The organism is Pseudomonas sp. 2FE (genome assembly GCF_005503735.1).
Classification (GTDB): Bacteria; Pseudomonadota; Gammaproteobacteria; order Pseudomonadales; family Pseudomonadaceae; genus Aquipseudomonas.
Genome location: NZ_SCMO01000012.1, coordinates 1 through 57671 on the forward strand (window position 1 = coordinate 1; position 57671 = coordinate 57671).

Sequence of the window (57671 nt, forward strand, 5' to 3'; positions counted from 1 at the left end):
CAGCGTTTCAAACCGCTGTCAACCACCTCATTCAACCGCTTTCGATCGCTCCAGCAGACCGACCAACAAGACCCAAACACCGCCCTGTCAGCCCGGCGCATTCTACACAGCTTGCGCTGTTTTGCAACCCCTCTTTTTAAGCTAACTTCTTGTTTTCAAAGAGGTTTTCCGAGAGGTCTACGCCGGAAGAGGTGCGCATTATAGGCCCGGCAAATTAACCGTCAAGCACTTATTGAAAGCTTTTTGTCATTCGGCCCGAAGCCTTTAGTGAAAGCCTGGGAATACGCGCCGCAATGGTCGGTATCCGCAGCATCAGTAGAAATGCGCCAAGCAGCGAATACCAAAGCCACTCCTCCAGATCAGCCCGCACTACCCAGAGCATGTGCAGTAGAACTAACCCCAATACCGGGTAAACCGCACGGTGGAGTGCTTTCCAGCGTTTACCCAGCTTACGGATACTAAAGCGATTAGAGGTCACGGCCAGAACCAGAAGTCCAATAAAGGCCAGGGCTCCCACGAAGATGTAAGGACGCTTGCGCAAATCGATCAGCAATTGCGCGCCATCCAGCCCTAGAACGAACACACCGTAGGCTGAAAGGTGAAGTGCGACATAGCTGAAGCACCACAAACCCAACTGGCGACGGACAGCAATCCAACCGCCCCACCCCGTCAAGCGTTGCAGCGGCGTCATCGCCAGCGTGATCAGCAGGAGCGTCAACGCCCCCAGCCCCAAGCGATCGACCAGAACCTTGCCCGGGTCTGCACCGAGGGCGAAAGTCCAGCCTTGATACAGCCAGAACAGTGGCGGCATTAACGCCACGGTGAAGACCGCTATTCGCCAGAGTCGATAACGCATCAGTAGTTTTCCCGTAGATCGAGGCCACTGTAGAGGCTTGCAACCTCGTCATAGCCATTGAACATGCGTGTCGGAATGACATTGGGGCTGAACAGACCACTTGGCAGGCGCCGCTCATGGGCCTGGGTCCAACGCGGGTGATCCACAGCCGGGTTAACGTTGGCATAAAACCCATACTCACTCGGCGCCAATACCTGCCAGGTGTTCTTTGGCTGCTCTCGGGTCAGGCTGATACGAACAATCGACTTGATACTCTTGAACCCATACTTCCATGGCACCACCAAGCGTAACGGCGCACCGTTCTGATTGGGCAGCACCCGTCCATACATCCCCACGGCCAGGATGGCCAGCGGATGCATCGCCTCATCCAGACGCAGCCCTTCCACATAAGGCCAGTCGATCAGGGAAAAGCTCGAACTCTGGCCAACCATGCGCTCCCGATCGACGACGGTTTCGAAGCGGACGAACCTGGCCTGAGCAGTCGGCTCGACCCGTCTGAGCAGGTCAGCCAGCGAAAAGCCCAACCAAGGAATGACCATGGACCAGGCCTCAACGCAGCGAAGTCGATAGATGCGCTCTTCGAGCCGCTGTGGCTTGAATAAATCATCCAGGGAGTAACAACCCGGCTTCGCGACCTCGCCATCCACTTGCACGCTCCACGGCTCCACCTTGAATGGCGAAGCGTTGCGCGCGGGATCGCCCTTCTCGGGCCCGAACTCATAGAAGTTGTTGTAGCGACTGGCATCTTTGAACGGCGTCAGCAGCTCATCCCCTGCGGCAACCGCTTGCCAGCGAGTGCCCGCCAGCTTTTCCGCGAACCAGGCCGGAGCGGCTGAAGGCTCGACATCGGCATAGCGGGATACCTCGGCCCGGGCAGTGCCCGGCAAGGCCATTGTAGCCGCCAGGCCACCGGCAGCGGCCAACAGGCTACGACGCGACAGATAGACAGATTCGGGAGTGACGTCAGATTCGCGAGACGCTGAGGCCGGAGGGATCTGGATCAGCATTGAAACTCCGCGGCTATTTAGGTGACTGATGCGCCAATAGACCGCGGAGCCAGGAGGAAATTACATCACTCGACGGTTTTGCGGCGACGCAGTTGCAACAGGTATTGCACCGGTCCGGAAGCCGCATAGGCGAGGAAGATCAACAGCAGAATACGCGGCGGGTCACTGAAGACCACCGCGAACACCAACACCACCGCGAGGATTGCCACAAAAGGCACGCGCCCCTTGAGGTCGAGATCCTTGAAGCTGTGGTACTTGATATTGCTGACCATCAGCATGCCTGCGCCCGCCACCAGCAAGGCAACCACAAAGGACATGTTGGAGCCCTGGATACCGAAATCACTGAAAGCCCAGACAGTCCCCGCCACCACACCCGCAGCCGCCGGACTCGCCAAACCAATAAAGAAGCGCTTATCCGCCGTACCCACCTGGGTATTGAAGCGCGCAAGCCGCAAGGCTGCGCCCGCAACATAGATGAAGGCCACCATCCAACCAACCTTACCCATACTACCCAGCGCCCACTCGAACGCGAGCAAGGCAGGTGCAACGCCGAACGCAACCATATCGGACAGCGAATCGTATTCGGCACCAAAGGCACTCTGGGTATTGGTCAAGCGCGCCACCCGGCCATCCAGGCTATCCAGCACCATGGCGACGAAAACTGCAGCCGCAGCAACGTAGAAGTTGTCGTTCATGGCATTGATGATGGCGTAGAAGCCAGCGAACAGATTCGCCGTGGTAAAGAGGTTGGGCAACAGGTAAATGCCACGGTGCCGGACTTTGCGCCCTTCGGCGTCATGCCCTTCTTCAACATGCTCATCAATTGGCAGCAGGCTTTCTGCGTCGGAGGCCGCTTTCGGCTCCTCGGGACGTTCGTTCATGAACAGCACCTTGCAACGGTTTGGAAAGTTTTCGACAAAAATGGCGACTCAGGGTTCATAACCCCGCCACAGCACCCTGGCTTTATACCAGAAGCCTCAGCCTAGAATGAAAAAACGCGGCCATGGCCGCGTTTTTTCTCACATCGCGGACCTTAGTTCTTGGTCTTGTCGACGATCTTGTTAGCAGCGATCCACGGCATCATGGAACGCAGCTTCTCGCCAATCACTTCGATACCGTGGGCGGCGTTGTTGCGGCGCTTGGCGGTCATCGATGGATAGTTGGTCGCGCCTTCGCTGATGAACATCTTGGCGTACTCGCCGTCCTGGATGCGCTTCAGAGCATTGCGCATGGCCTGGCGGGATTCGGCGTTGATGATTTCCGGGCCGGTCACGTACTCGCCGTATTCGGCGTTGTTGGAGATCGAGTAGTTCATGTTGGCGATACCGCCTTCGTACATGAGGTCAACGATCAGCTTCAGTTCGTGCAGGCACTCGAAGTAGGCCATTTCCGGCGCGTAGCCCGCTTCAACCAGGGTATCGAAACCGGCTTTGACCAGTTCAACGGTACCGCCACACAGAACCGCCTGCTCGCCGAACAGGTCGGTTTCGGTCTCGTCCTTGAAGGTAGTTTCGATGATGCCGGTACGGCCGCCGCCAACGCCGGAAGCGTACGACAAGGCAACATTCTTGGCATTGCCGGAAGCATCCTGATAGATCGCAATCAGATCCGGGATACCGCCGCCTTTGACGAATTCGGAACGTACGGTGTGACCCGGCGCCTTCGGCGCGATCATGATCACGTCAAGGTCGGCACGCGGTACGACTTGGTTGTAGTGAATCGCAAAGCCGTGGGAGAAGGCCAGAGTGGCGCCCTTCTTCAGGTTCGGCTCGACTTCGTTCTTGTACAGCTGCGACTGAAACTCGTCCGGGGTCAGGATCATGACCAGGTCGGCAGCCGCAACGGCGGACGGCACGTCAGTTACTTTCAGGCCATGCGCTTGGGCCTTGGCAACAGTGGCTGAACCAGGACGCAGACCAACGGTTACATCGACACCGGAATCTTTCAGGTTGCAGGCCTGGGCGTGCCCCTGGGAGCCGTAACCGATGATGGCGACTTTTTTGCCCTGGATGATCGAGAGGTCACAGTCTTTGTCGTAATACACTTTCATGGAAATTCCCCTATTCGGCCCCCTGGGCCATTTCACAAAGGTTAGATGCTGAGTACTTTGTCGCCACGGGCGATGCCGGTGACGCCACTGCGTACGGTTTCCAGGATTGAGCTAGTGCCCACGGCCTGGATGAAGCTGTCCAGCTTGTCGCTGGTCCCCGCGAGCTGGATGGTGTAGACGCTGCTGGTCACGTCGACAATCTGCCCACGGAAGATGTCGGTAGTGCGCTTGATCTCAGCACGCTGGGCACCGGTAGCCTTGACCTTGACCAGCATCAACTCACGCTCGATGTGCGCGCTTTCCGACAGGTTCACCAGCTTGACCACTTCGATCAGCTTGTTGAGGTTCTTGGTGATCTGCTCGATCACCTCATCGTGGCCCACGGTGGTCAACGTCAGACGCGACAAGGTCGGGTCTTCGGTCGGCGCCACGGTCAGGCTTTCGATGTTGTAGTTACGTTGCGAGAACAGACCGACCACACGGGACAATGCGCCAGGCTCGTTTTCCAGCAGCAGGGAGATGATGTGTCGCATGGTTTAAGTCCGCTCCGTCTTGCTCAGCCACATGTCACGCATGGCGCCATCTTTGATCTGCATCGGGTAGACGTGCTCGCTGGTGTCCACCTGAATGTCGAGGAACACCAGTCGATCTTTCATCGCGAAGGCTTCTTCCATTTTCGGCTTCAGATCTTTCAGCTCGGTGATGCGCATGCCGACATGGCCATACGCCTCCGCCAGCTTGACGAAGTCCGGCAGCGACTCCATGTAGGAATGCGAATGACGGCTGTTGTACATCATGTCCTGCCACTGGCGCACCATGCCCAACGCGCCGTTGTTCAGGTTGACGATTTTCACCGGCAGGTCGTACTGCAGGCAGGTCGACAACTCCTGAATGTTCATCTGGATGCTGCCTTCGCCCGTCACGCAGGCGACGTCGGCATCCGGGAAGTTCAACTTGACGCCCATCGCCGCCGGGAAACCAAAGCCCATGGTGCCGAGGCCGCCTGAGTTGATCCAGCGATTGGGCTTGTTGAAGCGGTAGTACTGCGCCGCGAACATCTGGTGCTGGCCCACGTCGGAAGTGACGAAGGCATCGCCATGGGTCACTTCGCTGAGGGTTTCAATTACCGTCTGCGGCTTGATGATGCTGCCGTCGCCCTTGTCATAAGGGAAGGTGCCATGACCGGCACGCCATTCATCAACCTGCTTCCACCAACTGGCCACCGCGTCTTTATTCGGGGTTTCGCCGATTTCCTTGAGGATCGCGACCATCTCGGTCAACACGCTATCCACCGGACCAACGATCGGCACGTCGGCCTTGATGGTCTTGGAGATCGAAGCAGGGTCGATATCGATGTGGATGATCTTGGCGTTCGGGCAGAACTTCGCTGGGCCATTGATGACCCGGTCATCGAAGCGCGCGCCGACGGCGAGAATCACATCGGCATGATGCATCGCCAGATTGGCGGTGTAGCTGCCGTGCATGCCGAGCATGCCGAGGAACTGACGATCCGTGCCCGGATAGCCACCAAGGCCCATCAGGGTGTTGGTGACTGGCAGGTTAAGCATCTGCGCCAGCTCAGTCAGCGGCGCCGCGGCGCCACCCATGATCACGCCACCACCCGAATACAGAATTGGCCGTTTGGCCGCCAGCAGCATCTCGGCCGCCTTGCGGATCTGCCCCGAATGGCCACGCACGGCCGGGCTGTAGGAGCGTAGCTTGGCCTTCTTCGGATAGACGTACTCGAACTTCTCGGCCGGATTGGTCATGTCCTTGGGAATATCGACTACCACCGGGCCTGGGCGGCCGGACTGGGCGATATAAAAAGCCTTCTTCAGGACCTCCGGGATTTCCGACGGGTGCTTGATCATAAAGCTGTGCTTCACGATCGGCCGGGAGATACCGATCATATCGGTTTCCTGGAACGCATCGGTACCGACCATGTTGCTCGGCACCTGCCCCGACAACACGACCATCGGGATCGAGTCCATGTAAGCGGTGGCAATCCCGGTGATGGCGTTGGTCGCGCCAGGACCGGAGGTCACCAGGACCACACCGGCCTTACCGGTAGCACGGGCATAGCCGTCGGCCATATGGGTAGCCGCTTGTTCGTGACGAACCAGGATGTGGGTCACTTCCGGTTCTTTGAACAAGGCATCGTAAATATGCAGGAGGGCACCACCCGGGTACCCGTAAATATGCTTAACGCCTTCGTCACGCAAAAAGCGGACGACCATTTCAGCGCCAGATAAAAGCTCCACGTTGTTCACCTCTAAAACGCCAGAGAACCGCCCACAACTGAACGGTCTGAATAGGTTTACTGCCAAGCAGAGCATGAGCGACGGTGGTCGCCGACTACGTCAGCTACTACTGAGCAAGTATTGGGAATGCCCCAAAGTGTTGCGGGGCTTTCCCACCCAGCGCGAGGTAACGCGTTGCGGGTGTAACAGGTCGGCGCGGGTATGCGCCTCATGTCTACTGAGCTAAAGCCTGCTTGCGGCGGACCCCACTACAGCGAACGTTGAATTGTTCGGATTAGGCCGTAGCAAGTCAAGTCATCCGTTGAGGATTCTTCAATCTGCTGCTGTGACCTAGCACAGGATGACGATTCACGACTTTTGGTTATAGTAGGCACCAGGTTCCGCAGCCAACAAAAGGACACAGCATGCGACGCATGATTCTTACGGGTAGTTTGCTGCTCGCCCTGAGCGCCACAGCCATGGCGAGCCAGGTCTACAAATGGGTCGACACCCAAGGCATCACCCACTTCGGTGCGCAACCACCGCAAGGCCAAGACGCCACCGCGGTCAACACCGTCACGGCGCCGCCCAAACCACCAGCGCCGGCCGCCGCGCCTGCGCCGGACAGCACAACCGACGCCGCGCAAAAGGCCATTGACGACAAAGTCAAAAAAGATGTGGCGACCCAAGAGCTTGAGCGCAAGAAGTATTGCGAAACCGTGCGCACGAACTTGGCTCAGCTACAGAACAACCCGCGGCTCCGCGCTGAGGTCGATGGCGAAACCCACCGTCTGACCGAAGAGGAGCGCCAGGGTCGTATCACGGAAAGTGAAAAAGCCATCGCCGAAAACTGCAAATAATCCACCCCGAGGTGCGGCCTACGCCGCACCTCCGATCAAGCGATCGAACTCGCCGAGCAACTCCAACAAGGTCTTGGCCTTAGCGCTGCGCTCGCTATAGACCACCTCCGCCATCGGCCGGATGCCTGAAGTCGTAGGCAGTGGCTTGCCACACTCCACAATCACCTTCATTCGCGGCAGAAAAACCCACTGCAGCCACTCCTCGAAAGCCAGGCTATCGACGCAAAATGGCTGCTCGCTGGCCAGGGCTTCAGCGCTCGGCGGCGCTGCTGCCCACCAGCCCTGCAGGCGCAGCTCACGCTCAATCAGCAGCAACTGCTCGGCCAACAGCGACAGGCGAGCATCCATCAGAGATTGACTCGGGCACGCTCGCGGGCTTGTGCCGCACCCGCCACGTTGCCCTGCCGCTCGCGGGCTTGCGCGATCAGCCCCCACAGGCTCGCCTGCAAGGCTGGACGACCATTGGCATAGGTCAGGCCACGCTGGGCGAATTGCTCCGCCTGGGCCGCATCCCCTTGTGCCAGACGCACCTGCGCCAAGCGGTAGAGCACCTGCGGCTCACGCGGAGCGATACGTTGGGCGCGCTCCAAGCTGGACGAGGCGCCGTTCAAGTCGCCATTACTCTGCTGTTGCTGAGCGGTAGTCAACAGTGCCAGCACCGGCCCATCGAGCTGCTCATCCGCCGCCAAGCCGCCGGCGGCAGGAATCCCGCTCGGCAGCACAGGCGCCGGCGCCGTATAGCCACCGCTGGTCAGCGGCGCAGTGCTGATAGGGCCGGGGCTAATCGGCGCACTAGTGCTCGAGCCACCCAGCACCGCACTCGCTGCCGGGAAGGTCTGGATCGGCGCCGAACTAGCACCCGCCCCTGGCACCATCACCACTACCCCTGAATCTTGCGGCACTGCCTGCGGCTGCGCGGGACTCGGGCGATAAACACCGCCTCCACCCACCGCCGGCCTGTCAGCCGACAGCGGCGCACCGGAGTCCACGACCGGAATGGCACCGCGCGGCACATTGGCACAACCCGTCAGCAGGGCTGTGGCCACTAACGCTGGAATCAACCACCTATTCACTGAGCACCTCTTCACTTAATTCATCCAGCCGCGCACCCAGTCCATGACTTCGTCCACTGGCGCCTGCACACCGCAGGCAGCCCCAGGGGGCGGCTCACTACCGCGAATATACGGCATCTGCACGGCATTCGGGCAGCTCGAATCGGAGCCCTGACCGCTATTGGCATCGACCCAAGCCTGCACGACATTTTCCGGCAGCGGCATGTTCAACGGCAGCGGATCGGCCTTACGCATGAAGCCGGTCCAGACCTGCAACGCACCGGTAGCGCCCGTCAGTGGCGTCGAGCCGTTATCGTCACGTCCGAGCCAGACCACCGCGAGCAGATCCTGGCTGAAGCCGGCGAACCAGCTATCTCGCGAATCGTTACTGGTGCCGGTTTTGCCGGCCAGATTCAGCGAACTGGGTAGCTGGTTGTACACCGAGCGCCCGGTACCCTCACGCATCACGCGCTGCATGGCGTTTTGCACCAGATAAATCGCGCCCGGGTCGAACCGCTGCTGAATCTGGAACGGATAACGCTTCAGCGGCTCCCCTTCGGCAGTCAAGACACTGCGAATGCCACGCAGCGGGGTGTTGAAACCGCCGTTAGCCAGCGTCTGATACATGGTCGCCACTTCGATCGGGCTCAGCGCACCGGCGCCGAGCAGCATCGAGGGATAGGCCGGCCACTCGCGCGAGACGCCAAGCCGTTCCAGGGTTTTCAGCACCGTCGGCACGCCCAACTCCAGGCCGAGCTTGGCCGTGGACAGGTTGTAGGAGTTGGCCAGGCCCTGATACAGGTAAATAGTGCCATGCGCCTTGCGATCGTAGTTTTGCGGGCGCCAAACCTGGCCATCCTGACCTTTCACCGAGAACGGTTCATCGACCAGCCAACTGGTCAGGGTGTACTGACTCGGGCGCTCCAGCGCGGTCAGGTAAACCGCCGGTTTGATCAGCGAGCCAATCGGCCGTATTGCATCCAGCGCCCGATTGAAACCGGCGAAACGCGGTTGACGGCTGCCGATCATGGCTTGGATTTCACCACTTTCGGGATTGGTCACGACCATCGCCGCTTCCACCTGATCGACCCCCCTGCGCCCGGACAGCCCCGTCAGCGTCGAGTTGAGCGCGCCTTCGGCCTTCTGCTGGAGGATGGGATCGAAGCTGGTGAAAATGCGCAGACCTTCCTCGGTCAAGTCCTCGTCCCGATAGTCCTGACGCAACTGACGCTTAACCAAGTCGAGGAACGCCGGGTAAGAGCTGTCGGCCAGACTGCCGCGCTTGGTCACCCCCAGCGGCATCTTCTTGGCTGCGGCGGCCGCCTCTGGAGTCACCACGTTCTGCGCCGCCAACAGGTCAATGACCAAATTACGCCGCTCCAACACCCGCTCCGGAAAGCGCCGCGGGCTGTAGTAGGACGGCCCCTTGACGATACCGACCAACAGCGCCACTTGATGCAATTTCAGCTCGGCCAGCGGCTGGCTGAAGAAATATTGGCTGGCCAGGCCGAAGCCATGCACCGCGCGCTGGCCGTCTTGACCAACGAACACCTCGTTGAGGTAAGCCTCGAGAATCTCCTGCTTGTCGTAATGCAACTCGAGCAGCAACGCCATCAGCGCCTCGGTGGCCTTACGGCTAAGGCTGCGCTCGCTGCTCAGGTAGAAGTTCTTCACCAACTGCTGGGTCAGCGTACTGCCGCCCTGGCGCATTTCCCCGGCACTGGCATTGACCCAGAAGGCGCGGGCGATGGACTTCGGTGACACCCCGAAGTGATGGAAGAACTCCCGGTCCTCCACCGCCACCAGGGTTTCCACCAGATAGGGCGGCACCTGATCCAGCTTGATCAGGATGCGATCCTCGTGGTGCGCCGGATAGAGGCCGCCGATCAGCAACGGCTCCAGCCGCGCCACGGCGAGCTCCTTACCGCTGGCCTGGGTAAGTCCTGCAACATAGTCACCGGAGAACTTCACCCGAATTCGTTGGGCCGGCTCGGCACCTTCATAAAACTGAAAGCCGCGAGTATTCAGCTCGACGTTATTGCCCGCCACCGCCGCCGCGCCCGGGCCATTGGCGGCGCTTTCGCGCCGGTAGCCAAGGGCGTCCAACTCCGTCAGGAAGTCGTTCTTGGCCAGCTTCTGACCGACGAACAGCTCCAACGGGCGAGCGTAAACCTTGGCCGGCACCGTCCAGCGCTTGCCGGAGAATTTCTCCTGCACCACGGCATCCAGATAAACGGCGAAACCGGCCAACACCACTAGGCCGACCAGGCTGAGCTTTAGCAGCCAACCAAGCCAAGGGCGCATGCCACCAGAACGGTGTTTGCGGCGCGAACGAGAAGAACGAGGGGATCGAGTACGAGTCATGGCGGCGCATTATACGCACTTTACCTAGCGCAGGCAGGCGCCTCCTGGCGGTTTGCAGAGCCGCGCACAGCCGCCATAATGACGGCCTTCTAACCCATCCGTAATTCAAGGATAGACCGTGAGCCAGCCCCTGATCGCCGCCCTGCAGAACCCGGCCCTTTACCCACACCCGGTGGACGGTTTCCAGGTCATCGAGACGCATATCTCCTGGGTACTGCTAACCGGCCCCTATGCCTACAAGATCAAGAAGCCGGTGAATTTCGGCTTTCTCGACTTCACCGACCTGAGCGCTCGTCAGCACTTTTGCAACGAAGAGCTGCGCCTTAATCAGCGCCTGACCCAAGGCCTGTACCTGGAAGTCCTGCCGATCAGCGGCAGCCTCGAGGCGCCACAGCTGGGCGGTGATGGCCCGGTCATCGAATATGCCCTGAAGATGCGCCAGTTCCCGCAGAGCCAACTGCTCGGCGAAGTTCAGGCCCGCGGCGAACTGACCACTGCGCATATCGACGCCCTCGCCCGGCAGATCGCCAGCTTCCACCTGGTCGCCCCACGGGTCGCCCTCGAGCATCCGCTCGGCACCCCGGCAGCGATCATGGCGCCGGTCACCCAGAACTTCGAACAGGCCCGCGCCATGCTCTCCGAAAAGGCCGACCTGCAGCAGTTGGATGCCCTGCAGGCTTGGGCCGAAAGTAGCTTCGCGCGGCTCGAGCCGTTGCTTGAACGGCGCAAGGCCGAAGGTTTCATTCGCGAATGCCATGGTGACATCCACCTGGGCAATGTCACCCTGCTCGATGGCGAAGTGGTGCTGTTCGACTGCATCGAGTTCAATGAACCGTTCCGCCTGATCGACATCGTTTCGGATGCCGCCTTTCTCGCCATGGACCTGGAGGACCGTGGCCTCAAGCCGCTGGCGCGGCGCTTCGTCAGTGCCTGGCTGGAACAGACCGGCGACTACGCCGCGCTGGAGTTACTGAACTTCTACAAGGCCTACCGCGCCATGGTGCGCGGCAAGGTCAGTCTGTTCCGCCTCGGCCAGGAACAGGATGCCGTGCAGCGTGCGGTGATCCTGCGCCAGTACCGCAGCTATGCCGCCTTGGCGGAAAGCTACAGCGCCATTCCTTCGCGCTTCCTCGCCATCACCCACGGAGTTTCCGCCGTCGGCAAAAGCCATGTGGCCATGCGCCTGGTCGAGGCACTCGGCGCCATCCGCCTGCGCTCGGATGTGGAGCGCAAGCGTTTGTTCGGTGAGCAAGCCGTCGTTGACCAAGGCCAACTGACCGCCGGCATCTATAGCCAGGACGCCAGCGCCGCGACCTATCAACGCCTGCACCAACTGGCCGATGCGGCGCTGCATGCCGGCTTCCCGGTGGTGATCGACGCCACCTACCTAAAGCACGCTCAGCGCGAAGCCGCCTGGCAGGTTGCGGAGGAAACCGGCGCACCTTTCCTGATCCTCGACTGCCAGGCCCCGGAAAGCGTTATCACCAGCTGGTTGGCACAACGCCAGAGCGCCGCTCAGGATCCGTCCGATGCCACTTTGGAAGTCATCCAGACCCAGCAGGCCAACCGCGAGGCCCTCGATGTTGAAGAGCTGGCCCATAGCAAGCGCGTCGATACTCACGAGAGCGCCAGCCTGGACAGCTTGATCGCGCGGATTCGCCAACGCCTGCCGGGGCTCTAAACAGCCCCTAGCCAGAAGAGCCGCGGCGAGCAGAGCGCGCCGCGGCCTCTATACTGCCGGTGAACCCGTCACCGGAAACCCGCCATGAGCCAGCCGCGTCAGCTTGATCATCCGCTTTACCGTTTCCTGCATGACGAAGACATCCCCGGCTTCAACGCGCACAAGCCCCAGAGCGGCGAAATCGACCTCTCCAATGGTGATTTCCGCGGCCTCGATTTGCGCGCCTTACACGCCGATGGCATTAACTTTACCGACGCCTACTTTCGCGCTGCCGACTTGCGCGGTCTCGACCTCAGGCAGACCCGTATGGAAGGCGCGAGCCTGGCGCACGCACAGATCTCCGGGGCTTATTTTCCGCTTGAGCTGAGCGCCGACGAGATCCTCATGTCGCTCAACTTCGGCACCCGCATGCGCTACCGAGCGACCTAATCGCATGAGTGAAATTGCCCGTTTATTCGGCGCCCGAGCGGGCGCTTACGCCAGCTTCCGTCCGGAATATCCGGCCGCACTCTTCGCCTGGCTGGCCGAACACAGCCCCGCACGGCAACACGCGCTGGATATCGCCTGCGGCAACGGCCAAGCCAGCCGCCCACTGCTCGCGCATTTCGAGCAGGTACTCGCCTGCGATGCCAGCGTCGAGCAACTGGCGGCCAGCCAGGAGCTGCAAGGAGTCGAGCTATTTGCCGCGAATGCCGAGGCACTGCCCTTAGCCGCCAGCAGCCTGGACTTGATCGTAGTCGCACAAGCCCTGCATTGGTTCGCCACCCCCGTGTTTTTCACCGAGGTACGCCGCCTACTCAAGCCCGGCGGACTGTTCTGCGCCTGGTGTTACAGCTTGATGCGCATCGACCACGCACTCGATGCGGTGATCGACGAGTTCTACCACAACACGCTCGGCGGCTATTGGCCACAGGGGCGCGCCAGCGTAGATGTCGGTTATCGCGACCTGCAGGCACCCTTCCCCCTCATCCAACTGCCGCCTTTCGCGATTGAAGTGGAATGGAGTTTCGAGCATCTGGCCGGCTATCTGCGCACCTGGTCGGCAGTCCAGCGCTGGGAGCGTCAACACGGCCGCGACCCGGTGGCCGAACTGACGCCGGCGCTGCAACAGGCCTGGGGCGATCTCAATCAGCCACGCTTTGTCCGTTGGCCGCTACACTTTCTTGCAGGCTTCCCGACTCACTAAATCTTGGGTAGCAATGCCCCATTGCAAGGAGGCAGGATGAACGACGAACTGCAGCATCTGAAGAACTTGGGCAAAACCTCGGCGCAGTGGCTGCACGCCGTCGGCATCCACAGCGCCACCGACTTGCGTCGGTTAGGTGCGGTCGGCGCCTACCGGGCGGTTCAGGCGCGCGGCTTTCGCGCATCGAAAGTCTTGTTGTATGCGATCGAGGGCGCGTTGCTCGATGTGCATTGGAATGAGTTGCCACCCGCCCATAAAGCAGCGTTGAATGGCCAACTGGATGCCACGCTGTCGCACAATAAGAGCTAGCTCACAACCTCTGCGCGCGGTGATTTACGTAAGTCTTGGCGCAACCTATTGTCTCAAGGACGTTCGTGCGTTCTCGTCAGCCCAGCCAGCTCAAGGAATTACTCTATGTATCTACTCGGGGAGCAACCGGCCTACGCCGATCAGCTGATCAACCGACTGCAAGGCATCCCCACCCAGCTGCTGGAGGGCCTGGAACCTACCGGTGCCCCACTACGCCTTGAGCGGGTCGAAGACCTGGCGCAGATACTGCCGGGCAAGCAGCTGTTTATTATCGAAAGTGGTTTGCTGCATGGGCTGGTTGACGAACGCCCGCTGTTCTACCTGCAGGAAGGTGACTTGGTTGGCCTGCGCCAGGGCATCGAACTGCCCCGCTGCCGTTACAGCAGCGAAGAACCACTGAGCCTGACTCCGTATTTGCGCGCCGATGTGTTTAAGCACATCTATGCCAGCGAGCATCGCCAAGAGCTGTTCATCCAATACCTGATCGGCCATACCGCACTGCTCTCTGACGCACTGGCGCGCCTGAAGCAGCCGGAAATTCGCCCGGCTACGGGTTTCCAGCATTTTGCCGCGGGCGAAGAATTGATCCACCAAGGCGACGAGGCCGATCACGTCTTCATCATTATCGAGGGCCGCGCCGAAGCCTATGTCGACGGGCACAAAGTCGGCGATGTGCAGAAGGATGAGATCTTCGGCGCCATGGCCGTGTTTACCCGCGAGAAGCGCAGCGCCACGGTATTGGCCAGTGAGCCCTGTACCGTGATGGCGATTCCCAAAGAGCAATTCCTCAGCCTGATGCAGAGCAACCCGCGGATCGCGCACAGCCTGGTCGAGAGCATGGCGCGCCGCATCGACCTGCTAAACAAGGAAGTCACCCGGCTACGGCTACCGCGCAGCGAGGTATAGAGCCCGCTCTGCCCACCAAGAACCCGGCCCTGCGCCGGGTTCTTGGCTTCTGTGGGCCGGATTGAGCCGAGTTAGGAAAAGTTGCAAACGGAGTGTTGACATACAAATGATAATTGTTATTATTACCACAACTGGTCGTGAGATCAGCCGGTAAGCTGAGAGACCATTCAGTCGGACTTTTCAGATTATCTCCTCATCAGGCTAATCACGGTTTTGACCCGGCTCTTGCCGGGTCTTTTTTTGCCCCACATAAAGTAGCGCCCGAGCGGCAGTCCCTGAGCTTCAATAATCAATCTGCGCCAGCCAGTCCGGCAGATTGCAGCAGTGGCTGATTGGCGCGAAAAGTACCGAAAATACTCCGCCGCCGTAGGCAGCAGCGGGCTAGCCGCGCAGCTTGGCGCAGTGGTCCTGCTCCGGCTGCGCCGCGCTGTACCAGACAAAATCAGCGGTCCCGGCAGCCACCGGTTTACCCACTTCAGCCAGTATCAGCACCAGGCTGCCCTGCGCGGCGCCCAGATCGGCCAGGTGCAGCGGCACCCCCAGATCACGCCGCACGTGGAAGGCGCCGGCGAACAAGATCGCCGGCTCTGGCGCAGCCAACAGCCGCTCGGCCATCCGCCGATCGCGCCGTTGCTGCACGGCGAGCATGGCCGGCAACTGATCCTCAGGCAGTAGCCCGCAATGCGACTCGCGAATTTGCGCCAGCAATGCGGTGCGCACCGCCGCCGCGGTCGAGGCCGTGCCGCTGAGCGCGGGGCGCGCGGCGTAGATCTGCATGATTTCACTGCGGTCCAGATTGGCCGACAGCACCGGATAAGGCTGAGCCAAGGCATAACGCAGGATCGGCCCGTACAACGCCCAATCCCAGTTCTGCTGCCAAGCTAAGGCGCCCGGCAGATCGGCCAGCGGCTGGCCTGCCGCCATGGCCGCCCGCGCCTGCTCGACCTTAGCCTGCTGGTCCGGATTGAGCATTTCCAGCAACAGGCTAGCTTGCCCCCGCTGCGCCGCCAGCGCCTGCAATAGCCACAATTGCAAAGCATGTTGATCCGGGTTGTCGTGCTGCTCGCCGACCAACACCCGCGGTGCTTTTGCCAGACGCTCGACCAATTGCCGTGGGGTCAGTTGCTCACCACTGCGCAGATCGCGGATCACGCCGAGGTCGGCATGTTCAAGCCCTTCGGGACTTTGCCAGGCCGGCAGCGGCGGCACCGACTGGCAAGCCGCCAACACCAGCAAACACAGCCATACAACGAAGCGCATCGGATTTCCTTAGAGCCTGTTCACGATCTCGCGAGCTAAGGTCAGGCAAGGCGAAGTCGGGCGAAAAAGCGCAGTTTACAGGTAGTAAATGAGCATTTTGAGCCCGATTTCAACGCAGCATGATCGACGCGCAGCAGATCATGAACAGGTGCTTAGCGAGCAATGATCAATGGATGACCCCGTTCCGGGTGGCGCTGCACCAGCACCTCCAGGCCGAACACCGCTTGTAGCGGCTCGGCCCGCAGCACCTCATCCGGGCTGCCTAGCGCATGCGGGCGGCCACGCTCCAGCAGCAGCACGCGGTCGCAATAACGCGCCGCCAGATTCAGGTCATGCAGAATCACCAGCACCGCCGCACCGCGCTCGGCAAAGGTGCGCGTCGCCTGCAGGGTGGTGTGTTGATGCAAGGGATCGAGCATCGAGGTCGGCTCATCCAGCAACAGGCTCTGCCCCGCCGCACCGGGCCACAGCTGCGCCAAGACTCGGGCCAGATGCACGCGCTGGCGCTCACCGCCGGACAGTTCCAGATAGCTACGCCCGGCCAGGTGCATGGCATCCGCCGCGACCAATGCTGCATCGATGATCTGCGCATCCCGCGCACGGCCACTGGCGTGCGGCAGGCGGCCCATGCCGACTACCTCCTCGACCCGGAAAGCAAAGTTCAGGGTCGAACTCTGCGGTAACACGGCCAAGCGCCGGGCGCGCTCGGGGCCGGGCCACTCGGCGAGCGGGCGCCGATCCAGCAGAACCTGCCCATGGGTCGGGCTCAATTCGCCAGCCAGCGCGTCGAGCAAGGTGCTCTTGCCCGCGCCATTCGGGCCGAGCACGCCGAGCACTTCGCCCGGCTGTAGTTCGAGGTTGATATCCGTCAGCACGAGCTTAGCGCCACGCCGCACTGCCAGACTTTCTGCACGCAGCATCAGGCACGTCCTCGCAGCAATAGATAAAGGAAGAACGGCGCACCCAGCAGCGCGGTGACAATCCCGATCGGCAACTCCGCTGGCGCCAGGGCCAAGCGCGCCAGCACGTCCGCGAAGAGCAACAGGCTTGCCCCCGCCAATGCCGAGGCAGGCAGCAGCACGCGGTGATCCGGCCCGACCAGCAAGCGCAACAGGTGCGGCACCACCAGGCCGATAAAGCCGATCATCCCCGCCGCCGCCACCGCGGCGCCGACGCCCAGCGCGGTGCAGAACACCAACTCGCGCTTCAAACGCTCGACCTCGAAGCCCAGATGGCGTGCCTCGGACTCACCGAGCAGCAAGGCATTCAAGGCCTTGGCCCGGCGCGGCAACCACAGCCCGACACCGGCAGTGACCAGCAACAACGGCCACAGCCGTGCGTAACTGGCACCGTTGAGGCTGCCGAGGTTCCAAAAGGTCAGGGTGCGCAGCGTCGCGTCATCGGCCAAGTAGGTGAACAGGCCGATGGCCGCGCCGGCCAGGGCCGTCAGGGCGATACCGGCCAGCAGCATGGTCGCGACGCTAGTCTGGCCATCCCGACGACCGAGGCGGTAGACCAGCGCGGTCACACCCAAACCGCCGGCGAAAGCACAGAGCGACAGCAGATAGGGCGCGAAAGCCTCCGGCAGACCGCCGAACGCGGCGCCACCGACTATGGCAAGCGCCGCACCGAGGGCCGCGCCACTGGAGACACCGACCAAACCGGGATCCGCCAAGGGATTGCGAAACAACCCCTGCATCGCCACCCCGGACAGCGCCAGCACCGCGCCAACCGCCAAGCCCAACAGGGTTCGCGGCATACGGATTTGCCCGAGGATCAACTCGGCCTGCTCCAGCCCCAGGCCAGACAACGGCACACCGAGCAGACGCAACGCGGCGCGCAGGGTGTCGGCCAGCGGCAAGCTGACCGGGCCCAAGGCCAGCGACAGCCAGAGCGCGAGCACCAGCAACAAGCCCAGGGCGATAAACAGTGAGCGCGGTTGGACGACAGGATTCATGGTTGCGGCTTAGCTTCGGCGGTCAGGGCTTGCGCGGCAGGATAGAAGGCTGCGCTCAGCACTGCCAGCCCAGCGGGAATCCGCGGGCCCAGTCCGCCGACCAGCAGGGTCGGATCCAGCGCCAGCAAACGGCCAGCACGCGCCGCGCGGGTCGCGGCCAACGCCGGGTTGTCCTCGAGCAGCGCCTGCTTGGCGGCGGCCCCGGCCAAGCTGCGATCGGCAAAGATCAGCACTTGCGGGTCCAGTGCCAGCAGCGCCTCGGTCGACAGCGCCTTGTAGCCGGCATGCGTGGTCACATTGCGCCCACCGGCCTGCTCGATCAGCCAGGCCGCAGCGGTATCCTGCCCCGCTGCCAGCGGACGACTGCCCGCGTGACCGAGCAGCAACAACACTCGCGGTGCCGGCTGCCCGAGCTGTGCGGCCGCAACCCAGCGCGCCTGCGCCTGCAGACGCTGCCGGTAGGCGGCCAGCACCTGAGCCGCACGCTGCTGCGCGCCGAGCAGCGTCCCGAGACGCGTCAGGCTGTGCTCCAAGGTCGGCAAATCGGCCTGAGTCGACAGCGCCTCGATACGTACCCCGGCCTTATTGACCTGCTCCAGTACCGGCGGCGGGCCCATCTCTTCACTGCCCAGTAGCAGGTCAGGCTTCAGGCTGAGGATGCCCTCGGCGGCCAGTTGCCGCTGATAGCCGATGCTCGGCAGGACTTTCAACCGCGCCGGGTGCAGGCTGGTGGTATCCACGCCGACCAGTTTGGCTTCACCGCCCAGCTCGACTATCCATTCGCTCAGCGAGCCACCCGCGCTGACCCAGCGTTGCGGCAAGGGTTCGGCGGCGGAGGCCAGCTGGCTCAGCAGAAAGCCGCCGCAAAGGCTGGCAAGACAGGCTGTAAGGCGCATGGCAAATCGACTCCATCGACATTCGAATATCCCGCTGGACCTGCCGTTGGAGCAGAGCCAGCGGGTTGAAAACAACCTACGTGAGCGGCGCTTAGGCATCCAAGGCCGCGGCAGTTTCGGCCAGCGTGCGCCAGTCGTCCCGCTCCGGGATGCCCGGCTTGCGCACGCCGAAGAGCTGGACGATCAACTCGCCCTCCGCATCGAAGGCTTCCCAACTGGTGATCACGCCATCCGTGCTCGGTTTGCGCACCCGCCACAACTCGGCCACCGACAGGCTCTTCAGGTGCAGATTGAACTCGGGGTCGAGCACGTTGAACCAGCTGTCCAGCCAGCGCAGGTTGCGCACCGGGCCGCTGTGGATCTGGATGCAGTGGCGGTTGCCGACAAACAGCATAAGCGGCACTTGCGCTGCGCCCGCCGCCTCCAGCAACTTCGGCAGCTCGGCCGGTGCCAGTGGTTCGGCCCATTCGCGCCCGGCCAGCCGCAGCGCCTGGGTGCGTGTCGCGCCGTGCTGCTTCAATAGCGCAAAGAAGTGGTGAGTGTCCTTCAAGGTCGACCAGCCGACTCGCAGCGAATTGACGTCGATCAAGCCGTCTGCCGTCGGCGCCGCGCGCACCGGTTGCGGTTGCAGGTCGAGTTCGGCGCTCTGCTCGGCCGCGCGAAAAAGCTCGAGCAGCGGCGCCCAGGCCTTGAGCTCGCTGTCCTCGGTGAGAAACACCTTTATGCACCGCCACGCCCTGGCGGTCGAAGACCTGGATACTGCGCTGGACGCCTTTGCCGGTTGGCTCCTCGATGGCAAACACACTGGCCCAACCAGCGAGGAACAGCCGCAGGTCGATGTCGGCCGACACCACCAGGCCCATCTGCCCATTCGGCGTCACCGTCACTTCGCGGTAATAGCCCTTGCGCTCATGCACGCAGTGCTCGTTGCGCGTCAGCGCCATCACGTAGCCCAGCTCGCCGAGGGCTGGCAACAGCGCCGGCCAGTCGGGTTGCAGCCGCTGTGTATCGACGCCCAGCCGGCTGGCGATCAGCTCCGCCTCGCTGACCGCCAGACGCTCGGCGGCATCCCGTGCGCGCAGACGTGGCTGCTCGGTGCGCAGCACCTGCCAGGCCAGGTAAAGGTCATTGGCCACCGCGGCGGCTGGGGTCTGAGTGCTCATGGATGGAACTCCTTCATCACAATCAACGGCTCGCCGTCAGGGCGAACTCGACAGGTATTTGGACGCGGCTGGGTACGGCGCGGCCGTCCTCGGTTTCCGGGCGGAAACGCCAGGCGGCGACGGCCTGCACAGCGGCCGCATCCAGGCTGGCGACCCCAGAAGAACGCAGCACCTGCAAGGCCCGCTGCCGGCCTCGTTCGTCCAGCCGCACTTCGAGCAACACCACGCCCTGCTGATTTCGGCGCTTCGCCTGCGTCGGGTAGCGCGGCGGCGCGGGCGACTGCAGAAATGCCGGCGCGCGACTGAGCACTTCTCTGCTGGCCGACGGCATCGGCACCGGTGCCGCCGCGGCCGTCGAGGCCTCGGTTGCACGCTCACCGCGGCTGACCGCCGGCGCGGTTTTCACCGCCAGCTGCACGGGCTTGGGCGGCGCCGGTGGCCGCTGCGGCTGGGCTTTGGCCGGCGCTCGCGCCGGCACCTTGGCGCGCGCCAGGGCAGCTGGCGCCACGACTGCAGGCGCTTGCACAGCAGGCGCCGGCGGCTGGGGGGCCGCCTGCAACTGAATCGTCAGCACCGCCATCTCCGCCGGCAGCACCGCCGCCTGCGGCCGCCCCACCCCGAAAGTCGACTCGCGCAGCAACAGGCCCGCCAGCGCATGCAGCGCCAGCGACAGCAGGAAATACAGCGAGAAACGCAACATCGCAGGGCTGACCTTACCAAAAACAAATCTATTTGATAATTATTTGCACTTGCATGTCAATCTCGCTAACGTCTGCCGCCGATGCCAAACCGGTGGCCACCGAAGTCACCCGCACGTTCTCGCTTTAGGAGCCCGTCCATGTCAAAACGCCCACCCTTCGCCCGCCGTTCCTGGCTCGTACTGCTTCTGCTGTCGCCATCGCTGGCCTTTGCTGCGGAAAAAACCGCGACCCAGTTCGATACCGTCACGGTCACCGCTACGCGCAACGAGCAGACCCTCGATCAGGTGCCGAGTACCGTTTCGGTGCTGACCGAGCGCGATATCGACCAGCAGAACGTCAAAGACATCAAGGATCTGGTGCGCTATGAACCAGGGGTTTCGGTGGGCGGCACCGGCAGCCGCTTCGGCCTGTCCGGCTTCACCATTCGCGGCATTGGCGGCAATCGGGTGTTGACTCAGGTAGACGGCGTGAGCCTGCCGAACACGTTTTCCTTCGGCGGCTTCCTCAGCGCCCAACGCGACTACGTCGACCCGGATAGCGTGAAGCAGGTGGAAATCATCCGCGGGCCCGCCAGCTCGCTGTATGGCAGCGATGCCATCGGCGGCGCGGTGAGTTTTCTGACCAAGGATGCAGCGGACTACCTGGAGGACGGCAATGACACCTACGCTCGCCTGAAAACCGGTTACGACGGCTCGGATGACAGCTGGCTGCGTAGCACCACCCTGGCCGGCCGCCAGGATCAGGTCGACGTGCTGCTGCATCTGGGCCGGCGCACCGGCCAGGCGCTTGACACGCACGGCAGCAACGACGGGATTGGCAGCGCACGCGAGGAGGCCAATCCGCTCGACTACAGCACCGACAACCTGCTGGGCAAGCTGGGCTGGGACTACGCCGAAGGGGCGCGCCTGCAACTGACCTACGAGCGCTATCAGGATGAGGTCGACACCCGGGTGCTGAGCAATTACAGCTCCAGCGCCACCATTCGCACGCAGGACGCCAGGGACAGCGTCGACCGCGAGCGCTTCTCGCTCAATCACAGCCTGCAACTCGACAGCCCGCTGGCTGACCGGGTGCAATCGCAGCTCAGCCATCAAGACAGCCAGACCCGCCAGCGCACCTACGAAAACCGGATCGTCGGCGCACAACCGCGCTTTCGCACCCGTGATTCGCACTACAACGAGAAGCTCTGGGTGTTCAACAGCCAACTGGACAAAGGCTTTGCCCTGGGTTCGAGCCAGCATGACCTTACCTATGGTGTCGACCTCAAGCGCTTGAACAACTCCGATCTACGCGAAGGCGGGGAAACCGTGCTGGCTACCGGCCGCACCACCCCGGTGCTGCCCACCAGCGACTTCCCCGACCCGACCACCAATGAGTACGCGCTGTTCGTCCAGGACAGCATCGCCATCGGCCGCTGGACCCTGCTGCCAGGGGTGCGCTATGACCGCTACGAGATGCAGCCACACGTCACCGACGAGTACCTGAACAGCCAAGCGACCGATGCCAACCCCAGCGATTTCAGCGACTCGGCCATCTCGCCGAAATTCGGCGTGACCTACCAGGTCGACGACTTCCATAGCCTCTACGGCCAGTACGCAGCCGGCTTCCGCGCCCCCCAGGCGGTGGAAATTTTTGGCGAGTTCGTCAACCCCGGACTGTATCGCACCCTCGCCAACACCAACCTGAAAGCCGAGAGCAGCGACAGTTACGAGCTGGGCTTGCGCGGCCAATACCACGTCGGCAGCTTCGGCGTGGCGCTGTTCTATAACCGCTATGAGGACTTCATCGAACAGATCAACCGCCCCTCGACAGTGTCCGGCTTCCCCTTCGGCGAGTTCCAGTACATCAACCGCGATCGCGTGACCATCCGTGGCGCCGAGGCCAAGGGCGAGCTGTTCCTCGATCAACTGGGGCTGCTACCGGACGGCTGGAAAGCCATGGGTGCCGTGGCCTATGCCCGCGGCAAGGATGAAGGCAGCGGCGAGCCGATCAACAGCGTCGACCCGCTCAAAGGCGTATTCGGCCTCGGCTATACCGCACCGAACAGCCAGTATGGTGGCGATCTGAGCTGGACTCTGGTGGCCGCCAAACAACGGGTGGACGAAACCCAGACTGCCAACCAATTCCAACCCTCCGGCTATGGCCTGCTCGACCTCAACGGCTGGTGGCAAGTGACCGATGAGTTTTCGCTCAACGCCGGCCTGTTCAACCTCACCGACAAGGAGTACTGGCAGTGGGGCGATGTGCGCGGCCTGACCTCCCTCAACCCAGGCATCACCCGTTTCTCGCAACCGGGCCGACACGCGGCGATCAACCTGATCTGGGAAATCTGACTTTCGCCCAACCCACGCGAGCGGGATAATCCGCCGCTCACGTGGAGGCGACCATGGCATTTCTCTGCGCCCCGGAACAGCTGGCTGAAGGCCAGAGCCGGGGCTTCTTACTGGCTGGACTCAAACTCTTGGCGGTGCGCAAGGACGGCCAGGTGTATGCCTATCAGAATCGCTGCCCGCACCGCGGTGTGCCGCTCGAATGGCTGGAGGATCAATTCCTCGACCACAGCGGTAGCCTGATCCAATGCGCCACCCACGGCGCACTCTTTCTGATCGACTCCGGCGAGTGCGTGGCCGGCCCCTGCGCCGGGCAAGCGCTCGACGCGCTGGTATGTCGCGAGGACACCGCCGGGATCTGGGTCGAGCTTGCCCTGTAGGGTGGACATACCGCGCCAGCGGTTTGTCCACCACGGCGGACAAGGCTACGCCATGTCCGCCCTACAAAAGCACCCTCAGCCGGCGGCTGAGGCGAATCTCTTGCGGCGACAACTCGGCGGCATAAGCCAGCACCTCGACTCCCGACGCCTGCGCCTCGCGCAACGCGGCGGCGTAAGCCGGGTCGATTTCCGCCGCCGGACGCACCGCGTCGATCCCCGACAGGTTCACGCAATACAGCTGCACCGCGCGCACGCCCTGACGCGCCAGGGCCGCCAGCTCGCGCAGGTGCTTGGCACCGCGTTCGGTGCGCGCATCGGGGAAGGCCGCGAGCGCCGAACCCGCAAAGCCCAGGGTGACACTCTTCACTTCGACAAAGGCCGGGCCGCTCGGGTAGTCCAGGCGGAAATCGATCCGGCTGTTTTCCTGGCCGTAAGCCACCTCACGCTTGAGCGCCGTGAAGCCGGCCAGCTCGGCAATCACGCCAGCCTTCAGCGCCTCCTCGACCAAGGGGTTGGCCCGTGCGGTATTCACGCAGGCCAGCCGCCCTTGCGGAGTTTCGCTGAGCTCCCAGGTTCCTGGCAGCTTGCGCTTGGGATCATTCGAGCGACTGAACCAGACCGCCCCGCCCTCGACCATGCAATTGAGCATCGAGCCGGTATTCGGGCAGTGGATGGTCAATGGCTCGCCACCGGCGGTTTCGATATCGGCGAGGAAGCGCTTATAGCGGCGCAACAGTCGGCCTTGCTCCAACCCCGGAACGAAGCGCATCAGGGCTGCCAGCTTTTCAGGCCGCGGGCAATCCGCTCGACCGCCTCCTGTAGCCGCGGCAGGCTCTGGGTGTAGGCGAAACGCACGTGATGGCCGGCCTGGTAGCGACCGAAATCCAGCCCCGGGGTAAAGGCGACATGTTCGGTTTCCAGGAAGTGTCGGCAGAAGGCAAAAGCATCGCCGCCGAAAGCACCGATGTCCGCATATAAATAGAAGGCGCCTTGCGGCTCGACGGCGATAGCGAAACCCAGCTCACGCAAGGCCGGCAGCAGGAAGTCGCGGCGCCGGGCGAACTCGCCGCGGCGCTCTTCGAGGATCGCCAGAGTAGCGGGCTCGAAGCAGGCCAGCGCCGCATGCTGGGCCATGCTCGAGGCGCTGATATAGAGATTCTGTGCCAGCTTCTCCAACTCCGGCACCGCTGCCGGTGGCGCCACCAGCCAGCCGAGGCGCCAACCGGTCATGCCGAAATACTTGGAGAAGCTGTTGAGGACGAACGCCTCGTCATCCACCTCCAGCACGCTGGCCGCCTCCACGCCGTAGGTCAGGCCGTGATAGATCTCGTCCACCACCAGATGGCCGCCGCGCTCTTTCAACGCGCCGGAGAGTGCCGCCAGCTCATCGCGCTGCAACAAGGTGCCGGTCGGGTTGGCTGGCGAGGCGACCAGCGCACCGACACTGTCGTGATCCCAATAGCGCTCGACCAACGCCGGAGTCAATTGATAACGCACCTCTGGCCCCACCGGCACCAGCTGCGCGGCGCCTTCGACCAGGCGCAGGAAATGCCGGTTGCAGGGATACCCCGGATCGGCCAGCAACCAATGCTTGCCGGGATCTACCAACAGGCTGGTGGCCAACAACAAGGCACCGGAGCCGCCGGGAGTAATGAGAATGCGTTCGGGGTCTATGCTTAACCGATAGCGTTGCGCGTAGAAGCCGGCGATGGCTTCACGCAGCGCCGGCAGCCCCCGCGCCGCGGTGTAACGGGTATGCCCATCGGCTAGCGCGGCCTGGCCCGCGGCGATGATGGGCGCGGCGGTGGTGAAGTCCGGCTCGCCGATCTCCAGGTGGATGACGTCATGACCATCCGCCTGCAATTGATTGGCCCGAGCGAGTAGTGCCATCACGTGAAAGGGTTCGATCGCGCGGCTGCGAGCACTGTAGGACGGGATCATGAACCTTCCTTATATTGAGTTAAGAAGGCGATTCTAACCAACCATCCGGGTAAACAGCAGCCACCACGACATCCGGGAGTGGCGCGGCCGGGGGCGATCTGGTAAGTTCGCCCGCTTGCAGCCGCAGGGCCGGCAAAATGACGGCAATGGACATCATCCTGCGCAGTGGATTAGAGAGATTAAGAGGCGGTCATCCATGCCCACCAAAGCAAAAGCAAAGAACGACCTGAATCGCGGCTTCGAACCCTATAAAGAAGTGAAGGGCGAGGAGTACATGAGCGACCCCATGCGCGCTCACTTCACTAATATTCTGGGGAAGTGGAAGCTGGAGCTGATGCAGGAAGTCGATCGGACTGTGCATCACATGCAGGACGAAGCTGCCAACTTCCCGGACCCGGCCGACCGCGCGAGCCAGGAAGAAGAGTTCAGCCTGGAACTGCGTGCCCGTGACCGTGAACGCAAGCTGATCAAGAAGATCGACCAGACCCTGCAGTTGATCGAAGACAACGATTACGGCTGGTGCGACTCCTGCGGCGTCGAGATCGGCATCCGCCGTCTGGAAGCCCGCCCTACCGCCACCCTGTGCATCGACTGCAAAACCTTGGCAGAAATCAAAGAAAAGCAGATCGGTTCCTGATCTCAGAACGGGGCGCTCAAGCGCCCCGCTTCGTTTCTGGCAGTACCTGCGCCCATGCACACTCCCGCCTATATCGGGCGCTTCGCGCCGACTCCCAGCGGTTACCTGCACTTCGGCTCTCTGGTCGCGGCGCTGGCGTCCTATCTGGATGCCAAAGCCTGTGGCGGCACCTGGCTGGTGCGCATCGAGGATCTCGACCCGCCCCGGGAAGTGCCGGGCGCGCAGGCGGCCATCCTGAAAACCCTGGAAAGCTACGGCTTCGAGTGGGACGGCGAACTGATCCGTCAAAGCGAACGGTATGCGGCCTACGCCGTGGTACTCGATCGCCTGTTCAGCCAAGGCCTGGCTTACGCCTGCACCTGCTCACGTAAACAACTGGAAGACCATCACGGCATCTACCCGGGCTTCTGCCGCACTGCCGGGCATGCCCAGCACGACGCGGCTATCCGCCTACGCGTACCGGAGCTGGAGTATCACTTTGCCGATCGCGTGCAGGGTGAGTTCCGCCAGCACCTCGGCCGCGAGGTCGGCGATTTCGTGATCCGTCGCCGCGACGAGCTCTACGCCTATCAATTGGCCGTGGTCATCGACGATGCCTGGCAAGGCGTGACCGATGTGGTCCGCGGCGCCGACCTGCTCGACTCGACACCGCGACAACTCTACCTGCAGGAACTGCTCGGCCTGCCACAACCGCGCTACCTGCACATACCGCTAATTATCCAAGCGGACGGCCATAAACTCGGCAAGTCCTACCGCTCACCGCCGCTGCCCGCGGATCAGGCCGCACCACTGTTGATCCGCGCCCTGCACAGCCTCGGCCAAAGCGTCCCTGGCGAGTTGAGCGACGCCCGCCCCCATGAGCTGCTGAGCTGGGGCATCCAGCATTGGGACGCCAGCCGCATTCCGCGCAGCCGCACCTTGGCCGAAGCGCAGTTGCGCTGACGCTGTCGGTTGCATACCGCAACCTGTTACGAGCCATCGCCCCAACCAAGGGCGAATAAATCACGGCACGATTTATCCGCCCTACTGCGCCAATGCTTCCAGCTTCCGGCGTCCTTCCGTTAACATCGCCGCATCCCTGACACGAGACACGGCATGTACATCTACCGATTGGTCTTACTTCTGGTGGTGGGGATCTATCTCTTCTCCCCCGCCATCATGGACTGGTGGATCGACCCTACCGGTGCCTGGTACCGCCCCTACCTGCTGTGGCTGATCCTCATCGTGGTGACCTTTATCCTGCAGAGCCAACCCGATGCTGACGAGCTTTAGTCTGAGTCAGCTGATCCTGATCAGCGCCGCCTACCTGCTGGTGCTGTTTGGCGTCGCCTGGATCAGTGAGCGCGGGCTGATACCGCGCTGGATCATCTGTCACCCGCTGACCTACACCCTCTCGCTCGGGGTCTACGCCAGTGCCTGGGCCTTTTATGGCACCGTGGGCCTGGCCTATCAGTACGGCTTCGGCTTCCTCGCCAGTTACCTCGGGGTGTCCGGCGCATTCCTGCTGGCCCCGGTACTGCTCTACCCGATCCTGCGCATTACCCGCACCTATCAGCTGTCGTCACTGGCCGACCTGTTCGCCTTTCGCTTTCGCAGCACCTGGGCCGGCGCACTGACCACGCTATTCATGCTGATCGGCGTATTGCCGTTACTGGCGTTGCAGTTCCAAGCGGTGGCCGACTCGATCGGCATTCTCACCCGCGAACCGGTGCAGGCGCGCGTGGCCCTGAGCTATTGCGCGCTGATCACGCTGTTCACCATTTTGTTCGGGGCCCGGCATATCGCCACCCGCGGCAAGAACGAAGGCCTGGTATTCGCCATCGCCTTCGAGTCCGTGGTCAAGCTGGTGGCCCTCGGCGGCATTGGCCTCTACGCACTCTATGGGGTGTTCGGCGGGCCGCAGGAGCTGGAACTCTGGCTGCTGCAAAACCGGGACACTCTCGCCGCTCTGCACACGCCGCTACAGGAAGGTCCCTGGCGAACGCTGCTGCTGGTGTTCTTCGCCTCAGCCATAGTGATGCCGCACATGTATCACATGACCTTTACCGAGAACCTCAACCCGCGCGCCCTGGTCAGCGCCAGTTGGGGGCTGCCGCTGTTCCTGCTGCTGATCAGCCTGGCGGTGCCGCTGATTCTCTGGGCCGGGCTGAGGCTCGGCGCCACCACCAACCCCGAATACTTCGCCCTCGGCATCGGGATCGCGGTGAACAACGACACCCTGGCCTTGCTCGCCTATGTCGGAGGCTTATCGGCTTCCAGCGGGCTGATCATCGTGACCACGCTGGCGCTCTCCGGCATGGCGCTCAACCATCTGGTGCTACCGCTGTATCAGCCGCCCGCCGAAGGCAATATCTATCGCTGGCTGAAGTGGACGCGCCGCGCGCTGATCATTGCCATCATCGCCGCCGGCTACGGCTTCTATCTGCTGCTTGGCGCCGAGCAGGATCTGGCCAACCTCGGCATAGTCGCCTTCGTCGCCACCCTGCAGTTTCTCCCCGGCGTGCTCTCCGTGCTGTATTGGCCAACCGCCAACCGCCGTGGCTTTATCGCCGGTCTACTGGCCGGGATCGCCGTATGGCTGACCTGCATGCTGCTGCCGCTGATCGGCAACCTTCAGGGCTTCTACCTGCCGCTGTTCAATGTCATCTATGTCCTCGACGACACCAGTTGGCACCTGGCGGCGATTGCCTCGCTGGCGGCCAACGTGCTGGTCTTCACCCTGGTGTCGCTGTTCACCGAGGCCAGCCCCGAGGAGGTCAGTGCCGCCGAGGCCTGTGCGGTGGATAACGTGCGCCGGCCTCAACGCCGCGAGCTGCTGGCCGTGTCACCGCAGGAATTCGCCACCCAACTGGCCAAGCCGCTCGGGGCAAAAACCGCCCAGCGCGAGGTCGAACAGGCCCTGCGTGACCTGCACCTGCCCTTCGACGAAAACCGCCCCTACGCCCTGCGCCGCCTGCGCGACCGCATCGAGGCCAACCTCTCCGGCCTGATGGGGCCGAGCGTGGCCCAGGACATAGTCGAAACCTTCCTGCCCTATAAATCCGGCAGCGAAAGCTACGTGACCGAGGACATCCACTTCATCGAGAGCCGCCTGGAGGATTACCACTCGCGCCTCACTGGCCTGGCCGCCGAGCTGGACGCGCTGCGCCGTTACCACCGGCAGACCCTGCAAGAGCTGCCGATGGGCGTGTGTTCGCTGGCCAAGGATCAGGAAATTCTCATGTGGAACCGCGCCATGGAGGATCTGACCGGGATCGCCGCGCTGCGCGTAGTCGGTTCGCGCCTATCGACCCTCGGCGAGCCGTGGAAAGACCTGCTGGAAGGCTTCATCAATCTGCCGGACGAGCACCTGCACAAACAGCGCCTGGCGCTCGACGGCCAGATCCGCTGGCTCAACCTGCACAAAGCCGCCATCGACGAACCGCTGGCGCCGGGTAACACCGGCCTGGTGCTGCTGGTCGAGGACCTCACGGAAACCCAGATGCTGGAAGACAAGCTGGTGCACTCCGAGCGCCTGGCCAGCATCGGCCGCCTGGCCGCCGGGGTCGCCCACGAGATCGGCAACCCGATCACCGGCATCGCCTGCCTGGCGCAGAACCTGCGCGAGGAACGTGAAGGTGACGGCGAGCTGAACGAGATCAGCAGTCAGATCATCGAACAGACCAAACGCGTCTCGCGCATCGTGCAATCATTGATGAGCTTCGCCCACGCCGGCGCCCGCCAGCAGGCGGAGGAACCGGTCTGCCTGGCCGAAGTGGCGCAAGACGCCATCGGCCTACTGTCGCTCAATCGGCGCAGTGTCGAGGTGCAGTTCTTCAACCTCTGCGATCCCGAGCACTGGGCCGAGGGCGATCCGCAACGCCTGGCGCAAGTACTGATCAACCTGCTCTCGAACGCCCGCGATGCCTCGCCACCCGGCGGCGCTATCCGGGTCAAAAGCGAGGCCTGCGAACATACCGTCGACCTCATAGTCGAGGACGAGGGCACGGGCATTCCGAAGGCGATCATGGATCGCCTGTTCGAACCCTTCTTCACCACCAAGGACCCAGGCAAAGGGACGGGCCTGGGCCTCGCGCTGGTCTATTCAATCGTGGAAGAGCATTATGGGCAAATCACCATCGACAGCCCCGCCGATCCCGAGCACCAGCGCGGCACCCGTATTCGGGTAACATTACCGCGGCATGTCGAAGCGACGTCCGCAGTGACCAGAGACCGTCGAGAGAACTGAATTAATGCCCCATATTCTGATCGTCGAAGACGAGACCATTATCCGCTCGGCCCTGCGCCGCCTGCTGGAACGCAACCAATATGAGGTCAGCGAAGCCGGCTCGGTGCAGGAAGCGCAAGAGCGTTTCAGCATCCCCAGCTTCGACTTGATCGTCAGCGATCTGCGCCTGCCGGGCGCCCCCGGCACCGAGCTGATCAAGCTCGGCCAAGGCACCCCAGTGCTGATCATGACCAGCTACGCCAGCCTGCGCTCGGCGGTGGACTCGATGAAGATGGGCGCGGTGGACTACATCGCCAAACCCTTCGATCACGATGAAATGCTCCAGGCTGTCGCCCGCATTCTGCGCGACCGGCAAGACGCCAAGAGTGCGCCGAGCGAACGCAGCAGCGGCAATGGCAGTCGCACTAGCGAAAAAACCGCGAACACTAGCAACGGCGAGATTGGCATCATCGGTTCCTGCACCTCGATGCAGGAGCTTTACAGCAAGATCCGCAAAGTTTCTCCGACCGACTCGACCGTGCTGATCCAAGGCGAGTCCGGCACCGGCAAGGAGCTGGTCGCGCGCGCCCTGCACAATCTCTCCAAACGCGCCAAAGCACCGATGATCTCGGTGAACTGCGCGGCGATTCCGGAAAGCTTGATCGAGTCCGAACTGTTTGGTCACGAAAAAGGCGCCTTCACCGGCGCCAGCGCCGGGCGGGCCGGGTTGGTGGAAGCCGCTGACGGCGGCACCTTATTCCTCGACGAGATTGGCGAGCTGCCACTGGAAGCTCAGGCCCGCCTGCTGCGCGTCCTGCAGGAAGGCGAGATTCGCCGGGTTGGCTCGGTGCAATCGCAAAAGGTCGACGTGCGCCTGATCGCCGCCACCCACCGCGACCTCAAAACCCTGGCCAAAACCGGGCAGTTCCGTGAGGACCTGTTTTACCGCCTGCATGTCATCGCCCTAAAACTGCCCGCCCTGCGCGAGCGCGGCGCCGATGTCAGCGAGATCGCCGGCCTATTCCTGGCCCGCCAGTCCTCGCGGATGGGCCGCAGCGAGTTGCGCTTCGCCCATGACGCCGAACAAGCCATCCGGCATTACCCCTGGCCGGGTAACGTGCGCGAGTTGGAAAACGCCATCGAGCGCGCAGTCATCCTCTGCGAGGGTGCGGAAATTTCCGCCGAGCTGCTGGGTATCGATATCGAACTGGATGACTTGGAGGACGACGATTTCCTCGGCGCCCCCGTGCAGCACAACAGCAGTAACGCTCACGAGCCCACGGAAGATTTGTCTCTGGAGGACTACTTCCAGCATTTCGTCCTCGAGCATCAAGACCACATGACCGAGACCGAGCTGGCGCGCAAACTCGGCATCAGCCGCAAGTGCCTGTGGGAGCGCCGTCAGCGCCTGGGCATCCCACGCCGTAAAACCGGAGCGGTGATCGGCAGCTAAGGCGTAACGGCGGTGACAGCTGCGCGACTTTTTGGTTCCACGCACTGTTACCCCCCTCAACATCTCGTAACAAAAGCCGGGTCTTATGGTAACGAGAACCCGGCTTTTTTATGCCTGCCAGTCACCCCTAAAATTGCTCAAGCCCTTGTTTTATAAGGACTCGCAAAAGCTGGCACGGCTCCTGCTATATGTTTGGTACAACAACAATAACAAGCACTGTAAAAAACAATAAAAATAAGACGTACCGACTCCAGCACAACAAAAACAATACCGCGGGAGGCGCAGCTAACTGATTCTTTTGGAGAGGACTTGCCTTTGGGGCTTGCCCCACAACCAGGCCGAGAATAACAAGACTGCCCCAAGGCAGAGCCCGAACTGGTTGGATCGCATGATCATGGCTACATCAGCATCCAAAGCAATCCGTTTGCTACTGACTTCCAAATTGGGAGTTTTCCTGAAGCCACTAGGCCGAGGGAACGGGTCAATCAACAAAAACAACAAGCCCGACCTAATAATAAAAACAAAGCACGCACCTACTTGGGGGGGAGCCTCGGCTCCCCCAGTAGCTTTGCCCTCCAGAGCGCTGACAGCTCCAGCTTCGACAGCCATTTGCAGCTTCCTACACCATCCCCCGACTCAATGCTAGAATCCGCGCCTATCATGCGGTCATTTCCTATTCTGGCCGACCATTCCGTCAAACAGTGCATCCCATGCTGAAAAAGCTGTTCCAGTCTTTGCGTTCCCCCCTGCGCCGCGCCAAACACCTGCGCAGCACCCCTGAAGTGCTGACTAATAGCCAGCACCCGCTACGCCGCGGGCAAATCAGCCGCTACGCGGTCAGCGTCGTGGAACGCCTGCAAAACGCCGGTTACCAAGCCTACTTGGTCGGTGGTTGCGTACGCGATCTACTGCTGGACATCGAACCCAAGGATTTCGACGTCGCCACCAGCGCCACGCCCGAACAAGTACGCGCCGAGTTCCGCAACGCGCGGGTGATCGGCCGTCGGTTCAAATTGGTGCACGTGCATTTCGGCCGCGAGATCATCGAAGTCGCGACCTTCCGCGCCAATCATCCGCAGAGCGAAGACGATGAAGACAGCAACCTGTCTTCACGCAATGAGAGCGGCCGCATTCTCCGTGACAATGTCTATGGCAGCCTGGAGGACGACGCTCAGCGCCGCGATTTCACCATCAATGCGCTGTACTACGACGTTACCGGCGAGCACATCCTCGACTATGCCCGCGGCGTGCACGATATTCGTAACCGCTTGATCCGCCTGATTGGCGATCCCGAGCAGCGCTACCAGGAAGACCCGGTACGCATGCTGCGCGCCGTGCGTTTTGCCGCCAAGCTGGACTTCGACATCGAGAAGCACAGCGCCGCACCTATCCCGCGCCTGGCCGCGATGCTGCGCGAGATCCCCTCGGCGCGCCTGTTCGATGAAGTGCTCAAGCTGTTCCTCGCCGGCTATGCCGAACGCACCTTCGAGCTGCTGCTCGAGTACGACCTGTTCGCCCCGCTGTTCCCGGCCAGTGCCGCCGCACTCAAGCGCAACCCCGACTACGCCCACAGCCTGATCAGCCAGGCGCTGGCCAACACCGACTTGCGTATCCAGCAAGGAAAACCGGTAACCCCGGCCTTCCTCTTCGCCGCCTTACTCTGGCCCGCGCTACCCGCGCGCGTGGCGCAACTGCAGGAGCGCGGCATGCCGCCGCTCCCGGCCATGCAGGAAGCCGCCCATGAGCTGATCAGCGAGCAGTGCCAGCGCATTGCGGTGCCGAAACGCTTCACCATTCCGATCCGCGAAATCTGGGATATGCAGGAACGTCTGCCACGACGCAGTGGTAAACGCGCCGACTTGCTGCTGGAAAACCCACGCTTCCGTGCCGGTTACGACTTCCTCTTGCTGCGCGAAAGCGCCGGCGAGGAAACCGGCGGCCTGGGTGACTGGTGGACGGATTATCAGGACTGCAGCGACAGCGAGCGCCGCAGCATGATCCGTGACCTCAGCAGCAAGCAGGACGAAAGCAGCGGCGCGCCGCGTAAACGTCGGCGCGGTGGTAACCGCCGGCGTGGGCCGCGCAGCGACGGCGCACCGAACTCCGCGGGCGAATGATGGAACGGGTGTATATAGGCCTCGGCAGTAATCTGGCCGAGCCGCTTGAGCAGTTGCGCGGCGCCCTCGGCGCGCTGGCGCAAATACCGCAGTCGCAACTGCTGAAGGTATCGTCATTCTATGCCAGCGACCCGCTCGGCCCGCCCGAGCAACCGCGCTACGTCAATGCCGTGGCCGCACTGGATACCAGGCTCACGCCGTTGCAGCTGCTCGACGCCCTGCAAGCCATCGAACTGAACCAGGGTCGACAGCGCAAAGCCGAGCGCTGGGGGCCGCGCACCTTGGATCTGGACATCTTGCTGTTTGGTCAGCGCCGGCTCGACGAACCCAGGCTCAAGGTGCCGCACTACCATATGCACGCCCGGCCGTTTGTCCTCTACCCCTTGGCGGAGCTTGCTCCAGACCTGCAACTGGCGGATGGCCGGCGGCTCAGCGAACTGCTGAGTGCCTGTCCGTTCCAGGGCCTGGAGCGCCTTTAAGAACCTGTTCAATATCTGCTGCGCTTGATCATGCGGCGTTGAAAACAGGCTCGGAATGCTCATTTACCACTCGTAAACTGCGCTTCCTCGCCTATTTGACTCGCTACGCTCGCCCTGCGGGCCAGCCTGCGGCTGTTACTCCGCTTCGCTGCGTTGCGCCTTGTGACCCACATGGATGTGGGGAATGCCGTTACCCGTAGGGAACGGGTGCGGCCCTGACCTGCGCTCGCGACGATCTTGAACAGGTTCTCAGCCGCCGAGGCTATGGCGGTAACGCCAGTAACAACTCGGTAACACCTGCAATTGACTTCACCCCGCCCCATCAGGACTATAGGCGTCCCGTTGCCCCGCTCCGATGCGCGCGAGGCGCCAAGAGGACGATTGTGATGCCTGACGTTACCCTGACCACCCTACAAAGCCTCAAGCAGAGCGGCGCGAAAATCGCCATGCTCACCTGCTATGACGCCACTTTCGCCCAGGCCGCTTGCCAGGCCGGAGTCGAAGTACTGTTGGTAGGCGATTCCCTCGGCATGGTCCTGCAAGGCCACGACAGCACCTTGCCGGTTAGCGTCGCCGATATGGCCTACCACGTTGCCAGCGTCAAACGCGGCAATCAGGGCGCGCTGATTCTCGCCGATCTGCCCTTCATGACCTACGCCACCCTCGAACAAACCTTCACCAATTGCGCCGCGCTGATGCAGGCCGGTGCGCATATGGTCAAGCTGGAAGGCGCCGCCTGGCTAGCCGAACCGATCCGCCAGCTGGTCGAGCGCGGCGTGCCGGTATGCGCCCACCTCGGCCTGACACCGCAGGCGGTGAACGTCTTCGGCGGCTACAAGGTCCAGGGCCGCAGCGAAGCCCAGGCCCGCCAGCTGCGCTGCGACGCCATGACCCTGGAGCAGGCCGGCGCGGCCATGCTGTTACTGGAGTGCGTGCCGAGCGAATTGGCGGCGGAAATCACCCAGGCGGTGAAGATTCCGGTGATCGGCATAGGCGCCGGTAGCGCCACCGACGGCCAGGTGCTGGTCCTGCACGACATGCTCGGCCTGTCCCTGACCGGCCGCACAGCCAAGTTCGTGAAGAATTTCATGGACGGCCAGCCAAGCATCTCGGCAGCCCTCACCGCCTACGTCAAAGCCGTCAAAGACCTGTCCTTCCCCGCCGCCGAACACGGATTCTCTGCATGAACACGGTTACCACTGTCCGCGAGCTGCGTGCCGCAGTCGCCCAAGCCCGCGCCGAAGGCAAGGATATCGGCCTGGTGCCGACCATGGGCAATCTGCACGCCGGCCATGCAGCGCTAGTGGAGAAGGCTGCCCAACGCGTCGATTTCGTGGTCGCGAGCATCTTCGTCAACCCGCTGCAATTTGGCCCGAAGGAAGACCTCGCGAGCTACCCGCGCACCCTCGCCGCGGATCAGGAGAAACTGATCGAGGCCGGCTGCCACCTGCTGTTCGCCCCCAGCGTCGAGGAGATGTATCCCGACGGCATGGCCGGACAAACGCTGGTCCACGTGTCCGGTGTGTCCGAAGGCCTCTGCGGCGGCAGCCGGCCAGGCCATTTCGACGGCGTCGCCACGGTGGTGAGCAAGCTGTTCCAGATGGTGCAGCCGGATCTGGCGGTGTTCGGCCAGAAGGACTACCAACAACTGGCGGTGATTCGCACCCTGGTGCGTGACCTGAATATGCCGGTCCAGATCATTGCCGAGCCGACCGTGCGGGCCGAGGATGGTCTGGCCCTGTCTTCGCGCAATGGTTATCTGGACGACGCCCAGCGCGCGGCGGCACCGGCGATTTATCGCTGCCTGAAGCAGATGGCCACGGCGATCAAGGCCGGCGAGCGCGACTTCGCCAAGCTGATCGCGCAAGGCAAAGGCGAGCTGGCGCATGCAGGCTTTCGCCCCGACTATCTGGAAATCCGCAGAGCCGACAACCTGCGCCCAGCCGAGGCCAACGACCGCCAGCTGGTGATTCTCGCCGCAGCGTTTATTGGCAGTACCCGGTTGATCGACAACCTCGCGTTCGACCTCGAAGAATCCGCCTGAAGGCACACCGCCCGCGGCCTTGATCGCCCCTCAGGGTTCGGGCAAACTCAGCCGCCGTTTATGGACCCGCTAAGGAAACCACCATGCACGCCATCATGCTCAAGGCCAAACTGCACCGCGCCGAAGTCACTCACGCGGTGCTCGATTACGAAGGTTCCTGTGCCATCGACGGTGAGTGGCTGGACCTTTCCGGCATCCGCGAATACGAGCAGATTCAAATCTACAACGTCGACAACGGCGAGCGCTTCACCACCTACGCCATCCGTGGCGAGGAAGGCTCGCGGATCATCTCGGTGAACGGCGCGGCGGCGCACAAAGCCAAAGTCGGCGACCGCGTGATCATCTGCGCCTATGCGCACTACAGCGAAGCCGAACTGGCCAGCTTCAAGCCGCGCATGCTGTATATGGCGCCCGGCAATGAACTCAGTCATACCAGTAATGCCATTCCGGTGCAGGTCGCTTAAGACTAGGAGCCGCTAAACTGAAAGCCCGGAGTGTTCCGGGCTTTTTAGTGTTCAAAGGTTGTTCACGTTAGAAGGAAGTTGCAGGCCATGGCGTATTACCAACACCCGCTCGACGTTACTACCCTGCCCGCTTGGCAGGCGCTGAGTCTGCATCGCGAAGCCATGCAGGACTTCAGCATGCGCGAGGCGTTCAATGCCGACGCTGAGCGCTTTAGCCAGTTCTCTCTGAGCAGCTGCGGCCTCTTCCTCGACTACTCGAAAAACCTGATCGACGCGCAGACTCGCGATTTGCTCGTCAGCCTGGCGCGCGAAGTGGGCCTGGAGCAGGCCATTCGCGCGCTGTTCGACGGCGAGCTGGTCAACGCCTCGGAAGGCCGTCCGGCCCTGCACACGGCGCTGCGCCGGCCAGTCGGTGAACGCCTGATAGTCAACGGCGTCAACGTGATGCCCGAAGTCCACCGCGTGCTCAACCAGATGACCGAACTGGTGGTGCGCATCCACAACGGCTTATGGCGCGGCTACACTGAGAAGCCGATCACCGACGTGGTGAATATCGGTATCGGCGGCTCCTTCCTCGGCCCGCAACTGGTCTCCGAGGCGTTGCTGCCGTTCGCTCAACAGGGCGTGCGCTGCCATTACCTGGCGAATATCGACGGCAGCGAATTCCACGAGCTGTCGGAAGGTCTGCGTGCCGAAACCACGCTGTTTATCGTCTCGTCGAAGTCCTTCAACACCCTGGAAACCCTGAAGAACGCCCAGGCCGCACGCAGCTGGTACCTGGCCCAGGGCGGTTCGGAGGGCGAGCTCTACAAGCACTTTATCGCGGTCTCCAGCAACCGTGAGGCGGCGGTGGCCTTCGGTATCCGCGAAGAGAATATCTTCCCGATGTGGGACTGGGTCGGCGGCCGTTACTCGCTCTGGTCGGCGATCGGCCTGCCGATTGCCCTGGCCATCGGCATGTCCAACTTCAAGGAGCTGCTGTCCGGCGCCTACAGCATGGACCAGCACTTCCAGAGCGCGCCCTTCGAACGCAACATGCCGGTGCTGCTGGCGCTGCTCGGGGTCTGGTACGGCAATTTCTGGGGGGCGCAAAGCCACGCGATCCTGCCCTACGACCATTATTTGCGGAACATCACCAAGCACCTGCAGCAGCTGGATATGGAGTCCAACGGCAAGAGCGTGCGCCAGGACGGCAGCCCGGTGACCTGCGACAGCGGCCCGGTGATCTGGGGTGGGGTCGGCTGTAACGGCCAGCACGCCTATCACCAATTGCTGCACCAGGGCACCCAGCTGATTCCGGCGGACTTTATCGTGCCGGTGGTCAGCTACAACCCGGTCGCCGATCACCATCAATGGCTGTATGCCAACTGCCTGTCGCAGAGCCAGGCACTGATGCTCGGCAAGACCCGCGACGAGGCCGAGAACGAGCTGCGCGCCAAGGGTCTGCCCGAAGACGAAGTGCAGCGCCTGGCGCCGCACAAGCTGATCCCGGGTAACCGCCCGAGCAACACCCTGGCCATGGAGCGCATCAGCCCGCGACGCCTGGGCGCACTGGTGGCGCTCTACGAACACAAGGTGTTCGTGCAGAGCGTGCTCTGGGGTATCAACGCCTTCGACCAATGGGGTGTGGAGCTGGGCAAGGAGCTGGGCAAAGGCGTCTATCAGCGCCTGACCGGCGGCAACGAGCAACCGGCCGAGGATGCCTCCACCCAGGGTCTGATCGACTACTTCCGCGGCCGTCATCGCGGCTGACGCTGAAGTCCTGCGCAAGCGCACGAAGCCGGCCTGGGATCTCCACGCCGGCTTCGTGCTGTCTGGATCCGCCACGCACCAGCGCTGGACTCGACACAGCCCGTCGCGGCCCTGGATCGCGCGCTCAGCGCTATAGACAGTGCGTATGCCAGCGCCACCGCGACGCTCGTCACCCGGCAATTGGAGTCTCCCCAGACGGCCCTGCCGCCGCTGCCGCACTAATTGCTGGCGGGGAAGGACTTGAACCCAGCAGCGGCCTGGGTGCACCCTTATGCGTATTGCGGCAACACAACAAAAAAGGACCCGCCATGTTCGAGATCACCGCCCACCCCGTCGCCGATGCCGTGCGCCAGCGCGCTTACCTGAACAGCGACGACTATCAGCGCCTGTATCAGCAGTCCATCGAGCATCCCGAGACCTTCTGGGCCGAGCAGGCAAGCGCCTTCCTCGACTGGTTCAAGCCTTGGCACAGCGTGCATCACGGCGACCTGAAGCAGGGCCAGGCCACGTGGTTCAAGGGCGGCAAACTGAACGTCAGCTACAACTGCATCGACCGTCATCTGCAACAACGCGGTGAGCAGATCGCGATCATCTGGGAGGGCGATAACCCGGCCGAGTCGGCCCATATCACCTACAAGAAACTTCATCACCACGTCTGCCGCCTGGCCAACGTGCTGAAAAGCCGCGGCGTGCAGAAGGGCGACCGGGTCTGCATCTACATGCCGATGGTGCCGGAAGCGGCCTACGCCATGCTCGCCTGCGCCCGGATCGGCGCCGTGCACTCGGTGGTGTTCGGCGGTTTTTCTCCGGACGCCCTGCGTGACCGCATCCTCGATGCCGACTGCCGCACCGTGATAACCGCCGATGAAGGTGTGCGCGGCGGCAAGTACATCGGCCTGAAAAACAATGTCGACAAGGCGCTGCTGAGCTGCCCGGACGTTTCCACTGTGATAGTGGTCGAGCGTACCCAGGGCGAGATCGACTGGGTCGCAGGTCGCGACCTCTGGTATCACGAGGCCCTGCGCGAGGCCAGCGGCGACTGCCCGCCCGAGCCGATGGACGCCGAAGACCCGCTGTTCATCCTCTACACGTCAGGAAGCACCGGTAAACCCAAGGGCGTGCTGCACACCACCGGCGGCTACCTGCTGATGGCCGCCATGACCCACAAGTACGTGTTCGACTACCACGACGGCGACGTCTATTGGTGCACCGCCGATGTCGGCTGGGTCACCGGCCACAGCTACATCGTCTACGGCCCGCTGGCCAACGGCGCGACCACCCTGATATTCGAAGGCGTGCCGAACTACCCGGATAGCTCGCGTTTCTGGCAGGTGATCGACAAGCATCAGGTGAATATCTTCTACACCGCGCCGACCGCGCTGCGCGCGCTGATGCGCGAAGGCGAAGGCCCGGTGCAGAAAACCTCGCGCAGCAGCCTGCGCCTGCTCGGCAGCGTCGGCGAGCCGATCAACCCGGAAGCCTGGGAGTGGTACTTCAATGTGGTCGGCGAGCGACGCTGCCCGATCGTCGACACCTGGTGGCAGACCGAAACCGGCAGCATCATGATCACCCCGCTGCCCGGCGCCGACGTGCTCAAACCCGGTTCGGCGACCAAGCCGTTCTTCGGTGTGCAGCCGGCCCTGCTGGACGAGCAAGGCCAGGAAATCCACGGCGCCGGCTCTGGCGTACTGGCGATCAAGGCCAGTTGGCCAGGCCAGATCCGCAGCGTTTACGGCGATCACCAGCGGATGATCGACACCTACTTCAAACCCTACCCCGGCTACTACTTCACCGGTGACGGCGCGCGCCGCGATGAGGATGGCGATTACTGGATCACCGGCCGCGTCGACGACGTGATCAACGTCTCCGGCCACCGCATCGGCACCGCCGAAGTGGAAAGCGCCCTGGTGCTGCACGAGGCCGTGGCCGAGGCCGCGGTGGTCGGCTACCCGCATGACCTCAAGGGCCAGGGCATCTATGCCTTCGTCACCCTGATGAAGGGCATTGAAGCGGACGACGCCCTGAAAAAGGAGCTGCTGGCGTTGGTCAGCAAGGAGATCGGCGGCTTCGCCCGGCCAGAACTGATCCAATGGGCACCGGGCCTGCCGAAGACCCGCTCGGGCAAGATCATGCGGCGCATCCTGCGCAAGATTGCCTGCAACGAGCTGGACACCCTGGGCGACACCTCGACCCTGGCCGACCCTTCGGTGGTCGCCAACCTGATCGACAAGCGCCATAACCGCTGATATCCCGCTCCCTCCCCTCTCCCTCCGGGAGAGGGGCCGGGGGTGAGGGAAACACCGAATAACGCTTATGGAATTCCTCCGCCACCGTATCGAAAGCCAGGTCCTCAGCCTCACCGGGCTGGCCCTCGGCCAGATCGACTTCGAAAAACCCCAAGGCGACCCCGGCCTGTTTGGCCCCGAGGCCATCTGCTGGCAGGTGCATGGCGATTTCACCAGCATGCTGATCGGCGGCATCGGCGCGCTGATGTTGCAGGCACTGCACCCCTTGGTGCTGGCCGGGGTCTGGGATCACTCCAACTTCCGTGCAGACCTGCTCGGCCGCCTGCGCCGCACCGGACAATTCGTCTCCGGCACCACCTATGGCTCAACCCAGGACGCCAACTGGTTGATCGACAAGGTGCGCAACATTCACCTGCACGTGACGGGCACTGCGGCGGACGGTCGCCCTTATGCGGCCAGCGATCCGGCGCTGCTGACCTGGGTGCACGTCGCCGAAGTCAGCAGCTTCCTCGCCGCCCATCTGCGTTACCGCAACCCACAGCTGTCCGGCGCCGATCAGGATGCCTACTACGCCGAGACCGCGCTGATCGCCGAACGCCTGGGGGCGCAGGCGGTGCCGCGCTCACGGCAGGAGATCGCCGACTATCTCGAACGGATACGCCCGCAATTGCTCTGCGATCAACGCAGCGAGGAAATCCTCCGCGTCCTGTTCAACGCCCCGGCGCCGAGCGCCCTGGCCAAGCCGATCGGCGCACTGATGCTGCACGCCGGCATCGACCTGTTGCCGGCGTGGGCCGCGCAGATGCTCGACCTGCGCCTCAGCCCCCTGCAGCGCCGCTTGATTCGCAGCGGCGTCAGGTACACCGCGCCACTGCTGCGCTGGGCGGTGCGCAACGGCTCCATGCACCGCGCGCGCCGGCGCCTGGGGTTGCCGCCGCTGCGTTGAACGACCGCTCGGCTCAACCTCTGGCCGTAAGCAAAGCCTCTGTGCCACCATATCCGCCCGCCGCGGCTTGCCGCGCCCAATATTCGTGAGGATCTGCGCCATGCAAGAAGTCGTTATCGTCGCCGCCACCCGTACCGCCGTCGGCAGTTTTCAGGGCTCGCTGGCGAGCATTCCTGCCGTCGATCTGGGGGCGGCGGTGATCCGCAGCCTGCTCGAGCAGAGCGGCCTGGATGGCGCGCAAGTGGACGAAGTGATCTTCGGCCAAGTGCTGACCGCCGGCGCCGGACAAAACCCGGCGCGGCAGGCCGCGATCAAGGCCGGCCTACCCCATGCGGTACCGGCGCTGACGCTGAACAAGGTCTGCGGCTCCGGCCTGAAGGCCCTGCACCTGGGCGCCCAGGCGATCCGCTGCGGCGACGCCGAGGTGATCATCGCCGGCGGCCAGGAGAACATGAGCCTCTCCGCCTACGTCATGCCTGGCGCCCGCACCGGCCTGCGCATGGGCCACGCGCAAGTCATCGACACGATGATCAGCGACGGCCTGTGGGATGCCTTCAACGACTACCACATGGGCATCACCGCCGAAAATCTGGTGGAAAAATACGCGATCAGCCGTGAAGCGCAGGATGCCTTCGCCGCCGCCTCGCAGCAGAAAGCCGTGGCCGCCATCGAAGCCGGGCGTTTTGCCGAGGAAATCACCCCGATCCTGATTCCGCAGCGCAAGGGCGAACCACCGGCCTTCGCGACCGACGAGCAGCCACGCGCCGGCACCACGGCCGAATCCCTGGGCAAACTGAAACCGGCGTTCAAGAAAGACGGCAGCGTCACCGCCGGCAACGCTTCCAGCCTCAACGATGGCGCTGCCGCCGTACTACTGATGAGCGCCGCCAAAGCCAAAGCCCTCGGTTTGCCGGTGCTGGCGCGTATCGCCGGTTACGCCAATGCCGGTGTCGACCCGGCGATCATGGGCATCGGCCCGGTCTCGGCGACCCAGCGCTGCCTGGAGAAGGCCGGTTGGACGCTAGAGCAGTTGGACCTGATCGAAGCCAACGAGGCCTTCGCCGCGCAATCCCTGGCGGTCGGCAAAGAACTCGGCTGGGAGGCCAGCAAGGTCAACGTCAACGGCGGCGCCATCGCCCTCGGCCACCCCATCGGGGCATCGGGTTGCCGGGTACTGGTGACCCTGCTGCACGAGATGATCAAGCGCGATGCCAAGAAAGGCCTGGCCACCCTGTGCATCGGCGGCGGCCAGGGCGTGGCGCTGGCGATCGAGCGCGAGTAACGCAGGTCACACCGTAGGCTGGGTTAGCGGCGGGCCACCATCATGTGATGACGCATGGCTCGAGCGCCGCCTAACCCAGCGCAACTCAGGTTCGGTATCACGCCAATGCCGGGTTATGGCGCGTCGAGTTTGTCTGCATGCTGCACGTCAGCGTATGCGCCTAACCCAGCCTACCGGCCACGTCACTGCAACGCCGACCCGAGTGTCGGCGTTTTTCTTGATAAACTGCGCGCCTCCTTTTTTGAGTCGTCGCGCATGCCTTCTCTCGATCAGGCGCTGCGCGCCGCCCTCGACACTCGTCAGCCGCTGTTGGCCGAACTGCAGGCTCAAGGCACCGACTGCTACCGGTTGTTCCACGGCAGCCAGGAAGGCGCTGCCGGCCTGACTATCGACCGCTACGGCCGGCAACTGCTGGTGCAGAGTTTCCACAGCACGCTGGAACACCCAGCCCTGCTGGAACTGCACGCGACCATCAACGCGCGCCTCGGCCTTGAGACCTTGCTGGTCTATAACGACCGCTCGCGCGGCAACTCCCGCATCGATCGCAGCGACCCGGTTTACCAAGCCACCCCAGCCGCACTGGAAGACCTGATCGGCCACGAATGGGGGCTGAAGTATCGCGTGCGTGGCCGCCACGCCGGCCAAGACCCGCTGCTGTTTCTCGACCTGCGCAATGCGCGGGGCTGGGTGAAGGCCCACAGCGCCGGCAAAAGCGTGCTCAACCTGTTCGCCTACACCTGCGGCGTTGGCCTGTGTGCGGCGGCCGGTGGCGCCCGCGAGGTGTGGAATGTGGATTTCGCCGAGGGCAATCTGACGGTCGGCCGCGAGAACGCCGCGCTCAACCCCGAGCTGCCGGCGATGGAATTTATCCAGTCCGACTACTTCCCCGCCATCCGCCAGTTGGCGGGGCTGCCCATCGCCCAGCGCCGCGGGCAGAAACTGCCGAGCTACCTGCGCCTGCAACAACGCCAGTTCGACCTGGTGCTGCTCGACCCGCCGGCTTGGGCCAAAAGCGCCTTCGGCACCGTCGACCTGCTGCGTGACTACCAGAGCCTGCTGAAACCGGCGCTCTTGGCCACCGCCGAGAATGGCGTGCTGATTTGCTGCAACAACCTAGCCAAGGTGGCCCTGGAAGACTGGCGTGAGCAGGTGCTGCGCTGCGCCGACAAGCTCGGCCGGCCAGTGCGCGACTGCCAAGTGCTGGCACCCGCCGCCGATTTTCCCTCGGCAGATGGCCGTCCACCGCTGAAGACTCTGATTCTTCAACTTTAGGAGGCGGCGTAGATCGCTCTCGGAACCCAAAGCCCGTGCCATACTCCAAACCACTTCTTGCCAGGAAAGATGAAGCCTCACCATGCCCAAAGGATTGAAACGCGCCGGTGGCGCCCTGCTGATTGCCTTCGCCCTCTATAGCCTCCTCGGCTTCCTGATCCTCCCAGGCATAGCCCTGCGCATCGCCAATCAACAGCTGGCCGAACTCGCCACTGTGCCGGCCAGCCTCGAGCGTTTGGAGCTCAACCCCTTCAGCCTGGAACTGACCCTCTGGGGCTTGCATCTGGGCGAGCCGGGTGCCGAACAGCTGGCCTTCGAACGCCTGCACGCCAACCTGCAACTGAATAGCCTGTGGAGCGGTGCGCTGCATCTGGCGGCTGTCGAGTTGGAGAAGTCCCACACCGAGGTCCTGTTCGCCAAGGACGGCGCGCTCAATCTAACGCAGCTGTTCAAGCTGCCGACGAGCCCCGAGCCGCCGGCCGAGCAAGCGCCGAGCGAGCCTTTCCCACTGCGCATCGATCGCCTGCAACTGATCGAAGGCGGCCTGCACTTTGCCGACCTGCGCCCCAGCGAGCCGGTCGAGTTCGTCTACGACTCGCTCAATCTGGAACTGAAAAACCTCAGCACCCTGGCGGACGACAACTCCGAGATGAGCCTGGTCGCCAAAGGCCCGCACGGTGGGCGCATCGACTGGAGCGGACAGATCAGCCTGACGCCCATCACCTCCAGCGGCCAATTGAAGATCACCGAAGGTAAGATGAAAGCCTTCTGGCCCTATGTCCGCGACGCCGTGCCCTTGGTGTTGGAGGATGGCGTCATCAGCCTCTCCACCGACTACAGGCTGGATCTGAGCAAAAGCACCGAGCTACTGCTGAACAATACCGCCGCCACCATCGCGCCGTTCGCCATCAAGGCAACCGATGGCCGGCCGCTGGTACGCCTGGAGCGTTTGGAAGTCAGCGAAACCTCGCTAGACCTGGCTAAACAGCACGTCATAGTCGGCAAGATCCGCAGTCAGAACCTGGAAACCTGGGTCGCCCGTGAGAAGGACGGCGAACTGGACTGGCAAAAACTGTTCGCCTCGCCCCCCTCCGCACCACCGGCCAAGCCGGCCCCAGTCGCAACGCCAGCAGCCGACAGCACGACTGACGCGCAAGCACTCGCCACTGCCGACGCCACAACGCCAGCCGCCGTACAGGCAGAGCCGAGCAAACCCTGGCAAGTCTTACTGCGCGATACCCAGTTGCGTGGCTACCAGATCCACCTGGCCGATCGCCTGCCCGAGCAGGCCGTCGCCTTGGAGCTCGGCCCACTCAATCTCGACCTGCAGGACTTCGACAGCCTCAACCAGTCGCCTTTCACCTTGAAGCTCGATACCGGCCTCGGCAAACAGGGCAAGCTCAACGTCGCCGGCCAGGTCAACCTGAGCCCGATCAGTGCCAAATTGCAGGTCGCCACCCGGGATATCGACCTGCGCGTGGCTCAAGCCTACTTGGCCCCCTTCGTCCACCTGGAGTTGCGCAGCGGCCTGCTCGGCAGCGATCTCGCCGTCGACCTGCAGAGCACCGAGCCGCTGGCCTTCGGCGTCACCGGGCGCGCCGAAGTCAACCAGCTGCACAGCCTCGACACCCTTAAAGAGCGCGACTTCGTCAAATGGCAGCAGTTAGTGCTCGACGGTCTGAGCTACCAGCATGGCGACAGCCTGGTGATCGCCAAGGTCAGCCTGGCCCAGCCCTATGCACGCTTTCTGATCAACGAGGATCGCAGCACCAATGTCAGCGACCTGCTCATTCCACAGCCAGCCGATCCCCAAGCCCAACCCGCAGCGGCCGGCAAGCCACTGGGCATCCACCTTGGCGAAATAAGCATCAATGACGGCTCGGCCAACTTCGCCGACTTCAGCCTGACGCCCAACTTCGCCACCGCGATCCAGCAACTCAACGGCCAGATCGGCCCCCTCGACAGCCGCAACCCGAAGCCGGCGAAAGTCGACATCAAGGGCAAGGTCGACCGCTATGCACCGGTCAGCATTCTTGGCAACCTCAATCCCTTCGACCCGCTGGACAGCCTGGACCTGACCACCAGTTTCAAACATGTCGAACTGACCACGCTGACGCCCTATTCCGGCAAGTTCGCCGGTTATCGCATCCGCAAAGGCCGGATCAATCTGGACCTGCATTACCGCATCGAGAAAGGCCAGTTGAACGCCGAAAACAAGCTGGTCGTGGAGAAGCTTCAGCTCGGCGAACAGGTCGACAGCCCGGACGCCGTCGACCTGCCGATACGCTTGGCCGTCGCCCTGCTGAAGGACTCGGAAGGCAAAATCGAGATTGAGCTGCCGGTCTCCGGCGATCTCAACAACCCAGAGTTCAGCGTGATGCCGATTGTCTGGCAAACCCTGCGCAATCTGGTGTTGCGCGCCGCACAGGCGCCATTCAAGTTCATCGGCGGACTGGTCGGCGGCGGCAGCGATGTCGACCTCAGCACCGTGCAGTTCGCCGCCGGCAGTGACGCATTGGACGGCAACGCCGAGAGCGCCCTGAGCACACTCTCGGCGGCCCTTAAAGAACGCCCGGGCCTGCGCCTGGAAGTAGAAGGCCTGAGTGCCGCCAAGAGTGACGGCCCACTGTTGGCCCAACAGCGTCTGCAGCGCGAATACCAGAGCATTTACTACAAGATCCTGCAGCGCCGCGGCGACAAGGTGCCGGCCGAGGCCGGTCAACTGGAAGTGCCCGAAGATGAACAGGCGCCGATGCTGGAAGGCATCTACCGCACTCGACTGAAACAGCAACCACCGGCCGAGTGGACCGAGCTGAGCGACGACGAGCGCAGCGCCAAACTGCGCGAGGGCGTCCTTAACTTCTGGGGCAAAAGTGAACTGCTGCTGCGCCAACTGGGCCAGGCGCGGGCCGCCAGCATCAAGGACTATCTGGTGGCTCAGGGTGGGCTAGCGGACGAACGCATTTATCTGCTCGATGTCAGCCTCGGCGAGGTGGGAACCGACGGTCGCGTGGCCTCACCGCTGCACCTGGATAGCGAATAAGTCCACGGCCACGGTTGCGGCGTATCGGCCGAATAACGGCCCGCCCAAGCGCCGCCCCCTTGCCGGCAAGCGCCTGAAACCTATCGCGATTCGGCGCCACTGACAGCCCGGCAACGCAGGTGTAGGCTGAGCTCACCGCATCGGTTTCGGATCGCCCCGTGAAAGCCCCCGCCTTGCTTGGCCTGTCGTTTTTCCTCTTGACCGGACCCGTCGCTGCCGCCTCCACCCTGCGCTGTGACAGCGAGCTGATCAGCCTCGATGATCACAGCGGCGAGGTGCAGAGCAAATGTGGCGAACCGCTCAGCCGCGACTTCCTCGGCTACCGGGTGATCGTCGGCTACTACGGCGAGCGCAGCGAAGTGCAGCGAAGTGCAGCGAAGTGCAGATCGAGGAATGGGCCTACGGTCCGCGCAACGGCATGTACTACTACCTGCGTTTCGAAGGCAACCGCCTGGTCAAGATCGAGAGCAAACGCGGCAACTGACAGGCCTTAGCAGCCAATGCTAGGCTGCCTCCCCCCTCTTCCTCAGGACAGGATGCCCACTGCGATGAAAACCTCTCTTACCCTGCTCGGTCTGCCGCTGCTCCTGCTGGCCGGCGAAAGCTTCGCCTCGCTGCGCTGTGAGAAAGGCATCGCCAGCGAAGGCGACCGCATGGTTGAAGTACAGAGCAAATGCGGCATGCCGACCAGTCAGAACGTCATTGCCTATTCCAAGACCCGCACCGGTAACCGCAGCGAAGAAGTTGAGGTGCAGGAGTGGGTCTACGGCCCCCAGAGTGGCGGCATGTTGTACTTCCTCAGATTCGAAGGCGGCGTCCTGAAGCGCATCGAGAGCAAACGCGGCAATTGAGCCGTACCATCGCCAAGGAAGGCTGTAGATGCTGATTCTCCCCGCCGAACACCCGCTGGACCGGAAAAAGCCACCGGTCATTACCCTGCTGCTGATTCTGCTCAATGTGCTGATTTACTTCGGCTACCAGAGCGGTGATAGCGGGCGCGAAGCCACTGCGGTCCAGACCTACCTCGATGGCGGCCTGCTCAACCGTGAGCGCAGCCTGTTTCTCGACGCATTCAGTGCCCGCCACGAGCCCGACCGCGAGCAACAAAAAGCCCTCGGCGCCATGCGCCGGCCGGAACTCGCCGAGTTGATCCTCGGCGACCTGCAGTTTGAAAACAGCCTGCATCACAACCCCGCCTACCAGGCCGATCCTGCCTGGCAGGCCGCACGGCAGAAGGCCGAAACCGCGCGCGACCAACTGAGCAACCTGCGCTTCGGCTTTATCCCGGCGAAATTCAGCGTCCAAGGCCTGTTCGGGGCGATGTTCCTGCATGCCGACTTCGGCCACCTGGCCGGCAACATGCTGTTTCTGTTCATCTTCGGCTTCGCCCTGGAAATCGCCCTGGGCCGTTGGGTCTACCTGGGGCTGTATCTGCTCAGCGGCGTGGCCTCGCACCTGCTGTGGTGGATCATGGACCCGGTATGGGTCACCGGGATTGGCGCCTCGGGGGCGATCTCCGGGCTGATGGGCATGTACCTGGGCATCTATGGGTTGCGGCGGATCAACTTCTTCTACTGGCTGGGCCCGCTGTTCGGCTACTTCCGCGCGCCGGCCCTGTGGATTCTGCCGGTGTGGATGGGTAAGGAACTGTATGGCCTGCTACTCGCCGACGACCATGTGAACTACTACGCCCACCTCGGCGGCATGGGCGCCGGCTTTCTCGCCGTCTGGCTACCACGCCTGGGCGGCCAGCTGAAAGTCGACGAAGCCTATCTGCACAAGGAAGATCCGGATGCACAGTTCAAGCGCGAGCTGGCTGGGCTGGATCAACTGATCGGCCGCTTTGCCCTGGAGCAAGCCGCCCCCCGCGGGCTGGATTTGCTGGCCCGCTACCCTGGGCGGCTGTTGCTGCTGGAGCGCCTCTACCCAGTGGCGAAGAATCGCCAGGGCAACGCCCTGATGAGCGTCCTGCTAAAACAATTCTTCCTCCTCCCGCAGCAGCCGGCCGGCCTGCCGCTGCTACGGCGCTTGGCCGACGACAGCAGCGACCCGCAGCAGCGCCTGCTGCAACATCCCGCCGTGCAGTTACACCTGCTGCAACGTCTGCTGCGCGTAACCGAAGGCCCGCGCGCACTAGCCGCCTGGCGCAAGCTAAGCCAGGCCAAAGCCCACCCGGCGCAACTGCCGGCGCTGACCCTGCAACTGGCCAAGCTGCTGGGGCAACGCGGCGATCTACAGGGCATTGCCGAGCTGAGCCGCTTTCTCCACGGCGCTTACCCGCAAACCGAACAGACCCAGCAATTGAGCCTGTATCGGCAACACCTAGCCCGCTGAATGCAGCAGGTCCGCTCCAACCCTGGTCGTGACCGGCGGCCGATTCAGGTGTTGGCCGCCAGCCGGGCGACTGTTGCCTCGAGTGCCGCGACTTCACTCAGCAGCGGTGATTGCGGGTACCGCGTGCGCACGAAGACCAGCAGCTTCTGCGCCGACTCCAATTGCCCCAGGCCCTCGGCAAAGCCTCGCGCCGCCAGCAGGTAAGCCCGGGGGATGTGGGGATAGTCGGGAAAGCGCTGGTGCAAATTACGCAGCAGGCTCAGGCCTTCGCGGGTCTTGTGCCGGTCCAGCAGCGCCCCGGCCAACCGCTCGCACAGCAACGCATCCTCGGGCAGAAAATCCGCCTGGAGCTGGCGTGCATTGAGCAGTGCCGTAGCCGCTTGCGCCGGGTTGATCCGCGCGGCCAACGGCAGGTAGTGCGCCAGGTGACGCAGGCACCGCTCACGGGCATTCAAGCCATACAACAGCTGATGGAAACGCTCATTCAACTTGAGGTCGTCCGGGTCACGTTCCAATGCGGCGGCCAGCGTTTCCAGAGCCTGACCACTCTGCCCTTCCTTCAGGCGAATCTCGGCCTCGGCCAACGCCCGGCGACGTAGATACTCGGCTGCCGGCAAGCCAACCTGGCTGTCTTCCTCCGCAATCGCATAACCAAGAGCCCCCTGATACTGGAACACCGCATAGCCCATCATGGCGCACATCACCACCCCGAAATAACCGAAGAGGAAGGCCGCCACCGGCACCAGCACCACTCGCGGCAGACCATGGGAAAGCATGTAAGTCACCCAGCTCGGCGACTGCCAGAGGATGAACAGGAAGGCGCAGAGGATCAGATAGCGCCAACCCATGGCCTTGATCACCTGCCCCACCTCGTCCGGGCTCAACGCCGCACTCAGGGTCTTATCCAACGCCAGGCGAATGATGCTGGCCGGCAGCGCCAACAACAGGCCGATATTCACCGCCCAGTACAGCGCCTCACTGTCGAAGTCGGCCGCCAGCCACAGCGCAGCGAAAGACAGGAGAAACACCACCAATTGCTTGAAGAACAGCCCGAAGCCCTCGCCGACAAAGGCGCTAAGCAGGCTCGGTGCCTGCTTTTGCGCCTCACTGTTGGCCTCGATCACGCTGTAGAAATACTTGGTGGCGATGCTGAACAGGACGACCCAGAGCAGAATCGAACGCGGCATAAACAGGCTGGCCAGCGCCAGTACCGCACTAAACGCCAGAGGCCCGGCTTGCAAGCCATAGGCGAAGAAACGCGGAATCCGCTCCCAGAAGGGCTGCGCACTGTTGGCGGCCCCGAGAAAATTGAGCTGGCTCCGACACAAGGGACAGGCCGGCTCGTCCGGGGCGGCGGCATTCAGCGGGATACAGCAGTCGCCAAAATGTCGCTGACAGGGCAGGCAGTGCCAGGTGGCGGGTTGCGTCGGGTGATAGTGGCAGAGAGTCTTATCCATGAACTGTAGTACTCCTTATTTGAGACTCTTCGCATCTTTGCGCTGAGGCGGCGTGCTCGACAGAAGGCAGCCTCACTGTAGGCTGGGTAGAGCCCTATGGGCAAAACCCAGCGTGGGCACGGCGACTTGGATTTGCTGAACCTCGGTTTGCCAGCCATTTTCAGCTGGGTTTCGCTACGCTCTACCCAGCCTTCGGCCTATTGTCCAGGCAAAAAAAGAGGGCCCGCAAGGGCCCTCTTTTTTGCACTAGCGAAGTTCGGGATTAAACGCCCGAAGCCTCGGCAGCCGCTACGTCTTTGATCGACAGTTTGATACGGCCGCGGTTGTCCACGTCGAGTACCAGAACCTTGACTTCCTGACCTTCTTTCAGCACGTCGGTGACTTTCTCGACCCGCTGATCGCTCAGCATCGAGATGTGCACCAAGCCGTCTTTGCCCGGCAGGATGTTGACGAATGCGCCGAAGTCGACGATGCGCTCGACCTTACCGACGTAGATCTTGCCGATCTCGGCTTCCGCGGTGATGCCCAGTACGCGCTGGCGCGCGGCCTCTGCAGCTTCCTTGGTTTCGCCGAAGATCTTGATGCTGCCGTCGTCTTCGATGTCGATCGACGCCTTGGTCTCTTCGCAGATAGCACGGATGGTAGCGCCACCCTTGCCGATCACGTCGCGGATTTTGTCCTGATCGATCTTCATCGCGATCATAGTCGGCGCGTTGGCCGACAGCTCGGTGCGCGACTGAGCGAGCACCTGGTTCATCTGACCGAGGATGTTCAGGCGAGCTTCCAGGGCTTGGCCCAGGGCGATCTCCATGATTTCTTCGGTGATGCCGTTGATCTTGATGTCCATCTGCAGCGCAGTAACGCCTTTAGCGGTACCGGCCACCTTGAAGTCCATGTCGCCGAGGTGGTCTTCGTCACCGAGGATGTCGGTGAGGATGGCGAACTTCTCGCCTTCTTTCACCAGACCCATGGCGATACCGGCCACCGGCGCCTTCATCGGCACGCCTGCGTCCATCAACGCCAGGGAAGCACCGCAAACCGAAGCCATGGAGCTGGAACCGTTGGACTCGGTGATTTCCGAGACGACGCGGATGGTGTAGGGGAACACGTCAGCCGCCGGCAGCATGGCCGCGATGCTGCGCCGGGCCAGACGGCCGTGACCGATTTCGCGGCGACCGGCGCCACCCATACGACCGCACTCACCGACCGAGTAGGGCGGGAAGTTGTAGTGCAGCATGAAGGGGTCTTTGCGCTCGCCTTCCAGGGTGTCGAGCAGCTGTGCGTCACGGGCGGTACCCAGGGTCGCAACCACCAGGGCCTGAGTTTCGCCACGGGTGAACAGCGCCGAACCGTGGGTCTTGCTCAGTACGCCGACTTCGATGGCCAGCGGGCGCACGGTACGGGTGTCGCGGCCATCGATACGCGGCTTGCCGTTGACGATGTTCTCGCGCACGGTGCGGTATTCGATTTCGCCGAAAGCGTCTTTGACTTCGCCAGTGCTCGGACCTTCGGCATTGGCGAATTTCGCCACGACTTGATCACGCAGCTCGCCGAGACGGCCATAGCGCTCGTGCTTGACGGTGAGGGTGTAGGCCTGGGAGATCGCTTCACCGAACTCGGCGCGGATGGCGTCGAGCAGCACGGTGTTCTTGGCCTGGGCTTTCCAGTCCCAAGTCGGCTTGCCGACTTCGGCAGCCAGCTCGGCAACAGCCTTGACCACCGCCTGGAGCTCGTCGTGGGCGAACAGCACTGCGCCGAGCATCTGGTCTTCGGTCAGCTCTTTAGCTTCCGATTCAACCATCAGCACAGCATCGGCAGTACCGGCCACGACCATGTCCAGGCTGGAAGCCTTGAGCTGCTCGTAAGTCGGGTTCAGCAGGTAACCGGTGCTTTCATGGAAGGCTACGCGAGCTGCGCCGATCGGGCCTTCGAAAGGAATGCCGGAGATGGCCAGGGCGGCCGAGGTGCCGATCATGGCAGCCACGTCCGGATCGGTTTTCTTGCTGGTCGACACGACGGTGCAGATGACCTGCACTTCGTTCATGAAGCCTTCCGGAAACAGCGGACGGATCGGACGGTCGATCAGGCGCGAGGTCAGCGTCTCTTTCTCGGACGGGCGCGCTTCACGCTTGAAGAAGCCACCAGGGATCTTGCCGGCGGCGTAGGTTTTTTCCTGGTAGTGCACGGAAAGCGGGAAGAAGCCCTTGCTCGGGTCGGCGGTCTTGGCGCCAACCACTGTTACCAGCACGGTAACGTCGTCATCGACGGTGACCAGCACAGCGCCGGAGGCTTGACGGGCAACGCGGCCAGTCTCGAGGGTTACGGTCGACTGACCGAACTGGAATTTCTTGATTACCGGGTTCACGGTGTTGTTACCTTCTATTTGCCTTGGGGAAATCTGTGTGTTGCAAATTTGTGGGCAGCCATGGGATTCGGACCCGAGGGCAGTCCAGATAAAACTTGAGGCTGGGAGCCTGTCGCAAACCACCAGCACGGCTGACGGAGAGCGACAAACAACCAACCTCTAGCAACGTCGGTATTAGCGACGCAGACCCAGGCGACCGATCAGGGCGCTGTAACGACTGGTGTCCTTACCTTTCAGGTAATCCAGCAGCTTACGACGCTGGTTTACCATACGGATCAGGCCACGACGCGAGTGGTGGTCTTTACCGTTGGCCTTGAAGTGGCCTTGCAGCTTGTTGATATTGGCGGTCAGCAGTGCAACTTGCACTTCCGGAGAACCGGTGTCGCCTACAGCTTGCTGGTAGTCAGTTACGATCTGGGCTTTTTCTTCAACGCTGAGTGCCATGTGGGCTTCCTCTCAGTTAAGAAACCGCTTCAAAAGAAAGCAGTTCCAATAGGCCGAGGACAAATCCTCGTATTTTAAAGTGAGATGTGACCGTGCCTATTAACAGCCACCCTCGTTCGATCATTCTGACCGAATCAATCGACGCGGCGCGATACGCCCGTCTTCGCTCACTTCACCGATACCGATGAAGCGGCCGTTGTGATCTTGCACCCGGACCATGCCGAACTTCGGCGCATCCGGGGCACGTACCGGCTGACCATGCAGCCAATAAAACGCACTGTGTTCCGAGAACTGCAACAGTGGCCAATGCTCAAGCCCGCTGTCCGACGGCAGCAGAAACTGATCGACCGCCTCGTTACCACCTTCGGCGTGAGCCTGTTCCAGCGCTTCCAGGCTGACCGTCTGGGCCAGGCTGAAGGGACCGGCCTGAGTGCGCCGCAATTCTGCAACGTGGGCGCCACAGCCGAGAACCTGGCCAATATCCTCGACCAGTGTGCGGATATAGGTGCCTTTGCTGCAGGCGACTGCCAGCCGCGCTTGCTCTGACTCGCAGGCCAGTAATTCCAGGCGCGCAATAGTAACAGAACGCGCTTCGCGCTCCACTACCTCGCCAGCCCGTGCCAGCTTGTAGAGCGGCTGCCCATCACGCTTGAGCGCCGAATACATCGGCGGTATCTGACTGATTTCCCCACGAAAACGCGGCAAAACCGCCTCAATGTCGGCGCGACCAACGGTCACTTCGCGACGCTCCAGCACTTCGCCTTCCGCATCGGCCGTGGTGGTGGTGACCCCCAGCTGCATGACGGTCTCGTAACCCTTGTCGGCATCGAGCAAGTATTGCGAGAACTTGGTCGCCTCGCCGAAGCACAGCGGCAACACGCCGGTGGCCAGCGGATCGAGGCTGCCGGTATGCCCGGCTTTCTCAGCATTCAGCAGCCAACGCACCTTCTGTAGCGCCGCGTTAGAGCTAAAGCCCTTAGGCTTGTCGAGCAGGATGATGCCGCTGACGTTACGGCGAATACGCTTAACCTGAGCCACGCCTCTACTCCTTGAACTCGGCCTTGACCTCGGTATCGACCTTGGCGTCGTCCCCAGGATGCTGGCCGTCCTCCGCCACCGCCCGCTCGATCAGCGCCGACAGGTGCGCACCGCGCATCACGCTTTCGTCGTAGTGGAAATGCAGTTGCGGCACGCTGCGCAGCTTCATCGCCCGGGCCAACTGCATGCGCAGGAAGCCGGCGGCGTCGTTGAGCACCTTGATGTTCTGTGCAATATCTTCAGCGCTGTCCTGGCCCATCACGGTGATGAAGATCTTCGCATGGCCGACATCACGACTCACCTCGACGGCGGTGATGGTCACCAGGCCTACGCGTGGGTCTTTGATTTCGCGCCGGATAAGCTGCGACAGCTCGCGCTGCATCTGATCGCCGATGCGCTGGGTACGGCTATATTCTTTTGCCATGGTGCTCTACACCTATCACTTCTAGCCTGTCACTCACCGCGCGGGCAAAACCCAGGCGGTCTGAAAGCGGCAAACGCCCGGCCAGGCAGAAGCCGGACCGGGCGTTGCGTATAACAGCTCGCGCTTAGAGGCTACGAGCCACTTGGATCTTCTCGAACACTTCGATCTTGTCACCGACTTTGACGTCGTTGTAGCTCTTCACACCGATACCGCATTCCATGCCAGCACGGACTTCGGACATGTCGTCTTTGAAGCGGCGCAGGGACTCTAGCTCGCCTTCGAAGATCACCACGTCTTCACGCAGTACGCGGATCGGCCGGTTACGGTGAACCATGCCTTCCAGCACCATGCAGCCGGCGATCGCGCCAAACTTCGGCGAACGGAACACGTCACGCACTTCGGCAATACCCAGGATGCTCTCGCGAACATCACTGCCGAGCATACCGGTGAGGGCTTTCTTGACGTCTTCGATGATGTCGTAGATCACGTTGTAGTAACGCATATCCAGACCTTCCTGCTCGACGATCTTCCGTGCGCCGGCATCGGCACGCACGTTGAAGCCAAACAGTACGGCGTTGGAGGCCAGTGCCAAGTTCGCATCGCTCTCGGTGATACCACCGACACCGCCACCGACTACGCACACCTGCACTTCGTCGTTACCCAGGCCACCCAAGGCGCCCTGCAAGGCTTCGAGCGATCCACGGACGTCAGATTTGAGGACGATATTGAGCGTCTTCTTCTCCGCCTGGCCCATGTTCTCGAAGATGTTTTCCAGCTTGCCGGCATGCGCGCGAGCCAGTTTGACTTCGCGGAACTTGCCTTGACGGAACAAGGCCACTTCACGCGCCTTCTTCTCATCGGTCAACACGCTGAGTTCGTCACCCGCATCCGGGGTGCCATCCAAGCCGAGAATCTCAACCGGGATCGACGGGCCAGCTTCTTTCACCGGCTTGCCGTTCTCATCGAGCATGGCGCGGATACGGCCGAAGTTGGAGCCGACCAGCACCATGTCGCCTTGGCGCAGCGTACCGTCCTGTACCAGCACGGTGGCTACCGGGCCACGACCTTTGTCGAGACGCGACTCGACCACGACGCCTCGTCCAGGAGCGGACGGGATCGCTTTCAGTTCCAGGACTTCGGCTTGCAACAGGACTGCTTCGAGCAGTTCATCGACGCCGGTACCCATTTTCGCGGAGACCGAAACGAACGGACTGTCACCACCCCACTCTTCCGAGGTAACACCATGGGTGGACAGCTCGCTCCGGATGCGATCGAGATCGGCACCTGGTTTGTCGATTTTGTTGATTGCAACGACCAGCGGAACACCCGCAGCCTTAGCATGCTGCACAGCTTCGATGGTCTGCGGCATCACGCCGTCGTCCGCCGCCACCACCAGGATGACGATATCGGTGGCCTTGGCACCACGCGCACGCATGGCGGTAAACGCCGCGTGACCCGGGGTATCGAGGAAGGTGACCATGCCGCGGTCAGTCTCCACGTGATAGGCACCGATGTGCTGGGTGATACCACCCGCCTCACCCGCTGCCACCTTGGCGCGACGAATGTAGTCGAGCAGGGAAGTCTTACCGTGGTCGACGTGGCCCATGACGGTCACGACCGGGGCACGGGCAATGGCTTCACCTTCGAACTTCAGGGATTCGGCCAACTGCTCTTCCAGGGCGTTGTCGCTGATCAGCTTGACGTTGTGGCCGAGCTCTTCAGCAATTAGCTGTGCAGTTTCCTGATCCAGAACCTGGTTGATGGTCACCGGGGTGCCCATCTTGAACATGAACTTGATCACTTCAGCGGCTTTGACCGACATCTGCTGCGACAGCTCGCCAACCGTGATGGTCTCGCCGATCACCACATCACGCACTACCGGGCCGGTTGGGCTCTGGAAGCCGTGTTGGTTACGCTTCTTCAGCTTGGCCTTGCCACGCCCACCGCGACGGAAGCTGTCGCTTTCCTCGTCAGTAGTACGCGGTGCCACTCGCGGAGCCGGAACCTTCTCTTTCTCTTTGACCGACGGACGATGCGCAGTGTTCTTACGGTCGCCACGGCGATCGCTATCATCATTGCGAGTCTTATCCGGGCGGCGCGGCTCATCTTTCTTGCGCTCATCCGCCACCGGCGCAACGATCGGCGGCAGCTCAACGGCCGCAACCGCGGCCGTGACGTCGCGAACCACTTCGGCTTGAGCGGCGGACTGAGCCGGAGCGCTGGCCTGACGGCGCGCGGCCTCTTCAGCCTGACGCTTGGCTTCTTCGGCAGCCTTCAGGCGCGCAGCCTCTTCCGCAGCGCGCTGCTCTTCCTGCTCACGCTTCTGCTCGGCTTCGATTTCTTCCGAGCTGCGCTTAACGAAGGTTTTCTTCTTGCGCACTTCAACGCTGATAGTTTTGCTACCGGCGACGCGCAGCGTGCTGGTGGTCTTGCGCTGCAAGGTAATCTTGCGCGGCTCTTCAACCTTTTCGCCGTGACTTCCTTTGAGATGCGCCAACAAGGCCTGCTTCTCGTTATCGGTCACAACT

Annotated in this window: 48 protein-coding genes and 2 pseudogenes (1 of these 50 running past the window's edge); 27 read left to right on the forward strand and 23 right to left on the reverse strand. The window is 62.5% G+C overall.

What is annotated here, in order from left to right:
* Positions 1 to 229 precede the first annotated feature (229 nt).
* The 6 genes from msrQ to FFS12_RS16140 all read right to left on the reverse strand — a co-directional run bounded on the left by msrQ (position 230) and on the right by FFS12_RS16140 (position 6174).
* The gene (gene msrQ / locus FFS12_RS16115; RefSeq protein WP_137888242.1) at positions 230 to 856 is read right to left on the reverse strand and encodes a protein-methionine-sulfoxide reductase heme-binding subunit MsrQ; all 627 of its coding nucleotides are present in this window, start codon (positions 854 to 856) and stop codon (positions 230 to 232) included.
* Entirely contained in the window at positions 856 to 1863 is a 1008-nt protein-coding gene (gene msrP / locus FFS12_RS16120; protein WP_137888244.1) for a protein-methionine-sulfoxide reductase catalytic subunit MsrP, read from the reverse strand. Before msrP ends, msrQ begins: the two co-directional genes overlap by 1 nt.
* A gap of 65 nt (positions 1864 to 1928) precedes the next feature.
* Positions 1929 to 2744 carry a CDP-diacylglycerol--serine O-phosphatidyltransferase gene (pssA, locus tag FFS12_RS16125; RefSeq protein WP_137888246.1) on the reverse strand — a complete coding sequence of 272 codons (816 nt, stop codon included), beginning with the start codon at positions 2742 to 2744 and terminating at the stop codon, positions 1929 to 1931.
* Positions 2745 to 2896: 152 nt separating this feature from the next.
* Positions 2897 to 3913 (reverse strand): ketol-acid reductoisomerase, encoded by a 1017-nt coding sequence (gene ilvC, locus FFS12_RS16130; protein ID WP_137888248.1) that lies wholly within the window; start codon positions 3911 to 3913, stop codon positions 2897 to 2899.
* Positions 3914 to 3954: 41 nt separating this feature from the next.
* Positions 3955 to 4446, reverse strand: coding sequence for an acetolactate synthase small subunit (gene ilvN, locus FFS12_RS16135; RefSeq protein ID WP_108099957.1), 492 nt, complete (start codon positions 4444 to 4446; stop codon positions 3955 to 3957).
* A gap of 3 nt (positions 4447 to 4449) precedes the next feature.
* A complete protein-coding gene (locus FFS12_RS16140; protein WP_137888250.1) occupies positions 4450 to 6174 on the reverse strand; it encodes an acetolactate synthase 3 large subunit in 1725 nt (574 codons plus the stop codon).
* 404 nt (positions 6175 to 6578) lie between these two features.
* Here FFS12_RS16140 and FFS12_RS16145 point away from each other — a divergent pair, with 404 nt between their 5' ends.
* Entirely contained in the window at positions 6579 to 7013 is a 435-nt protein-coding gene (locus tag FFS12_RS16145; RefSeq protein WP_137888252.1) for a DUF4124 domain-containing protein, read from the forward strand.
* A gap of 18 nt (positions 7014 to 7031) precedes the next feature.
* On the opposite strand, the gene FFS12_RS16150 is transcribed toward FFS12_RS16145, so the two are convergent.
* From FFS12_RS16150 to mrcB, 3 genes are read right to left on the reverse strand one after another with little or no spacing between them, the layout of a single operon-like run.
* Positions 7032 to 7361: a YqcC family protein gene (locus FFS12_RS16150; protein WP_137888254.1), complete on the reverse strand. Its 330-nt coding sequence runs from the start codon at positions 7359 to 7361 to the stop codon at positions 7032 to 7034.
* Positions 7361 to 8086, reverse strand: coding sequence for a M48 family metallopeptidase (locus tag FFS12_RS16155; protein WP_137888256.1), 726 nt, complete (start codon positions 8084 to 8086; stop codon positions 7361 to 7363). Before FFS12_RS16155 ends, FFS12_RS16150 begins: the two co-directional genes overlap by 1 nt.
* 15 nt (positions 8087 to 8101) lie before the next feature.
* Positions 8102 to 10429: a penicillin-binding protein 1B gene (gene mrcB / locus FFS12_RS16160; RefSeq protein WP_137888258.1), complete on the reverse strand. Its 2328-nt coding sequence runs from the start codon at positions 10427 to 10429 to the stop codon at positions 8102 to 8104.
* Between the two features lie 118 nt (positions 10430 to 10547).
* On the opposite strand from mrcB, the gene FFS12_RS16165 reads away from it, so the two are divergent.
* The 5 genes from FFS12_RS16165 (at position 10548) to FFS12_RS16185 (ending at position 14511) form a co-directional block, all read left to right on the forward strand.
* Positions 10548 to 12110, forward strand: coding sequence for an AAA family ATPase (locus FFS12_RS16165; protein ID WP_137888260.1), 1563 nt, complete (start codon positions 10548 to 10550; stop codon positions 12108 to 12110).
* 84 nt (positions 12111 to 12194) lie between these two features.
* On the forward strand, positions 12195 to 12539 hold the full coding sequence (locus tag FFS12_RS16170; protein ID WP_137888262.1) for a pentapeptide repeat-containing protein: 345 nt from the start codon (positions 12195 to 12197) through the stop codon (positions 12537 to 12539).
* 4 nt (positions 12540 to 12543) lie between these two features.
* The gene (locus FFS12_RS16175) at positions 12544 to 13296 is read left to right on the forward strand and encodes a class I SAM-dependent methyltransferase (protein ID WP_137888264.1); all 753 of its coding nucleotides are present in this window, start codon (positions 12544 to 12546) and stop codon (positions 13294 to 13296) included.
* Positions 13297 to 13332: 36 nt separating this feature from the next.
* Entirely contained in the window at positions 13333 to 13605 is a 273-nt protein-coding gene (locus FFS12_RS16180; protein WP_137820423.1) for a TfoX/Sxy family protein, read from the forward strand.
* 105 nt (positions 13606 to 13710) lie between these two features.
* The gene (locus FFS12_RS16185) at positions 13711 to 14511 is read left to right on the forward strand and encodes a cyclic nucleotide-binding domain-containing protein (protein ID WP_137888266.1); all 801 of its coding nucleotides are present in this window, start codon (positions 13711 to 13713) and stop codon (positions 14509 to 14511) included.
* Positions 14512 to 14892: 381 nt separating this feature from the next.
* Here FFS12_RS16185 and FFS12_RS16190 read toward each other — a convergent pair whose 3' ends face one another.
* The 6 genes and pseudogenes from FFS12_RS16190 to FFS12_RS16215 all read right to left on the reverse strand — a co-directional run bounded on the left by FFS12_RS16190 (position 14893) and on the right by FFS12_RS16215 (position 20487).
* Positions 14893 to 15771, reverse strand: a complete 879-nt coding sequence (locus FFS12_RS16190) for a ChaN family lipoprotein (RefSeq protein ID WP_137888268.1) — start codon at positions 15769 to 15771, stop codon at positions 14893 to 14895.
* Positions 15772 to 15923: 152 nt separating this feature from the next.
* On the reverse strand, positions 15924 to 16691 hold the full coding sequence (locus FFS12_RS16195) for a heme ABC transporter ATP-binding protein (RefSeq protein WP_137888270.1): 768 nt from the start codon (positions 16689 to 16691) through the stop codon (positions 15924 to 15926).
* Positions 16691 to 17674: an iron ABC transporter permease gene (locus tag FFS12_RS16200; RefSeq protein ID WP_171011905.1), complete on the reverse strand. Its 984-nt coding sequence runs from the start codon at positions 17672 to 17674 to the stop codon at positions 16691 to 16693. The genes FFS12_RS16195 and FFS12_RS16200 overlap by 1 nt, the downstream gene beginning before the upstream one ends.
* 50 nt (positions 17675 to 17724) lie before the next feature.
* Complete coding sequence (locus FFS12_RS16205; RefSeq protein WP_137888274.1) at positions 17725 to 18624, reverse strand: hemin ABC transporter substrate-binding protein; 900 nt, start codon at positions 18622 to 18624, stop codon at positions 17725 to 17727.
* Positions 18625 to 18715: 91 nt separating this feature from the next.
* Positions 18716 to 19787 (reverse strand): annotated as a pseudogene (locus tag FFS12_RS16210) (hemin-degrading factor).
* Between the two features lie 22 nt (positions 19788 to 19809).
* Positions 19810 to 20487 carry an energy transducer TonB gene (locus FFS12_RS16215; protein WP_137888276.1) on the reverse strand — a complete coding sequence of 226 codons (678 nt, stop codon included), beginning with the start codon at positions 20485 to 20487 and terminating at the stop codon, positions 19810 to 19812.
* Between the two features lie 138 nt (positions 20488 to 20625).
* On the opposite strand from FFS12_RS16215, the gene FFS12_RS16220 reads away from it, so the two are divergent.
* Positions 20626 to 22821: a TonB-dependent hemoglobin/transferrin/lactoferrin family receptor gene (locus tag FFS12_RS16220; RefSeq protein WP_137888278.1), complete on the forward strand. Its 2196-nt coding sequence runs from the start codon at positions 20626 to 20628 to the stop codon at positions 22819 to 22821.
* A 53-nt stretch (positions 22822 to 22874) separates the two neighbouring features.
* Positions 22875 to 23198 (forward strand): Rieske (2Fe-2S) protein, encoded by a 324-nt coding sequence (locus FFS12_RS16225; protein ID WP_137888280.1) that lies wholly within the window; start codon positions 22875 to 22877, stop codon positions 23196 to 23198.
* A 61-nt stretch (positions 23199 to 23259) separates the two neighbouring features.
* Here the strand turns inward: FFS12_RS16225 and sfsA are convergent, their stop codons facing one another.
* Both sfsA and FFS12_RS16235 read right to left on the reverse strand, forming a co-directional pair.
* On the reverse strand, positions 23260 to 23967 hold the full coding sequence (gene sfsA / locus FFS12_RS16230; protein ID WP_137888283.1) for a DNA/RNA nuclease SfsA: 708 nt from the start codon (positions 23965 to 23967) through the stop codon (positions 23260 to 23262).
* A complete protein-coding gene (locus FFS12_RS16235) occupies positions 23967 to 25139 on the reverse strand; it encodes a pyridoxal phosphate-dependent aminotransferase (protein WP_137888285.1) in 1173 nt (390 codons plus the stop codon). The genes sfsA and FFS12_RS16235 overlap by 1 nt, the downstream gene beginning before the upstream one ends.
* Positions 25140 to 25335: 196 nt before the next feature.
* Between FFS12_RS16235 and dksA the strand changes: the two genes are divergently transcribed.
* The 19 genes and pseudogenes from dksA to FFS12_RS16330 all read left to right on the forward strand — a co-directional run bounded on the left by dksA (position 25336) and on the right by FFS12_RS16330 (position 49415).
* Complete coding sequence (gene dksA, locus FFS12_RS16240; protein ID WP_119956170.1) at positions 25336 to 25776, forward strand: RNA polymerase-binding protein DksA; 441 nt, start codon at positions 25336 to 25338, stop codon at positions 25774 to 25776.
* 54 nt (positions 25777 to 25830) lie between these two features.
* A complete protein-coding gene (gene gluQRS, locus FFS12_RS16245; protein WP_137888287.1) occupies positions 25831 to 26718 on the forward strand; it encodes a tRNA glutamyl-Q(34) synthetase GluQRS in 888 nt (295 codons plus the stop codon).
* 153 nt (positions 26719 to 26871) lie between these two features.
* Positions 26872 to 27048, forward strand: coding sequence for a hypothetical protein (locus FFS12_RS16250; protein ID WP_137820409.1), 177 nt, complete (start codon positions 26872 to 26874; stop codon positions 27046 to 27048).
* The gene (locus tag FFS12_RS16255; RefSeq protein ID WP_137888289.1) at positions 27032 to 30004 is read left to right on the forward strand and encodes a sensor histidine kinase; all 2973 of its coding nucleotides are present in this window, start codon (positions 27032 to 27034) and stop codon (positions 30002 to 30004) included. The genes FFS12_RS16250 and FFS12_RS16255 overlap by 17 nt, the downstream gene beginning before the upstream one ends.
* Before the next feature lie 4 nt (positions 30005 to 30008).
* Positions 30009 to 31436, forward strand: a complete 1428-nt coding sequence (locus FFS12_RS16260) for a sigma-54 dependent transcriptional regulator (protein WP_137888291.1) — start codon at positions 30009 to 30011, stop codon at positions 31434 to 31436.
* A gap of 710 nt (positions 31437 to 32146) precedes the next feature.
* Positions 32147 to 33553: a polynucleotide adenylyltransferase PcnB gene (locus tag FFS12_RS16265; RefSeq protein ID WP_137888293.1), complete on the forward strand. Its 1407-nt coding sequence runs from the start codon at positions 32147 to 32149 to the stop codon at positions 33551 to 33553.
* Entirely contained in the window at positions 33553 to 34032 is a 480-nt protein-coding gene (folK, locus tag FFS12_RS16270; protein ID WP_137888295.1) for a 2-amino-4-hydroxy-6-hydroxymethyldihydropteridine diphosphokinase, read from the forward strand. The genes FFS12_RS16265 and folK overlap by 1 nt, the downstream gene beginning before the upstream one ends.
* A gap of 386 nt (positions 34033 to 34418) precedes the next feature.
* Positions 34419 to 35219, forward strand: coding sequence for a 3-methyl-2-oxobutanoate hydroxymethyltransferase (gene panB / locus FFS12_RS16275; RefSeq protein WP_137888297.1), 801 nt, complete (start codon positions 34419 to 34421; stop codon positions 35217 to 35219).
* The gene (panC, locus tag FFS12_RS16280; protein WP_137888299.1) at positions 35216 to 36076 is read left to right on the forward strand and encodes a pantoate--beta-alanine ligase; all 861 of its coding nucleotides are present in this window, start codon (positions 35216 to 35218) and stop codon (positions 36074 to 36076) included. The genes panB and panC overlap by 4 nt, the downstream gene beginning before the upstream one ends.
* A gap of 83 nt (positions 36077 to 36159) precedes the next feature.
* The gene (gene panD, locus FFS12_RS16285) at positions 36160 to 36540 is read left to right on the forward strand and encodes an aspartate 1-decarboxylase (protein ID WP_119956178.1); all 381 of its coding nucleotides are present in this window, start codon (positions 36160 to 36162) and stop codon (positions 36538 to 36540) included.
* 87 nt (positions 36541 to 36627) lie between these two features.
* Positions 36628 to 38292: a glucose-6-phosphate isomerase gene (pgi, locus tag FFS12_RS16290; protein WP_137888301.1), complete on the forward strand. Its 1665-nt coding sequence runs from the start codon at positions 36628 to 36630 to the stop codon at positions 38290 to 38292.
* A 308-nt stretch (positions 38293 to 38600) separates the two neighbouring features.
* A complete protein-coding gene (gene acs, locus FFS12_RS16295) occupies positions 38601 to 40538 on the forward strand; it encodes an acetate--CoA ligase (RefSeq protein WP_137888303.1) in 1938 nt (645 codons plus the stop codon).
* 67 nt (positions 40539 to 40605) lie between these two features.
* A complete protein-coding gene (locus FFS12_RS16300) occupies positions 40606 to 41484 on the forward strand; it encodes an oxygenase MpaB family protein (protein ID WP_137888305.1) in 879 nt (292 codons plus the stop codon).
* Between the two features lie 100 nt (positions 41485 to 41584).
* Entirely contained in the window at positions 41585 to 42766 is a 1182-nt protein-coding gene (locus FFS12_RS16305; RefSeq protein ID WP_137888307.1) for an acetyl-CoA C-acetyltransferase, read from the forward strand.
* A gap of 255 nt (positions 42767 to 43021) precedes the next feature.
* Positions 43022 to 44038, forward strand: coding sequence for a class I SAM-dependent rRNA methyltransferase (locus FFS12_RS16310; protein ID WP_137888309.1), 1017 nt, complete (start codon positions 43022 to 43024; stop codon positions 44036 to 44038).
* Between the two features lie 82 nt (positions 44039 to 44120).
* Entirely contained in the window at positions 44121 to 47081 is a 2961-nt protein-coding gene (locus FFS12_RS16315) for a DUF748 domain-containing protein (protein ID WP_137888311.1), read from the forward strand.
* Between the two features lie 158 nt (positions 47082 to 47239).
* Positions 47240 to 47565: pseudogene (locus tag FFS12_RS16320) on the forward strand (DUF2845 domain-containing protein).
* Between the two features lie 64 nt (positions 47566 to 47629).
* The gene (locus tag FFS12_RS16325) at positions 47630 to 47932 is read left to right on the forward strand and encodes a DUF2845 domain-containing protein (RefSeq protein WP_137888313.1); all 303 of its coding nucleotides are present in this window, start codon (positions 47630 to 47632) and stop codon (positions 47930 to 47932) included.
* Between the two features lie 28 nt (positions 47933 to 47960).
* Positions 47961 to 49415 (forward strand): rhomboid family intramembrane serine protease, encoded by a 1455-nt coding sequence (locus tag FFS12_RS16330; protein ID WP_137888315.1) that lies wholly within the window; start codon positions 47961 to 47963, stop codon positions 49413 to 49415.
* Between the two features lie 44 nt (positions 49416 to 49459).
* Here the strand turns inward: FFS12_RS16330 and FFS12_RS16335 are convergent, their stop codons facing one another.
* The 6 genes from FFS12_RS16335 to infB form a co-directional block, all read right to left on the reverse strand.
* Positions 49460 to 50872 carry a hypothetical protein gene (locus FFS12_RS16335; protein ID WP_137888317.1) on the reverse strand — a complete coding sequence of 471 codons (1413 nt, stop codon included), beginning with the start codon at positions 50870 to 50872 and terminating at the stop codon, positions 49460 to 49462.
* A gap of 262 nt (positions 50873 to 51134) precedes the next feature.
* On the reverse strand, positions 51135 to 53237 hold the full coding sequence (pnp, locus tag FFS12_RS16340; RefSeq protein ID WP_137888319.1) for a polyribonucleotide nucleotidyltransferase: 2103 nt from the start codon (positions 53235 to 53237) through the stop codon (positions 51135 to 51137).
* 174 nt (positions 53238 to 53411) lie between these two features.
* Positions 53412 to 53681, reverse strand: a complete 270-nt coding sequence (rpsO, locus tag FFS12_RS16345; RefSeq protein WP_137888321.1) for a 30S ribosomal protein S15 — start codon at positions 53679 to 53681, stop codon at positions 53412 to 53414.
* A 120-nt stretch (positions 53682 to 53801) separates the two neighbouring features.
* A complete protein-coding gene (gene truB / locus FFS12_RS16350) occupies positions 53802 to 54719 on the reverse strand; it encodes a tRNA pseudouridine(55) synthase TruB (RefSeq protein WP_137888323.1) in 918 nt (305 codons plus the stop codon).
* A gap of 4 nt (positions 54720 to 54723) precedes the next feature.
* Positions 54724 to 55143, reverse strand: a complete 420-nt coding sequence (gene rbfA, locus FFS12_RS16355) for a 30S ribosome-binding factor RbfA (RefSeq protein ID WP_137888325.1) — start codon at positions 55141 to 55143, stop codon at positions 54724 to 54726.
* A gap of 124 nt (positions 55144 to 55267) precedes the next feature.
* Positions 55268 to 57671, reverse strand: the 3' portion of a protein-coding gene (infB, locus tag FFS12_RS16360) for a translation initiation factor IF-2 (RefSeq protein WP_137888327.1). It continues 107 nt past the right edge of the window; the window shows 2404 of its 2511 coding nt (coding positions 108–2511); the start codon falls outside the window, past its right edge; its stop codon occupies positions 55268 to 55270.

Excerpts from the sequence above, each read along its gene's own strand:
- msrQ (WP_137888242.1), bottom strand. The coding sequence starts at position 856 with ATGCGTTATCGACTCTGGCGAATAGCGGTCTTCACCGTGGCGTTAATG.
- msrP (WP_137888244.1), bottom strand. The coding sequence starts at position 1,863 with ATGCTGATCCAGATCCCTCCGGCCTCAGCGTCTCGCGAATCTGACGTC.
- pssA (WP_137888246.1), bottom strand. The coding sequence starts at position 2,744 with ATGAACGAACGTCCCGAGGAGCCGAAAGCGGCCTCCGACGCAGAAAGC.
- ilvC (WP_137888248.1), bottom strand. The coding sequence starts at position 3,913 with ATGAAAGTGTATTACGACAAAGACTGTGACCTCTCGATCATCCAGGGC.
- ilvN (WP_108099957.1), bottom strand. The coding sequence starts at position 4,446 with ATGCGACACATCATCTCCCTGCTGCTGGAAAACGAGCCTGGCGCATTG.
- FFS12_RS16145 (WP_137888252.1), top strand. The coding sequence starts at position 6,579 with ATGCGACGCATGATTCTTACGGGTAGTTTGCTGCTCGCCCTGAGCGCC.
- FFS12_RS16150 (WP_137888254.1), bottom strand. The coding sequence starts at position 7,361 with ATGGATGCTCGCCTGTCGCTGTTGGCCGAGCAGTTGCTGCTGATTGAG.
- mrcB (WP_137888258.1), bottom strand. The coding sequence starts at position 10,429 with ATGACTCGTACTCGATCCCCTCGTTCTTCTCGTTCGCGCCGCAAACAC.
- FFS12_RS16170 (WP_137888262.1), top strand. The coding sequence starts at position 12,195 with ATGAGCCAGCCGCGTCAGCTTGATCATCCGCTTTACCGTTTCCTGCAT.
- FFS12_RS16175 (WP_137888264.1), top strand. The coding sequence starts at position 12,544 with ATGAGTGAAATTGCCCGTTTATTCGGCGCCCGAGCGGGCGCTTACGCC.
- FFS12_RS16180 (WP_137820423.1), top strand. The coding sequence starts at position 13,333 with ATGAACGACGAACTGCAGCATCTGAAGAACTTGGGCAAAACCTCGGCG.
- FFS12_RS16185 (WP_137888266.1), top strand. The coding sequence starts at position 13,711 with ATGTATCTACTCGGGGAGCAACCGGCCTACGCCGATCAGCTGATCAAC.
- FFS12_RS16190 (WP_137888268.1), bottom strand. The coding sequence starts at position 15,771 with ATGCGCTTCGTTGTATGGCTGTGTTTGCTGGTGTTGGCGGCTTGCCAG.
- FFS12_RS16195 (WP_137888270.1), bottom strand. The coding sequence starts at position 16,691 with ATGCTGCGTGCAGAAAGTCTGGCAGTGCGGCGTGGCGCTAAGCTCGTG.
- FFS12_RS16205 (WP_137888274.1), bottom strand. The coding sequence starts at position 18,624 with ATGCGCCTTACAGCCTGTCTTGCCAGCCTTTGCGGCGGCTTTCTGCTG.
- FFS12_RS16215 (WP_137888276.1), bottom strand. The coding sequence starts at position 20,487 with ATGTTGCGTTTCTCGCTGTATTTCCTGCTGTCGCTGGCGCTGCATGCG.
- FFS12_RS16220 (WP_137888278.1), top strand. The coding sequence starts at position 20,626 with ATGTCAAAACGCCCACCCTTCGCCCGCCGTTCCTGGCTCGTACTGCTT.
- FFS12_RS16225 (WP_137888280.1), top strand. The coding sequence starts at position 22,875 with ATGGCATTTCTCTGCGCCCCGGAACAGCTGGCTGAAGGCCAGAGCCGG.
- sfsA (WP_137888283.1), bottom strand. The coding sequence starts at position 23,967 with ATGCGCTTCGTTCCGGGGTTGGAGCAAGGCCGACTGTTGCGCCGCTAT.
- FFS12_RS16235 (WP_137888285.1), bottom strand. The coding sequence starts at position 25,139 with ATGATCCCGTCCTACAGTGCTCGCAGCCGCGCGATCGAACCCTTTCAC.
- dksA (WP_119956170.1), top strand. The coding sequence starts at position 25,336 with ATGCCCACCAAAGCAAAAGCAAAGAACGACCTGAATCGCGGCTTCGAA.
- gluQRS (WP_137888287.1), top strand. The coding sequence starts at position 25,831 with ATGCACACTCCCGCCTATATCGGGCGCTTCGCGCCGACTCCCAGCGGT.
- FFS12_RS16250 (WP_137820409.1), top strand. The coding sequence starts at position 26,872 with ATGTACATCTACCGATTGGTCTTACTTCTGGTGGTGGGGATCTATCTC.
- FFS12_RS16255 (WP_137888289.1), top strand. The coding sequence starts at position 27,032 with ATGCTGACGAGCTTTAGTCTGAGTCAGCTGATCCTGATCAGCGCCGCC.
- FFS12_RS16260 (WP_137888291.1), top strand. The coding sequence starts at position 30,009 with ATGCCCCATATTCTGATCGTCGAAGACGAGACCATTATCCGCTCGGCC.
- FFS12_RS16265 (WP_137888293.1), top strand. The coding sequence starts at position 32,147 with ATGCTGAAAAAGCTGTTCCAGTCTTTGCGTTCCCCCCTGCGCCGCGCC.
- folK (WP_137888295.1), top strand. The coding sequence starts at position 33,553 with ATGGAACGGGTGTATATAGGCCTCGGCAGTAATCTGGCCGAGCCGCTT.
- panB (WP_137888297.1), top strand. The coding sequence starts at position 34,419 with ATGCCTGACGTTACCCTGACCACCCTACAAAGCCTCAAGCAGAGCGGC.
- panC (WP_137888299.1), top strand. The coding sequence starts at position 35,216 with ATGAACACGGTTACCACTGTCCGCGAGCTGCGTGCCGCAGTCGCCCAA.
- panD (WP_119956178.1), top strand. The coding sequence starts at position 36,160 with ATGCACGCCATCATGCTCAAGGCCAAACTGCACCGCGCCGAAGTCACT.
- pgi (WP_137888301.1), top strand. The coding sequence starts at position 36,628 with ATGGCGTATTACCAACACCCGCTCGACGTTACTACCCTGCCCGCTTGG.
- acs (WP_137888303.1), top strand. The coding sequence starts at position 38,601 with ATGTTCGAGATCACCGCCCACCCCGTCGCCGATGCCGTGCGCCAGCGC.
- FFS12_RS16300 (WP_137888305.1), top strand. The coding sequence starts at position 40,606 with ATGGAATTCCTCCGCCACCGTATCGAAAGCCAGGTCCTCAGCCTCACC.
- FFS12_RS16305 (WP_137888307.1), top strand. The coding sequence starts at position 41,585 with ATGCAAGAAGTCGTTATCGTCGCCGCCACCCGTACCGCCGTCGGCAGT.
- FFS12_RS16310 (WP_137888309.1), top strand. The coding sequence starts at position 43,022 with ATGCCTTCTCTCGATCAGGCGCTGCGCGCCGCCCTCGACACTCGTCAG.
- FFS12_RS16315 (WP_137888311.1), top strand. The coding sequence starts at position 44,121 with ATGCCCAAAGGATTGAAACGCGCCGGTGGCGCCCTGCTGATTGCCTTC.
- FFS12_RS16325 (WP_137888313.1), top strand. The coding sequence starts at position 47,630 with ATGAAAACCTCTCTTACCCTGCTCGGTCTGCCGCTGCTCCTGCTGGCC.
- FFS12_RS16330 (WP_137888315.1), top strand. The coding sequence starts at position 47,961 with ATGCTGATTCTCCCCGCCGAACACCCGCTGGACCGGAAAAAGCCACCG.
- FFS12_RS16335 (WP_137888317.1), bottom strand. The coding sequence starts at position 50,872 with ATGGATAAGACTCTCTGCCACTATCACCCGACGCAACCCGCCACCTGG.
- rpsO (WP_137888321.1), bottom strand. The coding sequence starts at position 53,681 with ATGGCACTCAGCGTTGAAGAAAAAGCCCAGATCGTAACTGACTACCAG.
- rbfA (WP_137888325.1), bottom strand. The coding sequence starts at position 55,143 with ATGGCAAAAGAATATAGCCGTACCCAGCGCATCGGCGATCAGATGCAG.